The following is a 56,214-nucleotide window of genomic DNA, read 5'->3' as shown; positions in this document are numbered from 1 at the left end:
CCCTGCGTGACGGCACCGGCATTGCCGATAACCACCAGTTTTACCTGGCAACCAAGCCGTACGCTGAAAAGCATCCGGAAGTGGTCAAGGCCCTGATCGAAGAAGTGCGCGCCGTGGGCGAATGGTCCAAGGCCAACCCACAGGAAGTGACTGAACAAGTAGCGCCGCTGCTCGGCCTGCCGGCTGACATCACCCTGACCTCGGTGAAACGCCAAGGCTACGGCGCACTGTTCCTGACCCCGGAAGTGGTGGCGGCCCAGCAGAAAATCGCCGACAGCTTCTACCAACTCAAATTGATCCCCAAGCCCTTGAACATCAAGGACGTGATCTGGACGCCACCCGCCGCCGTGGCCAAAGCGCCGTAATCCGACTTCTTCAGGAGACAACTCCATGAGCCTCAATATTTTCTGGTTCCTGCCTACCCACGGCGACGGCCATTACCTTGGCACCGCCGAAGGCGCTCGCGCCGTTGACCACGGTTACCTGCAGCAAGTGGCCCAAGCCGCTGACCGCCTGGGTTTCGGCGGGGTGCTGATTCCCACCGGTCGCTCTTGTGAAGATTCGTGGCTGGTGGCCGCCTCGCTGATCCCCGTGACCCAGCGTCTGAAATTCCTAGTCGCGCTGCGCCCTGGGATCATTTCCCCGACGGTAGCGGCGCGACAGGCTGCGACCCTTGACCGCTTGTCCGGTGGCCGTGCGCTGTTCAACCTGGTCACCGGGGGTGATCCGGAGGAATTGGCCGGCGATGGCTTGTTCCTCAGCCATGAAGAGCGCTACCAGGCCTCGGTGGAATTCACCCGTATCTGGCGCCGTGTGCTGGAAGGCGAAACCGTGGATTACGACGGCGAACACATCAGCGTCAAAGGCGCCAAGCTGCTTTACCCGCCGATCCAGCAACCGCGTCCACCGCTGTACTTCGGCGGTTCTTCCGAAGCGGCCCAGGACCTGGCAGCCGAACAGGTGGAAATGGTGCTGACCTGGGGCGAGCCGCCGGCGGCCGTCGCGGAGAAAATCGAACAGGTGCGCGCCAAGGCCGCGAAACTCGGGCGCACCGTGCGCTTCGGGATTCGCCTGCATGTCATCGTGCGTGAAACCAACGATGAAGCGTGGAAAGCCGCCGACAAACTGATCTCCCATCTGGACGACGACACCATCGCCCGTGCCCAGGCCTCCCTGGCGCGTTTCGATTCCGTCGGCCAGCAACGCATGGCTGCCTTGCATGGTGGCAACCGCGACAACCTCGAAGTCAGCCCCAACCTGTGGGCCGGCGTCGGCCTGGTCCGCGGCGGTGCGGGTACCGCGCTGGTGGGCGATGGCCCAACCGTAGCAGCGCGCGTGAAGGAGTACGCAGCGCTGGGCATCGACACCTTTATCTTCTCCGGTTATCCACACTTGGAAGAGTCGTATCGCGTCGCAGAGCTGCTGTTCCCCCACTTGGATATCGAACGTCCCGAGCTGCCGAAAAGCGCCGGCTACGTGAGCCCGTTCGGCGAGATGGTCGCCAACGACATCCTTCCCAAAGCTGCGTCACAGAGCTGAGGCAGCGCCATGAACTATGAAAAACTAAGCCACCGTGTGGCGCCCTGGGTACTGCCGGTTCTATTGCTGGCGGTGTGGCAGTTGTCGGTGTCGGCGGGCTGGTTGTCCACCCGGATCCTGCCGGCCCCCAGCGCAGTGATTGAAGCCGGCATCAACCTGGTCGCCAGCGGCGAAATCTGGACCCACCTGGCCATCAGCGGCTGGCGTGCCGGCCTGGGTTTCCTGATCGGTGGCAGCATCGGCCTGGCACTGGGCTTTATCACCGGCCTGTCGAAGTGGGGCGAACGCCTGCTGGACAGCTCGGTGCAGATGATCCGTAACGTGCCGCACTTGGCGCTGATTCCCCTGGTGATCCTGTGGTTCGGCATTGACGAGACGGCGAAGATTTTCCTGGTCGCCCTCGGCACGCTGTTTCCGATTTACCTCAACACCTACCACGGCATTCGCAACGTCGACCCGGCGCTGGTGGAAATGTCGCGCAGCTATGGCTTGTCCGGGTTCAGCCTGTTCCGCCAGGTGATCCTGCCGGGTGCGCTGCCGTCGATCCTGGTGGGCGTGCGCTTTGCCCTGGGCTTCATGTGGCTGACGCTGATCGTGGCGGAAACCATCTCCGCCAGTTCGGGCATCGGCTACCTGGCGATGAACGCCCGTGAATTCCTGCAAACCGATGTGGTGGTGTTGGCCATCGTCATGTACGCCATCCTCGGCAAACTCGCCGACCTGGCCGCTCGCGGTCTGGAGCGTGTGTGGCTGCGCTGGCACCCGGCGTATCAAGTGAACAAAGGAGGTGCGGCATGACAGCTCAACAACCCCCGCGCCTGCTCAAGGGCATTCCCCTGGCGGTACGCAAGTTGCGCAAGGCCTTTGGCGCGCGCGAAGTGCTCAAGGACATCGACCTGCACATTCCGGCCGGCCAATTCGTCGCGGTGGTCGGTCGCAGTGGTTGTGGTAAAAGCACCTTGCTGCGCCTGTTGGCCGGCCTGGACAAGGCCAGCGGCGGCGAGCTGTTGGCCGGTTCCGCACCGCTGAGCGAAGCCATTGAAGACACGCGGTTGATGTTCCAGGAAGCGCGCTTGTTGCAGTGGAAAAAGATCATCGACAACGTTGGCCTGGGTCTTAAAGGCAACTGGCGCCCCAAGGCGCTGGAGGCTCTGGAAGCGGTCGGCCTGGCCGAACGCGCCAATGAATGGCCAGCGGCGCTGTCCGGCGGGCAGAAGCAACGCGTGGCCCTGGCCCGTGCGCTGATCCACCAACCGCGCTTGCTGCTGCTGGATGAGCCGCTGGGCGCACTGGATGCCTTGACCCGCATCGAGATGCAGCAACTGATCGAAAACCTGTGGCAGAAGCACGGTTTCACCGTGTTGCTGGTGACCCACGACGTCAGCGAAGCCGTGGCGATTGCCGACCGCGTCATCCTGATTGAAGACGGCGAAATCGGCCTGGACCTCATCGTCGACCTACCGCGCCCGCGTGCCCGGGGCTCGCATCGATTGGCCGCGCTGGAAGCCGAAGTGCTCAACCGTGTGCTGTCGTTGCCCGGCACACCGCCGGAACCCGAACCTGTTTCACCGCTGCCTACGCAATTGCGTTGGGCGCAATAAAGCAGCGGCAAGCTTCCAGCCTCAAGCTGTAAGGGAAAGCAATGCGCTTTTACTTGCAGCTTATAGCTAACAACTTGCAGCTATTTCGACCCGAGGAGAAATCGTATGACTATTAAAGCCATCAACGTGCGTAACCAGTTCAAAGGCACCATCAAGGAAATCGTCGAAGGCGACGTGCTGTCGGAAATCGACGTGCAGACGGCGTCCGGCATCGTGACGTCCGTGATCACCACCCGTTCGGTCAAAGAGCTGGAGCTGGTGATTGGCAGCGAAGTGATTGCCTTCGTTAAATCCACCGAGGTATCGATTGCCAAGTTGTGATCGTTCTTGAGGTCGCCATCGGGGGCAAGCCCCCTCCCACATTTGATAGACGGCGCGGTCAACATGTGGGAGGGGGCTTGCCCCCGATGAGGCCATCCCTGTCTCTCAAGAAATCAGCGCTTGGGCAGATAGGGCGGCAAATAAAGCCCCACATACGCGTCAAACACCCGCATCCCTTCATCCGCCATGCGCGGTGTGATCAGCCCATGCTGATGCACCGAGCGCGCATACACGCGGTCGCTCAGTTCCAACGCCAGGGCAAACACGTCTACATCGCTGGGCAGTGTCGGCACTTCAAAGTGGCGATTGAACACCTCCAGCATCAAGTTCCCCAACTCCAGATCATGCTGGCGATCCGCCTGGGTCACTTCAGTGAGCCCGTGCTGGGCCAGGATCAACTGGCGTGCGGCGGCATCCTGGTCGTAGATGGAGAGCATGCGTTGCTCGACGATGCAGGACAGGTCGCGCCAGTGCTTGAGTGACTCGTGCTCGATGGGTGCCTGGATCGCTGCCCGGAAGGCCGCGTGGACGTCTGCCGTGAGTGCCTCCAGCAAGGCCGGTACGCTGGCGAAGAAGTGATACACCGATGACGGTGGAATCTGCGCACGCTCGGCCACGCTGTAGATCGACAAACCTGCCACGCCTTCGGCGGCCAGCAAGGTGCGGGCGGCGTCGAGGATCGCGTCGATCCGGGCCTGGCTGCGGGCGCGGGGTTTGCGAGGGGCGGCGGGGCGGGTGGTCATGGAAGTCTCCTACAAGGCAGGGAGCATTGTACGCAGAGCCTGGGGAGGATCCATACCTAGGGCGGGGGCTTTTGTGGTGAGCGGGCTTGCCCCGCGCTGGGCTGCGAAGCGGCCCCAATAAAAACGCCGCATTCTGTCAGGCAGAATGCGGCGTCTGGTTTTAGGGCGGCTTCGCCACCCAGCGCGGGGCAAGCCCGCTCACCACAGCAAGCCCGCTCACCACAGTTACGGCAGCAACCGCTTACACGGTATGCAAGTACCAGTTGTACTCAAGGTCGGAGATGGAGTGTTCAAACTCTTCCAGCTCACTTTCCTTACAGGCGACGAAGATATCGATGTATTTAGGATCGATGTACTTGGCCATCACCTCGCTGTCGTCCAACTCGCGCAATGCATCGCGCAGGTTGTTCGGCAGGCTTTGCTCGTTTTGCTCGTAGCTGTTGCCTTCCACCGGTGCATTCGGCTCGATCTTATTGGTCAGGCCGTGGTGCACGCCTGCCAGGACCGAAGCCATCAGCAGGTAAGGGTTGGCGTCGGCACCGGCAACGCGGTGTTCGATACGGACCGCATCGGACGAGCCGGTCGGTACGCGAATCGCCACGGTGCGGTTGTCCAGGCCCCAGCACGGCGAGTTCGGCACGTAGAACTGTGCGCCGAAACGGCGGTAGGAGTTGACGTTGGGGCACAGGAACGCCATTTGAGCGGGTAGGGTCTCGAGCACACCGCCGATCGCGTGACGCAATGCGGCGTTCTGCTCGGGATCCTCGCTGGCAAAGATGTTCTTGCCGTCTTTGTCCAGGATCGAGATGTGCACGTGCAAACCGTTGCCTGCCTGGCCTGGGTAAGGCTTGGCCATGAAGGTGGTGTCCATCTCATGGTCGTAGGCGATGTTCTTGATCAGGCGCTTGAGCAGTACTGCGTAGTCGCAAGCCTTGATCGGGTCGGCCACGTGGTGCAGGTTCACTTCGAACTGCGCCGGGGCACTTTCCTTGACGATGGCGTCGGCCGGGATGCCTTGCTCTTTTGCCCCTTCCAGAATGTCCTGGAGACAGTCGACATATTCGTCGAGGTCGTCGATCAGGTAGACCTGTGTCGAGTGCGGGCGTTTGCCGGAGATCGGCGAGCGGGGCGGTTGTGGGCGGCCGTTCACGTTCTCCTGGTCGATCAGGTAGAACTCAAGCTCGAAGGCGGCGCAGATGGTCAGACCGAGGTCGTCAAATTTGCTTACAACTTGGCGGAGCACTTCGCGCGGATCGGCGAAGAAAGGTTCACCTTCAAGTTCGTGCATGGTCATCAGCAATTGCGCGGTAGGGCGCTTTTGCCAAGGTTCATTGCACAGGGTGTCGGGGATTGGATAACAGATTCGGTCAGCATCACCGATGTCCAGGCCCAGGCCGGTGCTTTCCACCGTAGAGCCGTTGATATCCAGGGCAAATAAAGAGGCAGGCAGGTTAATGCCCTTCTCGTAAACCTTGTGGAGGCTGGTGCGTTCGATGCGCTTGCCGCGCACCACACCATTCATATCCGCAATTAGAAGGTCTACGTACAGAACCTCAGGATGATCCTTAAGGAACGCGTTCGCTTCGTTAAGCTGAACGGCACGCGGGGGTACCGACATGATGCAACACCTTTGTTGTTAAAAATATCAATCATTGATCTTTTCTGGTTTCAGTCAACCCGAACGGCATGCCGAAGTCAAGCGAGGCCTTTTTTGCCCTAAAAAAGCGCCACGAGGGCTTTTTTGGGGCTTTTTGGGGCGGTTTTTTGGGTTTGGAGGGCTTGGGACTAGCAGGCTTGAGCGGGCCGTGTTGTATTTTTTACGGGGGTGTTGTGTAAAAAAATGAACAAGGCTAAGCTCGATTCAAACCCATAACAGCAATAATACCGGGGTGCTTCATGTGTCTCCTGCCGCCCAACGGCGTCTTGGCCTGCTTCAGTCAGGCTGTGTCACCCATATATTCCTCCCGCGTGATAGCGCGTGGCCCGGCCAATATTCTTGACGCCCGGTCCAATCTCTTTTTTGCCTCCTCGCATGCCTTTGAAACACGCCCGACCCGTGTGCTGCTCAAGATTGCACACAACTTTGGCGTGAGGAATGCAACGCTGCAGCAAATGGCAGGTAAGCTCCTACCCTGAATGAAAAAAACGACGCGGATGCTGCGTCAACCAACGCCTGGCCTTTAATGGATGCCAGGAAACCCAGCCCAGAGGCATTTATGAGTAACAACCTCGACCAGCTCACCGATTGGTTGAAAGACCACAAGATCACAGAAGTCGAATGCATGATTGGCGACCTCACCGGCATCACCCGGGGCAAGATCTCGCCGACCAACAAGTTCATCGCTGAAAAAGGCATGCGCCTTCCCGAGAGCGTTCTGTTGCAGACCGTGACCGGCGACTATGTCGAAGACGACATTTATTACGAATTGCTCGACCCGGCCGACATCGACATGATCTGCCGTCCCGACCAGAACGCGGTATTCCTGGTGCCCTGGGCCATTGAGCCGACCGCCCAGGTGATCCACGACACCTACGACAAGCAAGGCAACCCGATCGAGCTGTCGCCGCGCAACGTGCTCAAGAAAGTCCTCAAGCTCTACGCCGACAGAGGCTGGCAGCCCATCGTGGCGCCGGAGATGGAGTTCTACCTGACCAAGCGCTGCGAAGACCCGGACTTCCCGCTGCAACCGCCGATTGGCCGTTCTGGCCGCCCGGAAACCGGTCGCCAGTCCTTCTCTATAGAAGCGGCCAACGAATTCGACCCGCTGTTCGAAGACGTCTACGACTGGTGCGAACTGCAGGAGCTGGACCTCGATACCCTCATCCACGAAGACGGCACGGCGCAGATGGAAATCAACTTCCGTCACGGCGATGCACTGTCCCTGGCCGACCAGATCCTGGTGTTCAAGCGCACCATGCGTGAAGCCGCGCTCAAGCACGATGTGGCCGCAACGTTCATGGCCAAGCCCATGACTGGTGAGCCTGGCAGTGCGATGCACCTGCACCAGAGCATCATCGACATTGCCACCGGCAAGAACGTCTTCTCCAATGAAGACGGGACCATGAGCCAGCTGTTCCTCAACCACATTGGCGGCCTGCAGAAATTCATCCCTGAATTGCTGCCATTGTTTGCCCCCAACGTGAACTCGTTCCGCCGCTTCCTGCCCGACACTTCGGCGCCGGTCAACGTGGAATGGGGCGAGGAAAACCGCACTGTCGGCCTGCGCGTACCGGACGCCGGCCCGCAGAACCGTCGTGTGGAAAACCGCCTGCCGGGTGCCGATGCCAACCCGTACCTGGCGATTGCCGCCAGCCTGCTGTGTGGCTACATCGGCATGGTCGAAGGCCACAACCCGAGCGCGCCGGTGGTGGGCCGTGGTTACGAGCGACGCAACCTGCGCCTGCCGTTGACCATCGAAGACGCCCTGGAACGCATGGAAAACAGCAAGACCATCGAGAAATACCTGGGTCAGAAATTCATCACAGGTTACGTCGCGGTCAAGCGGGCCGAGCATGAAAACTTCAAGCGCGTGATCAGTTCGTGGGAGCGGGAATTCCTGCTCTTCGCCGTCTGATGCGCCGGGCGCGTCGTAGGAAAGGCGCGCCCTCACCTGAAAAGTCTAGGAGATTGGTATGTCCAGCAACAACCCGCAAACCCGTGAATGGCAAGCCTTGAGCAGTGATCACCACCTGGCGCCGTTCAGCGACTTCAAGCAATTGAAAGAGAAAGGCCCACGGATCATCACCAAAGCCCACGGCGTTTACCTGTGGGACAGCGAAGGCAACAAGATCCTCGACGGCATGGCCGGCCTGTGGTGCGTGGCGATCGGTTACGGTCGCGATGAACTGGCTGACGCCGCCGCCAAGCAGATGAAAGAACTGCCGTACTACAACCTGTTCTTCCAGACCGCTCACCCGCCGGTGCTGGAGCTGGCCAAGGCCATTTCCGACATCGCGCCTGCCGGCATGAACCACGTGTTCTTCACCGGTTCGGGTTCCGAAGGCAACGACACCATGTTGCGCATGGTCCGCCACTACTGGGCGATCAAGGGCCAGCCGAACAAAAAAACCATCATCAGCCGCAAGAATGGCTACCACGGTTCCACCGTGGCCGGCGCCAGCCTGGGCGGCATGACGTACATGCACGAGCAGGGCGACCTGCCGATCCCGGGCATCACCCACATCGCCCAGCCATACTGGTTTGGCGAAGGCGGCGACATGAGCCCGGAAGAATTCGGCGTGTGGGCGGCCAACCAGCTGGAAGAGAAGATCCTGGAATTGGGCGTGGACAACGTCGGTGCCTTCATTGCCGAGCCGATCCAGGGTGCCGGTGGCGTGATCGTGCCACCCGCCACCTACTGGCCGCGCATCAAGGAAATCCTCGCCAAGTACGACATCCTGTTTATCGCCGACGAAGTGATCTGCGGTTTCGGCCGTACCGGCGAGTGGTTCGGCAGCGATTTCTACGACCTCAAGCCGCACATGATGACCATTGCCAAGGGCCTGACCTCGGGCTACATCCCCATGGGCGGCCTGATCGTGCGCGATGAAGTGGTGGACGTCCTCAACGAAGGGGGTGATTTCAACCACGGCTTCACCTACTCCGGTCACCCGGTGGCCGCTGCGGTGGCGCTGGAAAACATCCGCATCATGCGCGACGAGCAAATTGTTAAGCGTGTGCACGACGAAACGGCACCCTATTTGCAGAAACGTCTGAGGGAGCTGGCTGATCACCCTCTGGTGGGTGAAGTGCGTGGTGTCGGCATGCTCGGTGCGATCGAACTGGTCCAGGACAAGGCGACGCGCAAGCGTTACGAAGGCAAGGGCGTTGGCATGATCTGCCGCACCTTTTGCTTCGAGAATGGCCTGATCATGCGCGCCGTGGGCGACACCATGATCATTTCGCCACCACTGGTGATCAGCAAGGCTGAAATCGACGAGCTGGTCACCAAGGCTCGGCAGTGCCTGGACCTGACTTTGGCGGCATTGCAGGGCTAAGTGCTAGGCTCAGGACGCAGCGGCTTTCGGGCGCCGCGTCCTGAGCAGTTATAAATGAGGCTTTGGTTGAAAGCCGGCCTCGGAACTTGCCAGACTGTCGCCCTGTTTTGTTGCCCTTTGGCTGGGCCTCGAAACATATAAAGCTTGTGGCCCAAAAAAGAAAAAATTGGAGCATCACCAAATGAAGGCATTAGGTTTGAAGAACGCTGGCAAGACCCTCCTCGCCTTGTCCCTGATGGGCGCAATGGCGGGCGCGGCCCAGGCCGACGATAAAGTGCTGCACGTCTACAACTGGTCCGACTACATTGCACCGGACACCATCGCCAACTTTGAAAAAGAGTCGGGCATCAAAGTGGTGTACGACGTTTTCGACAGCAACGAAACCCTGGAAGCTAAGTTGCTGGCAGGCAAGTCCGGCTACGACATCGTCGTACCGTCGAACAACTTCCTCGCCAAGCAGATCAAGGCCGGTGTCTACCAGGAGCTGGACAAGTCCAAGCTGTCCAACTACGACAACCTGAACAAATCCCTGCTTAAAGCCGTGTCGGTCAGCGACCCGGACAACAAGCACGCCTTCCCGTACATGTGGGGCTCGATCGGCATCGGCTACAACCCGGAGAAGGTCAAGGCCGCGCTGGGCGTGGACAAGATCGATTCCTGGGACGTGCTGCTCAAGCCCGAGAACATCGCCAAGCTGAAAAGCTGCGGCGTGAGCTTCCTCGATTCGCCGACCGAAATGCTGCCTATCGCGCTGCACTACCTGGGCCTGCCGACCGACAGCCAGAAGAAAGACGACCTCAAGCAGGCCGAAGCGCTGTTCCTCAAGATCCGTCCTTCGATCGGCTACTTCCACTCGTCCAAGTACATCTCCGACCTGGCCAACGGCAACATCTGCGTAGCCGTGGGTTACTCGGGTGACATCCAGCAAGCCAAGTCTCGTGCTGCTGAAGCGGGTGGCAAGGTCAAGGTTGCCTACGACATTCCGAAAGAAGGTGCTGGTAGCTTCTTCGACATGGTCGCCATCCCTAAAGATGCCGAAAACGTCGACGCAGCCTACAAGTTCATGAACTACCTGTTGAAGCCGGAAGTCATGGCGTCGATCACCAACAGCGTACGGTTCCCGAACGGTAACGAGAAAGCCACTGCACTGGTCGACAAAGACATCACCAGCGACCCGGGCATCTACCCGCCAGCGGACGTGCAGGCCAAGCTCTACGCCATTGCCGACTTGCCGGCTGCAACCCAGCGTGAAATGACACGCAGCTGGACCAAGATCAAATCGGGTAAGTAAACCGTAATACCTGTGGGAGCGGGCTTGCTCGCGAAAGCGGTGTATCAGTTGATACAGATGCTGGCTGACACACCGCCGTCGCGAGCAAGCCCGCTCCCACATACACCAGCGCCAACACATTAAATGACAGAAAGTTTTGCCGGATCGGTTTATCGAGGGTAAGTTGCGCGCCGGTTTTGTTGCCGGGCAACAACTTTAAGGCCCAACTATTTAAGAGGACCTCCACTTGCCAATTTCTTTATTTCGCAAAGCCATGCTGGTGGGTGCAGGTATCACGCTCACGTTGAGCGTACAGGCCGCACCGACCGTGCATATTTATAACTGGTCGGATTACATCGGCGACGACACCCTGGCCAACTTCGAAAAGGCCAGCGGCATCAAGCCCGTGTATGACGTGTTTGACTCCAACGAAACCCTGGAAGGCAAGCTGCTGGCCGGGCGTACCGGTTACGACGTGGTGGTGCCGTCCAACCACTTCCTCGGCAAGCAGATCAAGGCCGGGGCGTTCCAGAAGCTCGACAAGTCGTTGCTGACCCACTACGCCAACCTCGACCCGGTGCTGCTCAAGCGCCTGGAAAAGAATGACCCGGGCAACCAGTACGCCGTGCCGTACCTGTGGGGCACCAATGGCATTGGTTACAACGTCGATAAAGTGAAGGAAGTGCTGGGCGTCGACCATATCGACTCCTGGGCGGTGCTGTTCGAGCCTGAGAACATGAAGAAGCTGGCGACGTGCGGCGTGTCATTCATGGACTCGGCGGATGAAATGCTGCCGGCGGTGCTCAACTACATGGGCCTGAACCCCAACAGCACCAACCCCGAAGACTACAAGAAGGCCGAAGAGAAGCTGCTCAAAGTGCGGCCCTACGTGACCTACTTCCATTCATCCAAATACATCTCGGACCTGGCCAACGGCAACATCTGCGTGGCGGCAGGCTTCTCTGGCGATGTGTTCCAGGCCAAGGCCCGTGCGGCTGAAGCGGGCAAAGGCGTGAACATCGCCTACGCGATCCCGAAAGAAGGCGGCAACCTGTGGTTCGACGTGCTGGCTATCCCCAAGGATGCGACCAACGTCAAAGAGGCCCACGCCTTCATCAACTATTTGCTGCAACCTGAGGTGATCGCTCAGGTCAGTGATTACGTCGGTTACGCTAACCCTAACCCAGGGGCGGACAAACTGATGAAGCAATCGATACGCACGGACGAAGCGGTTTACCCACCGCAGGCGGTGCTCGACAGGACATTCGTCAACTTCGAGCTACCCCCGAAAGTGCAACGTTTGATGACCCGTAGCTGGACCAAGGTCAAGACGGGCAAGTAAGGCTCAAACTATCCAAGGCAGGCCCGCATTGGGTCCGCTGCACTCTTTTTTTTCTGGGAGTTTCGTAAATGGCAGTTGCCTCCGGCGCCTATAAGAAAGCCCTCGAGGGCGACCAGACACCGAAAAAGGTGCTGGTCAAAATCGACCGGGTCACGAAGAAGTTCGACGAGACGATTGCCGTGGACGATGTGTCCCTGGAAATCAAGAAAGGCGAGATCTTCGCCTTGCTCGGCGGTTCGGGTTCGGGCAAGTCCACCTTGCTGCGCATGCTCGCAGGTTTCGAGCGCCCGACTGAGGGCCGCATCTACCTCGACGGTGTGGACATCACTGACATGCCGCCCTATGAGCGGCCGATCAACATGATGTTCCAGTCCTACGCCTTGTTCCCACACATGACTGTGGCGCAGAACATCGCGTTCGGCCTGCAACAGGACAAGATCCCCAAGGCCGAGGTCGACGCCCGCGTGGCCGAGATGCTCAAGCTGGTGCAGATGAGCCAGTACGCCAAGCGCAAGCCGCACCAATTGTCCGGTGGCCAGCGCCAGCGTGTGGCCCTGGCCCGTTCCCTGGCCAAGCGCCCGAAACTGCTGCTGCTCGATGAACCCATGGGCGCCCTCGACAAGAAGCTGCGTTCGCAGATGCAGCTGGAACTGGTGGAGATCATTGAGCGCGTCGGCGTGACCTGCGTGATGGTGACCCACGACCAGGAAGAGGCCATGACCATGGCCGAGCGCATCGCGATCATGCACCTGGGCTGGATCGCGCAGATCGGCAGCCCGATCGACATCTACGAAACGCCTACCAGCCGCCTGGTATGCGAGTTCATCGGTAACGTCAACATCTTCGACACCCAGGTGGTCGATGACGCCGAAGGCCATGCGGTGCTCAAGTGCCCGGACCTGGACCGCGACATCTACGTGGGCTACGGCATCGCCACGTCGGTGGAAGACAAGTCGGTGACCTACGCGATTCGCCCGGAAAAACTGCTGGTCACCACCGAAATGCCGACCTGCGAGCACAACTGGTCCAGCGGCAAGGTGCACGACATCGCCTACCTGGGCGGCCACTCGGTGTTCTACGTGGAGCTGCCGAGCGGCAAGCTGGTGCAGTCCTTCGTGGCCAACGCCGAACGCCGTGGCCAGCGGCCGACCTGGGGTGACCAGGTGTACGTATGGTGGGAAGACGACAGCGGCGTGGTACTTCGCTCATGAACATGAAGAAGCTCAAGCGCCGCCTGCAACGAATAACGCCCAGTGGCCGTCATGCGGTCATTGGCATTCCCTTCCTGTGGCTGTTCCTGTTCTTCATGCTGCCGTTCTTCATCGTCCTGAAGATCAGCTTTGCCGAAGCCGACGTAGCGATCCCGCCCTACACCGAGATCTACACCTTCGTTGAGCAGAAACTGCAGTTGGTGCTCAACCTGGCCAACTACGCGATGCTCGGCGACGACGAGTTGTACATCGCCGCGTACCTGGGCTCGCTGAAAATGGCGTTCTTCAGCACAGTGTTGTGCCTGTTGATCGGCTACCCGATGGCCTACGCCATCGCCAGTGCGCGCAAAGAGATGCAGACCGTGCTGGTGCTGCTGATCATGATGCCGACCTGGACCGCGATCCTGATCCGCGTGTATGCGTGGATGGGCATTCTCAGCAACAACGGTTTGCTCAATGGCTTCCTGATGTCCATCGGGTTGATCAACGAGCCGCTGCAGATCCTCAACACCAACATCGCGGTGTATATCGGCGTGGTCTATTCGTACCTGCCGTTCATGATCCTGCCGCTGTACGCCAACCTTGTTAAGCACGACCAGAGCCTGCTGGAAGCTGCATCGGACCTGGGTTCGAGCACCTTCAACAGTTTCTGGAAGATCACCGTGCCGCTGTCCAAGAACGGCATCATCGCCGGCTGCATGCTGGTGTTCATCCCGGTGGTGGGTGAGTTTGTGATCCCGGAACTGCTGGGCGGCCCGGAAACCCTGATGATCGGTAAAGTGTTGTGGCAAGAATTCTTCAACAACCGTGACTGGCCGGTGGCCTCTGCCTTGGCGGTGGTGATGCTGGCGATCCTGATCGTGCCGATCATCCTGTTCAACCGCAGCCAAGCCAAAGAGATGGAGGGCAAGATATGAAGCGCTTCAGTTTCTCGAGTTTCATGCTGGTGGCGGGGTTGTTGTTCATCTACCTGCCGATGCTGATCCTGGTGATCTACTCGTTCAACGAATCCAAACTGGTGACGGTGTGGGGCGGTTGGTCGATCAAGTGGTACGTGGGCCTGCTGGACAACACCCAGTTGATGGGCTCGGTGGCACGCTCCCTGGAAATCGCCTGCTACACGGCGGTGGCCGCAGTGGCCCTGGGTACGTTGGCGGCGTTCGTGCTGACGCGCATCAGCCAGTTCAAGGGCCGCACGCTGTTTGGTGGCCTGGTGACTGCGCCGCTGGTCATGCCGGAAGTGATCACGGGGCTGTCGCTGTTGCTGCTGTTCGTGGCCATGGCGCAGATGATCGGTTGGCCCCAGGAGCGTGGCATCGTCACCATCTGGATCGCCCATACCACCTTCTGTGCGGCGTATGTGGCGGTGGTGGTGTCGGCGCGTCTGCGTGAGCTGGACCTGTCGATCGAAGAGGCGGCGATGGACCTGGGGGCGCGGCCGTGGAAGGTGTTCTTCCTGATCACCATCCCGATGATCGCGCCGTCGCTGGCGGCGGGCGGCATGATGTCGTTCGCACTGTCGCTGGATGATTTGGTACTGGCAAGTTTCGTGTCGGGCCCTGGCTCGACCACCTTGCCGATGGAAGTGTTCTCGGCGGTGCGCCTTGGGGTCAAACCCGAGATCAACGCCGTGGCCAGCCTGATCCTGCTGGCGGTGTCGCTGGTGACGTTCCTGGTGTGGTTCTTCAGCCGCCGTGCCGAAGAGCACCGCAAGAAAGCCATCCAGCAAGCCATTGAAGAAGCCGCCGCCGATGGCTGGCAGCAGCCGGACAAGCGTCGGGCACCTGCACCGGTCTAACTGACGGAATGCGGTAAAGAAGTGGGAGCTGGCTTGCCTGCGATAGCGGTCTATCAGTCGACAGATGAGTCGACCGGCAGGGCCCCATCGCAGGCAAGCCAGCTCCCACAGTTGATTGCATTTCAGGTCAACTATGCAGTCCAGGGAGACTTGCGGATCACCTCGACAAAATTCATCGGCTTGAACCCCGGCTCCTGATCCACCAGCACATCCGTCTTCACGTTGCCAAACGTGGTCTGCGGACGATGGCGCAAGCCGTCGGCAAACGCGCAGATGATGCACTCCTTGAACCCTTCACCGCGTGGATGCGCATGCACCACGGCTTCGCGCTGCACGGTGCTGAACGCGGCGTAGTCGATGCCCAGCACGTCCATCTCTACACCGGCGGTTACCAGTGCCACGGTCGGGCGCAAATGCTGCGGTACACCCGGCGTGGTGTGCAAGGCGATGGACAGCCACACCTGTTCGATATCGTCATCGGTCAGCCCATAGGGCTTGAGGAACGCGGCTGCCGCGTTGGCGCCGTCGACTTCAAAGCGTTCGTTGTCACTGCGATGACCTTCCACCAGGCCCAGGTCGTGGAACATCGCGCCGACGTAGAGCAGTTCCGGGTTATAGGCGAGTTGCTTGCGTTCACCGCTCAACGCACCGAACAGGAACACCCGGCGGGAATGGTGGTAGAGCAGGTCGGATTCGACGTCGCGGATATATTCGGTGGTGGCCTTGGCCAGTGCGCTGTCCGGGATCTGGATGCCGGCGATGGTGGTGCTCATGGTCGTTCTCCTCTGGAAAGATTCCAGTCTGGTCTTGTGCCAGCGAAGGGGCCATTGCGGCGAGGGAGCAATCCCGGCCAATGTGGTTGTACATCGTGCCAAAGGTGTACTCGGTCAAATGTGGGAGCTGGCTTGCCTGCGATAGCATCGACTCGGTATACCTGAATGATCGAGGCGTCTGCATCGCAGGCAAGCCAGTTCCCACAGGGGTTCTGTGTTTATCCAGTTAGAGAAGGTGTGCCTGCTCATGAGCAAAACCGTCGCCATCCTGATCTTCCCCGGCGTCCAGTCACTGGATGTGACCGGCCCCATGGATGTTTTCTGCGAAGCCAACCGCTTTCTGCCGCCGCAAGACCATTACCAATTGGAAGTTGTCGGCTTCAGCCACGGCAACATGGCGGCTTCCAACGGCCTGTCATTGCAGGCCCACCGGCACTACAGCGAAGCGCTTCAGGCCTACGACCTGCTGCTGGTAGCCGGCGGCCCGCGCTTACCCTTCGAGGACTTTGGCGCTCAGTTCGATGATTGGCTGCGTGGCGCCACGGCGCGGGCGCAGCGCTTCGGCTCGATCTGCAACGGCGCCTTCATGCTGGCCCGCGCCGGGCTGCTGGATGGGAAAACCGTGACCACTCACTGGAACGATGCCGCCGACCTGGCCCGCCTGTGCCCCACCGCTCAGGTCGAGGCCGACCGCCTCTACGTGCAGGACGGCAACCTCTACACCTCGGCGGGGGTCACGGCGGGTATCGACCTGTCGTTGTACCTGCTGGCCCAGGACCACGGCCCGGAAGTCGCGTTGAGCGTGGCCAAGCGCTTGGTGGTGTTCACCCAGCGTTCGGGCGGGCAGTCGCAGTTCAGTCCGTTTCTGACGCCCCACGCCGAACCCACATCGGCGGTGGCGCTGGTGCAGTTGTACGTGTTGGCGAACCTGACCGGGGACCTGACCATTGCCGACCTGGCCAAGGCGGCCAATATGAGCGCACGCAATTTCTCCCGGGTGTTTGCCCGTGAGGCGCGGATCACGCCGGCGGAGTTTGTCGAGCGGGCGCGGGTGGACGCGGCGCGGGTGATGCTCGAAAGCAGCCCTGCACCGCTCAAGACCGTGGCCTATCAATGCGGGTTTCGCGACGCCCAGCACATGCGCAGTGTGTTCAACCGCCGGCTGGGTGTGACGCCGCAACAGTTCCGGCTTAACTTTGCGGCGCCGGTTTGAGCGTGTCGTAGGCTTCCAGCGCGCGCAGCGAGTAGATGTATGCCGCGCCGGCATTCAGCGAAATCGCGGTGGCCAATGTGGCGGCAACCTCTTCGCGGGTCGCGCCGGCCTTGATTGCGGCGTCAGCATGCACGCCGATGCAACCGTCGCAGCGGGTGGTGATGGCCACGGCGATGGAAATCAGCTCACGGGTCTTGGCGTCGAGTACGTTGTTTTCCTCGGCAGCCTCGCCCAGCGCCATGTAGGCTTTGACCATCTTCGGGTTGCTCTTGCCCAGCGCGCCAAAAGCTTTCTTCACGGTAGGCAGCAAGTCGGACCAGTTATTGAACATTGCGGTTACTCCTCAACAGGTTGGGTGTGAAGCCAGTCTGTTCTGTTTGAAGTTGGCGTTATTGTTCAATCCGCTCATCTTTTTGACCGATGCTCGTAAATGAATTCGATCGACACCCTTATCGCGCTGGCCAACCTGCGCGGCAGCCTGGATTTGCGTTGCCAGTTCCAGGGCGACTGGGCGCTGGAGCATGCGCCCGAGAATCTCGGTGTGGCGCCGTATCACATCGTGCTCAGTGGTATCTGCCGCGCGCAATTGTCGGGCGGGCAACAGGTGACGCTGGAGGAGGGTGACATCCTGCTGATGCCTGGTGGCGCCACGCACTTGCTGCGCAGCCAGGGCGCGAGGATCAGGCCGATGCAGCCTCGGGTGATCGAAGGCGGCGTACTCAAGGTGCACCGCCTGGGCGGTGACCAGCCGGATGTGGACATGCTCTGCGGCAGCTTTCACTACAACCGCCAATCGCTGTTGTTCGGTGCGTTGCCGGAGTACCTGGTGGTATCCAGCCGCGAATGGCAGGCCGATGGTCAATTGGCTGCGTTGATTGCGTTGCTGCGCAGCGAAGCGGACGGCGAACAAATCGGCGCACGTTCGTTCATCGATGCACTCTCTTCAGCGCTGTTCACCCTGATCCTGCGTGCCTGGCTGAACCGCCAGGCGCCAGTTGCCGGCACCTTCGCGCTGCTCGCCGACAAGCGCCTGAGCCAGGCCTGGCAGGCGATGCTCGCCGATCCCGGGCACGACTGGACCATCGACAGCCTGGCCACCGCCGCGACGATGTCGCGCGCTACGTTCATGCGCGCGTTTGTAAAAGTGGCGGGCGTATCGCCCTGGGTGTTACTGACCCAGTTGCGCATGGAGTTGGCATTCAACCTGCTGCGCCAGTCACGCCTGAGCCTGTTGGATATCGCCGCCCAGGTGGGTTACCAGTCCCAGGCGGCGTTCAGCAAGAAATTCAAGGAAACCTATGGGGAGGCGCCGGGCCGGGTGCGGGCACGGTAGCCGCTGTAGCGTATATCCAATGTGGGAGCGGGCTTGCTCGCGAATACGGTGGTTCAGTGGCGGGTATATTGACTGACACTCCGCATTCGCGAGCAAGCCCGCTCCCGCAGTTTGACCGAGTTCCAGGCGCTCATCTGGCGGGTAGCAGTTTCAGTGTGCCGCGCGTATTCGCCGTCACTTCCTCATCGCTGAAATGCGCCTGCTCATAGCCGCCTTCGATGTAGGTCTCTGCCTGGTCGCCATAGTGCTTGTCGAACGGCACGCCACTTTGCCCGACCGGGTTGATGGTCAGGGCGTGGGCCACGTCGGCGAAGTCGATCAGGCGGCGGGTAGAAGGCCCGTAGGTGACGGGCCACGGTGCCGGGCCGATGTTGGCGGACTGGTTGTTCGGCACTTCGTGGGTGCCGGGTGCCGGGAACGGACCGACGTTGACGATCAGGTCCAACGGCTTCTGCGAGCCTAGGGGGTGGCCGTGGGTCAGGGGGTGGGCCTTGCCCCACTGCCATTGGCTCGGGTCATCACCGAAGGTGGCCTTGAGGTGCGCGAGGCTGTTGTCCCAGGCAAGCTTGACGGTTTGCGAACGCTTGCCGTCCCACCACGGCGAATCCGGCGCGGCGGCCAGGCGTGGCAGCGCGGCGTCGATCACGCGGGTGCTGAGCAGGGTCTTGAACATGCCGTCGCCCAGCTTCGGATGGAAGGCGGCATCGGCCAGGTTGAACAGGAATTGGTTGAACAGCGTGGCGCTGGTGGAGTCCAGCGGGTAGTCACCCTTCCAGCTTGCAAGCTGCTCCACCAGTTTCAATTGGGCCGGGTCCTTGACCCCCTCACGCAGCACCGGCAACAGCGGCGCCAGCAGGCGCGGGCCGAAAGCGGTGGTGGTGCCCAGCTGCAAGGCCTGGCTGTTGTTCACGTCCCACTTCACGCTCTTGTCGCTCAGTTGCGCGTTGAGCTGCTGGCCACGGTCGGCCAGGTTGTAATAACCGGGGATCTCCATGCCGGTAGGCGAGGCCGGTTGGGCATTGGCCGACACCACGTAACCGCGCGCCGGGTTCTCTTCCTGCGGGTTGGCGCTGAAGGGGTAGAAGCCCAGCTTGTCGGCCTGGGCGCTGCTGCCGTCGAGGATAAACCCGGCGTTGACCCCAGCCGGACGGATCGGTAACTGCGCCGCCGCCCACCAGCCGATATCACCCTTGGCATTTGCCCACACGATGTTCAACCCAGGCGCAGACACTTTGGCTGCCGCTGCGCGCGCCTTGACCAGGGTGTCGGCGCGGTTGAGCTGGTAGAAGCCTTCGAGGATCGGGTTCTGGGTGTCGAGGAACGCCCACCACATGGCAATCGGCGTCTTGCCGGCGTTTTCGCCCAGCACGTCATTGATGATCGGGCCGTGGGGGGATTGGCGCAGGGTCAATGTCACCGGTGCCTGGCCCTTCACCGCAATCTGTTGCTCGGTGCTGGTCATGTCGACCCACTGGTCGTGGTACCAGACCTGGTTGGGGTTGTCCGGGTTGACCTTCTCGGCGATGAGGTCGAGGTCATCGTTCTGGAACATGGTCAGGCTCCAGCCGAAGTCCAGGTTGTGCCCCAGGAACGCCACCGGCACCAGCGCATTGTGGTAGCCGTACAGCTCAAACCCCGGCGCCGACAGCTGCGCCTCGTACCATACCGACGGCACCGAGAAACGGATATGCGGGTCACCGGCCAGCAACGGTTTTCCGCTCTTGGTGCGGTTGCCGCTGATGGCCCAGGCGTTGCTGCCTTCGAACTGTGGCAGGCCGTTGTCGGCCAGGGCCTGCTCGCTCAGCGAGGCAATGGCGCCGAGGGTCTGCCAATCGCTGGCAGCCAGGTTGAGGGCGCCCTTGGGTTGCCAGTCGAGGTCGAAGACTTTCAGGTAGTCGCTGCCCAACTGGTCGCGTACGTAGGTCAGCAAAGGCTCGGTACGAAACGCGGCGGCAAAGCTGTAGGCCATGTACCCGGCGACACTGATGGTGTCTTCGGCGGTGAACGGCCGCTTGGGGATGCCCAGCACGTCGAACTCCATCGGGCGGGCGTGGCTGTCCTGATACTGGTTGATCCCGTCCAGATAGGCCTGCAGGGCCTTCCAGTGCGCCGACTCAGGGTCCAGCTGCGCCACATAGGTGGCCGCGCGGTCGCGAATGCGCAGGCTGCGGAACAGCTTGTCGGTCTCCAGCACCTTGGGGCCGAGCACCTCGGCCAGCTCGCCACGGGCCAGGCGCCGCATGATCTCCATCTGGAACAGGCGGTCCTGGGCGTGCACATAGCCCAGGGCGCGGTACAGGTCGGTTTCGTTCTCGGCACGAATGTGCGGCACGCCCCGGTCGTCGTAGCGCACCGTGACCGAGCCTTGCAGGTTGGCCAGGGTCACCGTGCCCTGGCGGGTGGGTTGCTTGCTGTAGACGTACGCGCCGGCGCCAAGGGCGACCAGTACCACCAGAACCGCGAGAACCTGCAAGACGCGCTTCATGAACATTCCTTACCAAGAGTGGGGCGGCGAGTTACGAGCCTTTTGGCCACGAACAATAGCAGCCCACCGCCAGGGTGTGCGTGGCATTCACCTCGCGTCCTGCTTCAACGGCTTTCAAGATCGGCTCGATAAAACTGTTACTGGAGTTGCACGTGAGGCCCTCGCTGTAGGGCCCGAAATACGCAAGCTTGCCGCTGCGATCCCAGATCCCCACGGCCGGGCTGGCCGGCACTTGGTCGGCGCCGGGCAGGGCGGTGAGTGTTTTCATCGTGCGCAGGTTGTCGGGCAGTTGGCTGTGGCTGCCGGGCTTTTGCAGGGCATAGAACTCGACGCCCTGGGGGGCATATTGCTCGATCAATTCACCCAGGTGCTGCTGGTTGCCGACGTTGCAGGGGCAGGCCGGGTCCCAGAAGTGCACCAGGCGGATCGGGCCGGGGCCGGCGAGGTAGGCAGGCAGTGTGAGTGGGTCACCGGAAAACACCGCCGTGTGTTCGCTGAAGGCGCGCAGGTAGCGGCCCTGGAACCAGTCATACGCCGCCCACAGCACGCCGGCGCAGATAACCAGGATCAGGCTGGCGAACAGGGCGGTGCGGTAGGGCTGTCGCATTCAGATGTATCCTCGAAGGTCGCGTAGCTTGCCATGCTTGTCCTGACAGATGAATATCGCAGCTCGATATTCATCTTTGCCGTCAGTCTGGAACCCTTTATGCCTGTCACCTTTGACCCCGATCATCTGCGCGAAAGCCTGCGACCCCTGGTGGATGCGCAACCGCTCAGCGCCGAGGCTCGGGTCTACCAGCGTTTTTACGGTCTGGACCAGGCCGTAAGCCGTCTGGGGCGTTTCGAGGTGGAAGGTTTTGAGGTGGTGGCGCAGGTGTGGTGGCCGACCACGCCGGTGGCGACGATGTTCATGTTTCACGGCTTCTACGACCACATGGGGCTGTACCGCCATGTGGTGAAGTGGGCGCTGGAGCAGGGCTTCGTGGTGATAGCCTGCGATTTACCGGGGCACGGCCTGTCCAGTGGCGTACGTGCCAGCATCGATGATTTTGCGGTGTATCAACAGGTGGTGAATGCGCTGTTCACCCAGGCGCAAGCGCTGCAACTGCCGCAACCCTGGCACCTGTTCGGGCAAAGCACCGGCGGCGCGGTGGTGGTGGATCACCTGCTCAACCATGGCGCCGACAGCCCGGCCCAAGGCAAGACTTTCCTGTTGTCACCCCTGGTGCGGCCACGGGCCTGGGGCTGGTCGCAAGTCAGCTATTACCTGTTGCGCCCGTTCGTCAAAGGCATTGCGCGGCGATTCAGCGAGAACACCCACGATCCGGCGTTCAAGCCGTTCCTGGAAGCCGACCCGCTGCAGCCGCGCCAACTGCCGACCGCCTGGGTCGGTGCCTTGGCGCGCTGGATCAAACGCATCGAAGCTGCACCGCGCAGTGCCCGGCGGCCGCTGATCGTTCAAGGTGAGGAAGACATGACGGTGGACTGGCAGCACAACCTGCAGGTGTTGCGCGGCAAGTTCGACCAGCCCGAGGTGTTGATGTTGCCGCGTGGCAGGCATCACCTGGCCAATGAGATTCCGGAGATTCGTGAGCAGTACTTCCGGTATCTCACTGACCACCTGCGGTAACACAATCCAAATGTGGGAGGGGGCTTGCCCCCGACAGCGGTGGTTCAGCAAACAATAGATGTCTGACAAATCGCCATCGGGGGCAAGCCCCCTCCCACATTTTTTACTGCGTAAGGCTTGAGGTGCTTTGGCCGACTGCCAGGCCGGCGCGGATGGCTGCAAGGGCCGCCTGGTAATACGCCTTACCCTCCGGCGACTCAGCAAACGTAGCGAACTCTTCCAGTTCCGGGTCGGACAAATCCCGATAGACGTACAGCAGCGTGTTGTTCAGGTCCTTATCGATCTGTTGCATCAGGCGCTCGCGCTGGCCATTCAACAAGCCCTGGGCCTGACCGCCGCCCAACAGGCCGGGGATCATCTGGCTCAAGCTGTCTGCCGCCACGCCAGCAATCGCCAGGCTGACTTCTGCGCCGGCCTCACGCGCAGGCAGCGCTTGGGCCAGGTGGCCGATGATCAGGCTGCGGGTGGCATCGGCTTCGATCTTCGGCAGGCCCTGGGCGTTCTTCGCCAGTTGGTCGCGGCGCGTGGCGAGCAGCTCGGCGGCGACAATCTTACGGCCCAGGGGGGATTGGAAAAACGCCAGGGCAGGCTTGGGGTCTGCGAGGTTCTTGCGCAATTGCGCTTCGGCGCGCTGGTCCATGGCCTGGGCAGCGAAACGTTTATTGCTGTTGTCCACCAGCGCCTGGTACACCGCTGGCGGCAGGCTGTTGCGGTAGCGTTGCTGGGCGGCACTGAGGGCGTCATTGAAATGCGCACGTTGTTCGGCCCAGCCGGCGACCTTGTACAACTGGTCATGGCCGTCTGCCCAGGCGGGCAAAACGCAGAACATCAGCAAGGAAAAAAACAAACGACGCATATGGACTCCTGTCAGTCGGCCACTATTGTCCGTGTCGGGCGTAGGATTTGTCGAGAAGTCCTATCGGTCACCTGACTAAAGTGTATTCAGACGCTCGGCGGCTCTGTCGGATTCACAGGCGTATGGATACTATGCGCGCCATGCAAATACCCCTCGATCACCCCTTGCTGCAACGTATTGTCGACGACCTGGCCGAAAAGGGCTGGTCCCGGCAGGACGGCTTCCTGCCCCAGGCTCTGACCCTGGAACTGGCGGCTGAGTGCCGTAAACGTGCAGCCGAGGGTGAATTGGCTCCGGCGGCGGTGGGGCGTGGCCCGACCCAGGAGATCCGTGAAGGCATTCGCGGTGACCATATCCAGTGGCTGGAAGAGGGCGATGCGGCGGTCTGCGACACCTATATGGCGTTGATGGACAGCCTGCGCCTGGCGATGAACCGCAGCCTGTTCCTGGGCCTGGAAGACTTCGAAAGCCACTTTGCGATGTACCCGCCGGGGGCGTTCTACCTCAAGCACCTGGACCGTTTCCGCGACGACGACCGCCGCATGGTCTCGGCGGTGATCTACTTGAATGACGCCTGGCTCCCCGAGCAGGGCGGCCAGTTGCGCATGTACCTCAAGGACGGCGTCGAATACGATGTGGTGCCCACCGGCGGTTGCCTGGTGGTGTTCCTGTCGGGCGAAGTGCCCCACGAAGTCCTGCCCGCCACGCGCGAACGCCTGTCCCTCACCGGTTGGTTTCGCCGGCGGGGTAACGAGCCGTTTTAAGTATGCAAAAGATTCTGATCAGCCGCTGCCTGCTCGGGCACAAGGTGCGTTACGACGGCGGGGCCAGTGGGCCGTTCTACCAGTTGGCCGTATGGCAGGCCGAGGGGCGTGTGGTTGCGATCTGCCCGGAAGTGTCGGGTGGTTTGCCAACCCCACGACCTGCCGCCGAGATCCCAGGCGGGCAAGGCGTGGATGTGTGGGAGGGCCGTGCCCAAGTGCTGACCGCCGAAGGCGAAGATTTCAGCGAGGCTTTCCTCGACGGCGCTCGTCAGGCTTTGGCGCTGGTGCAGCGCCACAACATCCGCATCGCCGTGCTCAAGGCCAATAGCCCGTCCTGCGGAAGCCTGCAGACCTACGACGGCACGTTCAGCGGCACCAAGGTAACGGGCGAGGGCGTCACGACGGCGTTGCTGAGGCAGCATGGCGTGTTGGTGTTCAGTGAGCTGGAATTGCCCGAAGCCGCCCAGGCGCTAAAAAACCTGTAGAGGCGCGCTTGCCGGCGATCGCAATCCTCCTGCCATCTGATTTGTCGCTGATTCACCGCTATCGCTGGCAAGCCGGCGCCTACCCTTCGGGTTCCAGCCATTTATTGGTCAGTGCCTTCAAGCGCCCATCCGCCTTCACGCGCTGCAACGCCTTGTCCAAACTCGCCTTGAACGCCGGATTACCCTTCTGGAACGGGATCACCAACGCCGGCTTCTCGTTATACGCCTCACTGAGATCGAACCGATCCTGCAGCTCGGCAGTCATAGCGATATGGTTGATGGCCACGTCGTACTTGCCGGTTTCCACGCCTGGTAGCAGGTCGGTGTCATCGGTGGTGATGAACGAAGGTCGCACGTCCATCTCCTTGGCCAGTTGCTCGCCCAGTTCCACTTCGAAGCCGGTGACCTTGTCGCCTTCCTTGAAGTTGAACGGCGGAGTGTTGGCTTCGAGAGCGATGCGCAGTTCGCCACGGTCGAAGACGTCATCGATCAGTTCGGCGTGAGCCAAGGGGCTCATAAGGGGAAGCAAAAGTAACAGGCCAGGCGAAAAGCGCATGGTCACTCCTAGAGATTTTTAATGTGCGAGGCGCCGTTCAGCATCGCTTTGCTATGGTGTTGAGTGCCTTGGACAGCAATTTGTCGCGAAGTTGTCATAACCCTACAGATTTCATAGAAAAACTGGAGAAGCGAATGAAAGCCCTTTTGTCCCGTGCCACCCTGGCCTCCCTGCTGCTGGGTGCTTCGATGTTGGCCACTGCTGCGGACGGTATCCCGCGCAGCGCTCCACCTGCAGATGCCAAAGTATTCATCGTCTCGCCTAAAGACGGCGCGACGGTCGATAAAACCTTCACCGTCAAATTCGGCATGGAAGGCCTGAAACTGGCCCCGGCCACCAGCCAGGATCCAGGCACCGGTCACCACCACCTGCTGATCGACCAGAAAGAACTGCCTGACGCCAGCGTGCCGATCCCGGCCACCGACACCGTGATCCACTACGGCAAGGCCCAGACCGAAACCGAACTGACCCTCACCCCAGGCAAGCACACCCTGCAACTGGTGGCCGGCGACAAACTGCACATGCAGTTCAACCCGACTGTAGCCTCTAAAGTGATCACGGTTAACGTCAAATAAGATTTGTTCAGATGCAAAAAAGGGAGCCCCGAGGGGCTCCCTTTTTCATGTTGCGGCGAAACCTTAGAACAACACGCGGCTACGAATCGTACCGTTGATGTGCTGCAGCTTCTCTTGCGCCAGGTCCGAGTACTCGGCGTCGACGTCGATCACCACGTAGCCGACCTTCTCGTTGGTCTGCAGGAACTGACCGGAGATGTTGATGCCGTTTTCCGCGAAGACCTTGTTGATCTCCATCATCACGCCAGGGATGTTCTGGTGGATGTGCAGCAGACGGTGCTTGCCTGGGTGAGCCGGCAGGGCCACTTCCGGGAAGTTTACGGACGACACCGACGTACCGTTGTCGCTGTACTTGACCAGCTTTTCCGACACTTCCAGGCCAATGTTGGCCTGCGCTTCAGCGGTGGAGCCGCCGATGTGCGGGGTCAGGATCACGTTGTCCAGGCCACGCAGCGGGCTTTCGAAGATGTCGTCGTTGGAGCGTGGCTCCACCGGGAACACGTCGATGGCGGCGCCGATCAGGTGCTTGTCCTTGATCGCGTCGGCCAGGGCGTCCAGCTCGACCACGGTGCCGCGCGCTGCGTTGATCAGGATGCCGCCTTTCTTGATGGCGCGGATTTCCTTCTCGCCGATCATCCACTGGGTCTCAGCGGTTTCCGGAACGTGCAGGGTCACGATATCGGACATGCCCAACAGCTCGGTCAGGCTGGCCACTTGCGTGGCGTTGCCCAATGGCAGCTTGGTCAGGGTGTCATAGAAGAACACCTGCATGCCCAGGCCTTCAGCCAGGACCGACAGCTGGGTACCGATCGAGCCGTAACCGACGATGCCCAGCTTCTTGCCGCGAATTTCGAAGGAGTTGGCCGCGCTTTTGATCCAGCCGCCACGGTGGCAGGAAGCGTTCTTCTCTGGAATGCCGCGCAGCAACAGGATCGCCTCGGCCAGCACCAGCTCCGCAACGGAACGGGTGTTGGAGTACGGTGCGTTGAACACCGCGATGCCGCGCTCACGCGCTGCGTTGAGATCGACCTGGTTGGTGCCGATGCAGAAACAGCCGACCGCCACGAGTTTCTTGGCGTGATCGAAGATCTCTTCGGTCAGCTGAGTGCGGGAGCGAATCCCGATAAAGTGCGCGTCGGCGATCTTTTCCTTGAGCTGGGCTTCCGGCAGAGAACTGGTGATGTACTCAATGCTGGTGTACCCGGCGGCTTTCAGAACGTCGACAGCCGATGGGTGGACGCCTTCCAGAAGAAGGAACTTGATCTTGCTCTTATCGAGAGAAGTCTTGCTCATCTGCGTAAACCTGTATCCCGGAGAAAAATGGCAGGGAATCGGATCGCTTAAGCTGACCCGGACGGCAGGAAAGCCGTCACCGCAGAAACGCCCTTGGGCTCTGTCCTGCGGGGGCGGTATGCTAGCATACGCGCCCCGCTAAACACCTATTCCTGCGACGTGAAGCGTTCTCAGGATGACCATGAATTGTTCGAGAGTTCTGTCGATGACCCATCCTGCCCTGATTGATGAGCTAAAGACCCTGGTTGAGCCCGGCAAAGTGCTGACCGATGCAGACTCCCTGGAGGCTTACGGCAAGGATTGGACCAAGCACTTCGCACCCGCGCCGACCGCCATCGTCTTCCCCAAGACCACTGAGCAGGTCCAGGCCATTGTGCGCTGGGCCAATACCCACAAGGTGGCGCTGGTGCCATCGGGCGGGCGTACCGGCTTGTCGGCTGCTGCCGTGGCGGCGAATGGCGAAGTGGTGGTGTCGTTCGACTATATGAACCAGATCCTCGACGTGAACCTCACCGACCGCACCGCCGTGTGCCAGCCGGGCGTGGTCACCAAGCAATTGCAAAACGTCGCTGAAGAAAAAGGCCTGTACTACCCGGTGGACTTCGCGTCGTCGGGCTCCAGCCAGATTGGCGGCAATATCGGCACCAATGCCGGCGGGATCAAGGTGATTCGCTACGGCATGACCCGTAACTGGGTGGCCGGCATGAAGGTTGTCACCGGCAAGGGCGACGTACTGGAGCTGAACCGCGACCTGATCAAGAACGCCACCGGTTACGACATGCGCCAGCTGTTCATCGGCGCCGAGGGCACCTTGGGCTTTGTGGTCGAAGCCACCATGCGCCTGGACCGTGCGCCGAAAAACCTCACCGCGATGGTGCTGGGCACCACCGACTTTGATTCGATCATGCCGGTATTGCACGCGTTCCAGAGCAAACTGGACCTGACCGCCTTCGAATTCTTCTCCGACAAGGCCCTGGCCAAGGTCATGGGCCGCGGCGACGTGCCGGCGCCGTTCGACACCGAGTGCCCGTTCTACGCGCTGCTGGAATTCGAAGCCACCACTGAAGAAGTCGCCAACCACGCGCTGGAAACCTTCGAACACTGCGTGGAGCAAGGTTGGGTGCTGGACGGCGTGATGAGCCAGAGCGAAACCCAACTGCACAACCTGTGGAAACTGCGCGAGTACATCTCCGAGACTATTTCCCACTGGACCCCGTACAAGAACGACATCTCGGTGACTGTCTCTAAAGTGCCGGCGTTCTTGAAGGAAATCGACGCGATCGTCGGCGAACATTACCCGGACTTCGAAATTGTCTGGTTCGGCCACATCGGCGACGGCAACCTGCACTTGAACATCCTCAAGCCGGAAAACTTGAGCAAGGATGAGTTCTTCGCCAAGTGCGCCACCGTGAACAAGTGGGTGTTTGAAACCGTCGAGAAGTACAACGGTTCGATCTCCGCCGAACACGGCGTGGGCATGACCAAGCGTGACTACCTGACCTACAGCCGCTCGCCGGTTGAAATCGAATACATGAAGGCTGTGAAAGCGGTGTTCGACCCGAACGGGATCATGAACCCGGGCAAGATCTTCGCTGTTTAATCGCCCCTTGAGGAGTCGTTCCATGAGCTACCAGCACAAGTATGTCGACGGCACCAACATCCACTTCCCGGTCGGTAAAGTGGTGTGTATCGGGCGTAACTACGCCGAACATGCCAAGGAACTGGACAACCCGGTGCCCACCGAGCCGCTGCTGTTCATCAAGCCGGGCAGTTGCGTGGTCCCGCTCGAAGGCGGTTTCAGCATTCCGACCGAGCGCGGTTCGGTGCATTACGAGGCGGAAATCGCGGTATTGATCGGCAAGCCGCTGTCGACCAAGCCCAGCCGCGAAGAAGTGCTCGACGCCATCTCCGGCTTCGCCCCAGCCCTGGACCTGACGCTGCGCGACAAACAGGCCGAGCTGAAAGCCAAGGGCCTGCCGTGGGAAATCGCCAAGTCCTTTGACGGTGCGGCGGTGATTGCACCATTCGTCGTGGGCAGCACCTTTGCCGACGTCACCGACATCGGCATTCGCCTGACCATCAATGGCGAAGTGCGCCAGGACGGCAACAGCGCGCAGATGCTCAACCCGATCATCCCGATGATCCAGCACATGGCCGGCTGCTTCTCGCTGCAAGCCGGCGACGTGATCCTCACCGGTACCCCGGCGGGCGTAGGCCCATTGAATGTCGGTGATGAGCTGGTGCTGGAACTGTCGAACGTGAGCCGTTTCGACAGCAGAGTGCGCTGAACCTGCGCTGGTAGGGGCCGGCTTGCCGGCGATGGCATCGACTCGGTGTGACTGACATACCGCGTTGATGCCATCGCGGGCAAGCCCGGCTCCCACAGGGTCTTGTGTGCGCCTGAAGTTTCCAATTTTTTGCATTTTTTTCACACGCCATCCGGATAATCCTCAGCCTCCAGCGCGCGGGCCCCTGTGTTCCTGTGCTATCACCTAACGCTGACTTTCCGGAAAAGCGCCCAATGGCCGTGCCTCTGCCCTCCGCTACACCCAAGCCGCGTTCCCGTTTTGCCCTGCGCTGGTACTCCTGGCTGTTTCTGGTCGGGGCCATTGTGTATGGCATTGCCTGGGCCATGCACTGGGATGATCGCGGCGCGCTGTGGGTGCTGGAACGCTTTGAGACGCCCGCCGAACGCCAGGAGAGCGTGTGGCTGCCGGACTACCGTGCCGTCATCGATGGCAAGCTTTTGCCGGGAATGGAGAAGGACGAAGCTTCCGACGTCTCCTACAACCCGCAGACCAAGACCCTGTTTTCGGTGATGGGCAAAAACCCGTTTCTTGTCGAGCTGAGCCTGCAGGGCGATGTGCTGCGCAAGATGCCGCTCAACGGCTGGGACAACCCGGAAGGCGTATCCGTGATGGAAAACGGCCTGCTGGCAGTGGTCGACGAACGCCAGCACACGTTGACCATCGTCAAGGTCGACGCCAGTACCACCCAGCTGAACAAGGCGGATTTCACCAGCTATGACCTGGGCCCTTCAAAGGACCAGAACAAGGCCTTCGAAGCCATCACCTGGGACAAACGCAACCAGCAGCTGGTACTCGGCGAAGAGCGCCCGCCCGCGCTGTTTACCTGGAAAAGCGACGGTGGCCAGACCCTGGCGGGCGATAAACAGAAGCTGGCCAGCAAAGAGTTGGACATGCGCAATCTCTCCGCGCTGGCGGTAGACCCGCGCACCGGGCACTTGCTGGTGCTCTCGGCCGACTCCCATTTGCTGCTGGAGCTGGACGAGAAGGGCGAGCAAGTCAGCTTCATGACCCTGCTCGGCGGATTCAACGGCCTCAAAAACACCATTCCGCGAGCCGAAGGGGTGACCATGGACGAGGCTGGCACCTTGTACATCGTCAGTGAGCCCAACCTGTTCTATCGTTTCGAAAAGCAGAAATAGCACACCGATTACGTCGGATATGTCTCTATGTGCGGCATTCGCCAGACATCCGGGCGCGTTTAAGTTTAAATTCAGACAGGCGTGATATTCATTCGCCACTTTTGACTTTGAGCCCGCCCGATGCGACGACTAGCCCGCCCCAAACCCCTCTTCTTTATGCTGGTGCTGATCGCCCTGGTCGGCGCCGGGGCCGTTGCGCAGCACTTCCGCCTCTTCGAGCGCGCCTGGTTCAACTGGCAGGCGTGGCGCCAGCCGGCGGATGAGCGCTCCATTGGCCTTGCGGATTACCGGGTGACGCTGGAAGCCCAGGTCATCGAGGGGCTTGATGACGATGTCTCGGCCCTGACCTATGACCCGGTGCGCAAAAGCCTGTTTACCGTCACCAACAAAAACGCCGAATTGATCGAGCTGTCCCTTGAGGGCAAGATCCTACGGCGTATTCCGTTGGTGGGGTTTGGTGATGCCGAAGCCGTGGAGTTCATCAGTGACAACATTTATGTCATCAGCGATGAGCGCCAGCAGCGGCTGATCAAGGTGCATGTGGACGACGACACCCAATTCCTCGACGCCGCCGATGCGGAGCAGATGACCCTGGGCCTGCACGTTGGTGGCAACAAGGGGTTTGAAGGGCTGGCCTATGACTCGGTGGGCAAGCGCTTGTTCGTGGCCAAGGAGCGCGATCCGATGCTCATCTACGAGGTGCACGGCTTCCCGCATTTCAAACCGGAAAAAACCTACTCGGTCCACGTGATCAACAACCCCAAGCGTGATGCCGGATTGTTCGTGCGTGACCTGTCGAGCCTGCAATACGATGAGCGCAGCGGCCATTTGCTGGCGCTGTCGGACGAGTCGTTCCTGGTGCTGGAACTGGATATCGATGGTCGCCCGTTGAGCAGTCTGTCACTGCTCAACGGGCGCCATGGCCTGACGAAGCGGGTGCCGCAGGCCGAGGGGATCGCCATGGATGACGAGGGCACGTTGTACCTCGTCAGCGAGCCGAACCTGTTCTACGTCTTCAAGAAAACCAATCCCTGAAATACCGCAGGACCAATGTGGGAGCAACTGTCTTGATGACCATATCTTGGCCATCGCTTTCAAAGACAGCCAAACTCCCACAGCTTCAAGCCGTGTGACCTTCAACGACACATCGCTGCCGATTTAGGCAGCGTGTTCTTTCCATTCAGTCCTATCACGCAGCATTGCGTTCAGCCGGATTAACAAAACACGCATGCATGCGATTAGCGCAACTTTTGCGCATTTTCCTTTGCCACGCAGTGCTTTATAGCGTGCCTGGAATTCAGGCTGGTCCCGAATGACGACCCAGCAGGCCATGTATAGCGAGCGACGTGCGGAAACCTTCCGCCACGAATGTGACGCGCGCCTATGTGCTTCCCACTGTCGTTGTTATACGGCGCGAGGCCCGCTAGGGCAGCGATCGGACGCTTGCCAACCTCACCCAACTCCGGCAGGTATGCCATAAGGCTAGCCGCCGTAACGAGCCCGATCCCCTTAACTGAACACAGGCGTTCGACTTTTTCGCGGTCTAACACGTTGGCGCTTTGACGAATCAACTGGTCTATCGCGTTCACAGCCTTGATCAGGTAGTCGATATGACTCTGCAACGCTGGTTTTACTACGTCGCATGAGGCCGTTTTCAGGCGCCTTTTGTCATCGTCTCTCTGCTGAATAAAGTTTTCTCGCTGTTGGACTAACGCGCGCAACTCGTCATGTTTCGGGCTGGTGATTCGGCTGTTTGGCGAGTCGAGTACCGCTGCGAACTGTGCAAGGGACTTTGCATCTATCGGGTCGGTTTTGGCTTGTTGGCCCATCGCCGTGGAAAAACTCTTGGCTCGACGGGGATTGATGCAGATGACGTTGAGGCCCGCAGCCTGGAGCGCCTTCATGACTTTGCGCTCGTAACCGCCAGTGGCCTCCAACAGCACGCGGCCGACCTGGTGAAGCAATAGCCACCCAATCAACCCAGGGAAATCATCTTCGGCGTTAGCGCAACTTACCCCAACGTCAATCAGATTAACTCGAGCCTCAAGGCTGTCCTTGGAAACATCAATGCCTGCTGGATAGGAAAACATAGCCAAACCCTCTTACACTCAAAGTGAGAGCGCTCTGGCTTGGCCCACGCTTGTAACTGTTCGAGGTGGGCTCGTTCAACTGTTCGGGCTCATGTCCAGAGCGGAGAAGTGAGTGGCAGCATGGGCTCCCACACGTGCTTTAAGCACTTCGGGCATTCAGCTTGCCACTCACCCTCTCACCTTCAGCTTAATCCTGTCTCAAGACACAAGCGGGCTTGCTCGCGAAAGCGGTGGTTCAGTTGAAGAATCTTTCACTGACACACCGCTTTCGCGAGCAAGCCCGCTCCCACATTTAGTCACGCGTTAAGCCTTGAGGGTTTTCACTCCTTCCGAAGTACCCAGCAGCAGTACATCGGCTGGGCGCGCGGCGAACAGGCCGTTGGTGACCACGCCGACGATCGCGTTGATCTGCGTCTCCAGCTCCACCGGGTTGGTGATCTGCATGTTGAATACGTCGAGGATGATGTTGCCGTTGTCGGTCAACACGCCTTCGCGGTACACCGGGTCACCGCCCAGTTTCACCAGCTCGCGGGCCACGTGGCTGCGGGCCATCGGGATCACTTCCACGGGCAGCGGGAATGCGCCAAGTACCGGCACCAGCTTGCTGGCGTCAGCGATGCAGATAAAGGTCTTGGCCACGGCGGCGACGATCTTCTCGCGGGTCAGGGCTGCGCCGCCGCCCTTGATCAGGTTCAGGTGCTCGTCGCTTTCATCGGCGCCGTCGACGTAGAACTCCAGGTCGCTCACAGTGTTGAGCTCATACACCGGAATGCCGTGGCCCTTGAGGCGCGCAGCGGTGGCTTCGGAGCTGGCCACGGCGCCATCGAACGCGCCCTTGTGCTGGGCCAGCGCATCGATAAAGCAGTTGGCGGTGGAGCCGGTGCCGACACCGACGATGCTCTTGTCGTCGAGTTTAGGAAGGATTAAATCGACGGCGGCCTGGGCCACTGCCTGTTTGAGTTGATCCTGGGTCATGCGGGCTCCGGAACGGGCGGGGAGTAAAGAGGGGCGCGAGTATAACCCAACAAAACCTCTGGATTCGTGTGGTCGCCCGCCCAAACGCTGGGTTAGACTCCTTGGCCCTGCCCAACCCGCCCAGTGATATCCGCCGATGCTTGAACAGTACGTCAAAAAGATCCTCACCTCGCGCGTTTACGACGTTGCCGTAGAAACCCCGTTGCAGACCGCCCGCCAGCTCTCCGAGCGGCTGGGCAACAAGGTCTGGCTCAAGCGTGAAGACTTGCAGCCGGTGTTCTCGTTCAAGATTCGCGGCGCCTATAACAAGCTGACCCAACTGACTGCCGAAGAGCGTGCGCGCGGCGTGGTCACGGCGTCGGCCGGCAACCATGCCCAGGGCCTGGCCCTGGCGGCCAAGGTGCTGGGGGTCAAGGCCACTATCGTGATGCCCAAGACCACCCCCGAGATCAAGGTCGAAGGCGTGCGCTCCCGTGGCGGCAAGGTGGTGCTGCATGGCGATTCCTTCCCCGAAGCCCTGGCCTATTCGCTGAAACTCGTCGACGAAAAAGGCTACGTCTACATTCACCCCTACGACGATCCGCACACTATTGCCGGGCAGGGCACCGTGGCGATGGAAATCCTGCGCCAGCATCCAGGGCCGCTGGACGCGATCTTCGTACCGGTGGGCGGCGGCGGGCTGATCGCCGGTATCGCGGCGTACGTAAAATACCTGCGCCCGGAGATCAAGGTCATCGGTGTCGAGCCGGACGACTCCAACTGCCTGCAAGCCGCCATGGCGGCGGGCGAGCGCGTGGTACTGCAGGCCGTGGGCATCTTTGCCGATGGCGTGGCGGTGGCACAGATCGGCCAGCACACCTTCGACATCTGCAAGGACTATGTGGATGAAGTGATCACCGTGAGCACCGATGAAATCTGTGCGGCGATCAAGGATATCTACGACGACACCCGTTCCATCACCGAGCCGGCGGGAGCCCTGGGTGTGGCGGGCATCAAGAAATACGTGGAGACCCGTGGCGTGACTGGGCAGACCCTGGTGGCCATCGACTCCGGTGCCAACGTCAACTTTGATCGCTTGCGCCATGTGGCCGAGCGCGCCGAACTGGGTGAAGGTCGCGAAGCCATCATCGCCGTGACCATTCCCGAAAAGCCCGGCAGCTTCAAGGCGTTCTGCGAGGCCGTGGGCAAGCGCCAGATCACCGAATTCAACTACCGCTACCACTCCGGCAGCGAGGCGCACATCTTTGTGGGCGTGCAGACCCACCCGGAAAACGATCCGCGCAGTGCACTGATCGCCAGCCTGACAGGCCAGGGTTTCCCGGTGCTGGACCTGACCGAGAACGAACTGGCCAAATTGCACATCCGTCATATGGTCGGCGGGCATGCGGCCAAGGTCAGCGATGAAGTGGTGTTACGTTTCGAATTCCCGGAGCGCCCGGGCGCCTTGTTCAACTTTCTTAACAAATTGGGCGGGCGCTGGAACATCTCGATGTTCCACTATCGCAACCACGGCGCAGCAGACGGCCGTGTGGTCGCCGGCCTGCAAGTGCCGGCGGATGAGCGCCACCTGGTGCCGGCAGCCCTGGAAGCCATTGGCTACCCGTACTGGGATGAAAGCGATAACCCGGCCTACAAACTGTTCCTCGGTTGAGCGACTACGCTGATGGGGGCGGCCTTTAAGGAAGACGACACATGGAAACCCTGACAACCCTGAAAGTTATCCACATAGCAGCCACCGTGTTGCTGCTGCTCAGCGGCCTGGGGCTGGCGTTGCTGGCCTGGCGCAAGCGAAGCGCCGGCCCGGCGGCGACCGTGCAGCGCCCGTGGGCATTCGTCTGGTTGTTGATGGGTATTTGCGTGGTGAGCATGCCTTTTACCGGCTGGTGGCTGGTCCATCTGATCGGCTGGCCGCTGGGGCAGACCTGGATTCTGGGGTCCAGCATCCTCTATACCGTGGCGGCGCTGGCGTGGTTCTGGCTGGTGGCGCGGCTTAATCGCCTGCGCAAAGGCGAGGGCGGTAGCTTGAACTTCACGTTGGTGCTGGCGGTGGTCAGTCTGGTGGGGTTTGTGGCGATCGCCGGGCTGATGGGTGCCAAGCCCGTCTAGATGAGCGCTTACCTGCTGCTGAAAACCCTGCATATCCTCTCGTCGACCCTCCTGTTCGGGCTGGGCGCAGGCTCGGCGTACTACGCGTTGCGCGCCTGGCGCACCGGCAAGGTGGAAGTGATCGCGGTGACCTTCAAGCACCTGGTGTTCGCCGACTGGGCGTTTACCGCGACCACGGCGGTATTCCAGCCGCTGAGCGGGATCGGCTTGATGCACTTGGCGGGGTGGTCGTTGCAGCAGAGTTGGTTGCAGTGGACGTTCGGTCTGTATGTGCTGGCGGGTATCTGCTGGTTGCCGGTGGTGTGGTTGCAGATTCGTGTACACAAGATGGCGGAGCAGGCGTTGCGCGAGGGTACGGCGATGCCGATCAAGGCCGCGACCTATATGCGCTGGTGGTTTGGCCTGGGGTGGCCGGCGTTCCTGGCGTTTGTGGTGATTTTCTACTTGATGGTCGCAAAGCCTATGTAGGGCTTGGGACCGTGTCGACTTCATCGCAGGCAAGCCAGCTCCCGCACTTGACCGAGTTCCAACATGAGAATGCGGTCAAAATGTGGGAGCTGGCTTGCCTGCGATGGGGCCATCAGCTGCGCAGCGTGATGACCGGCCAGCCGCGCCTCTCGGCCTCAGCCCGCAGATTCGGATCCGGATCCACCGCCACCGCATGCGTCACTTGCTCCAGCAGCGGCAAATCATTCATCGAGTCGCTGTAGAAGTAGCTGTCCTCCAGGCTATACCCGGTCTCTTCCAGCCAACGATTCAAGCGCGTTACCTTGCCCTCGCGAAAGCACGGTACGTCGGTGCTGCGCCCGGTGTAGCGGCCGTTTTCCATCTCGCACTCGGTGGCGATCAGGGTTTCCACGCCCAGGCGTGCGGCAATCGGTGCGGTGACAAAGCGGTTGGTGGCGGTGATGATCACCAGCTTGTCACCGGCAGCGCGGTGCTTGGCCAGCAGCTCAATCGCCAGCGGCAGCATGATTGGCTCGATGCAGTCGCGCATGTAGTCGTTGTGCCACTCATCCAATTGGGCCATCTCGGTGCGGCCAAGGATTTCCAGGCAAAAGTTCAGGTAGGCGGCGTTGTCCAGCTTGCCGGCCAGGTAATCCTGGTAGAACTCGTCGTTGCGGGCCTTGTAGGCCACCGGGTCGAGAATCCCGCGCTCGCACAGGTAATCGCCCCAGGCGTGGTCGCTGTCACCGCCGAGGAGGGTGTTGTCCAAGTCGAATAAAGCCAGGCGCATTGCAGTTACTCGCTGAAAAGTCTGTAAAAAGGCGTCCAGAATACGGTCTTTTCACAAGAGTGCACATAAGGTAAGAAGCCTCGTTGCCGCTTCATCAACCTTTGTGGAACAATGCGGCGACATGCGTTTGCGAGGTTGTTGCCGTGATCGACCCCGATGGTTTCCGTCCTAATGTCGGGATTATTCTTACGAATGATGCCGGACAGGTGCTATGGGCTCGCCGAATCAACCAAGATGCCTGGCAGTTTCCTCAAGGTGGAATCAACCCCGACGAAACCCCTGAAGACGCCTTGTACCGTGAGTTGAACGAAGAAGTCGGCCTTGAGCGCGAAGATGTACAAATTCTGGCCTGTACCCGAGGCTGGTTGCGCTATCGTTTGCCGCAACGCCTGGTGCGTACCCACAGCCAACCGCTGTGCATCGGCCAGAAGCAGAAATGGTTTCTCCTGCGCCTGATCTCCAATGAGCAGCGGGTGCGGATGGATTTGACCGGTAAACCGGAGTTCGATGGCTGGCGCTGGGTCAGCTATTGGTACCCGTTGGGCCAGGTGGTGACATTCAAGCGCGAGGTTTATCGTCGCGCTCTCAAAGAGCTTGCCCCGCGCCTTTTAGCGCGCGACTGACGACGGAGTTCGACCCCGAGCCATGCTCAATACGCTGCGCAAGATCGTCCAGGAAGTTAACTCCGCCAAGGATCTCAAGGCGGCGTTGGGGATTATTGTGTTGCGCGTCAAGGAAGCCATGGGCAGCCAGGTCTGCTCGGTTTACCTGCTGGACCCCGAGACCAACCGTTTTGTGCTGATGGCCACGGAGGGCTTGAACAAGCGCTCCATCGGCAAGGTCAGCATGGCGCCCAATGAAGGTCTGGTGGGCCTGGTGGGGACGCGTGAAGAACCCCTGAACCTTGAAAACGCGGCCGATCACCCGCGTTATCGCTACTTTGCCGAAACCGGTGAAGAGCGTTACGCCTCGTTCCTCGGCGCACCGATCATTCACCACCGCCGCGTCGTCGGCGTGTTGGTCATCCAGCAAAAAGAGCGCCGCCAGTTCGACGAAGGTGAAGAAGCCTTCCTCGTGACCATGAGCGCGCAGCTCGCCGGGGTTATCGCCCACGCCGAAGCCACCGGCTCGATTCGTGGCCTTGGGCGCCAGGGCAAGGGCATCCAGGAAGCCAAGTTCGTCGGCGTACCGGGTTCGCCGGGTGCGGCGGTCGGTACCGCCGTGGTCATGCTGCCGCCGGCTGACCTCGACGTAGTGCCGGACAAGACCGTCGATGACATCGACGCTGAAATCAAATTGTTCAAGACCGCCCTGGAAGGCGTGCGCGCGGACATGCGCAACCTGTCGACCAAGCTGGCCACACAACTGCGCCCCGAAGAGCGTGCGCTGTTCGACGTGTACCAGATGATGCTCGACGACGCGTCGCTGGGTAATGAAGTCAAGACCGTAATCAAGACCGGCCAGTGGGCCCAGGGTGCGCTGCGCCAAGTGGTCACCGATCACGTCAACCGTTTCGAATTGATGGACGACGCCTACCTGCGCGAACGCGCCTCGGACGTGCGTGACCTCGGTCGCCGTCTGCTGGCCTACCTGCAGGAAGACCGCACCACCAACCTGGTCTACCCCGACAACACCATCCTGATCAGTGAAGAACTGACCGCCACCATGCTCGGCGAAGTGCCGGAAGGCAAGCTGGTCGGCCTGGTGTCGGTACTGGGTTCGGGCAACTCCCACGTCGCTATCCTGGCCCGGGCCATGGGCATCCCGACGGTGATGGGCCTGGTGGACCTGCCGTATTCCAAAGTGGATGGCATCGACATGATCGTCGATGGCCATCGTGGTGAAGTGTTCACCAACCCCAGCGAAGTACTGCGCAAGCAATACGCCGAAGTGGTCGAGGAAGAGAAGCAACTGGCGCTGGGCCTGGATTCATTGCGCGAGCTGCCGTGCGTGACCACCGATGGCCACCGTGTGCCGCTGCTGGTGAATACCGGCCTGCTCGCCGATGTGGCCCGCGCGCAACAGCGCGGCGCCGAAGGGGTGGGGCTGTATCGCACCGAAGTGCCGTTCATGATCAACCAGCGTTTCCCGAGTGAGAAGGAGCAGCTGGCGATTTATCGCGAGCAACTGCAAGCCTTCCACCCGTTGCCGGTGACCATGCGCAGCCTGGACATTGGCGGCGACAAGTCACTGTCGTATTTCCCGATTAAAGAGGACAACCCGTTCCTCGGCTGGCGTGGTATCCGCGTCACCCTCGACCACCCAGAAATCTTCCTCGTACAAACCCGCGCCATGCTCAAGGCCAGTGAGGGCCTGAACAACCTGCGCATCCTGCTGCCGATGATCTCCGGTACCCATGAGCTGGAAGAGGCGTTGCATCTTATCCACCGCGCCTGGGGTGAAGTGCGCGACGAAGGCGCCGACGTACCGATGCCGCCGATTGGCGTGATGATCGAAATCCCGGCAGCGGTGTATCAGGCCAAGGAGCTGGCGCGGCAGGTGGACTTCCTGTCGGTGGGCTCCAACGACCTGACCCAATACCTGCTGGCCGTGGACCGTAACAACCCACGGGTGGCCGACCTCTACGACTACCTGCACCCGGCCGTGCTGCAAGCGCTGCAGCATGTGGTGCGCGACGCCCACGCCGAAGGCAAGCCGGTGAGCATCTGCGGTGAAATGGCCGGCGACCCCGCGGCGGCGGTGCTGTTGATGGCGATGGGCTTTGACAGCCTGTCGATGAACGCCACCAACTTGCCGAAGGTGAAGTGGATGCTGCGCCAGGTTGAACTGAGCATGGCCAAGGACCTGCTGGCGGAGTTGATGACCATCGACAACCCGCAAGTTATCCACAGCTCGTTGCAATTGGCCCTGAAAAACCTGGGGCTGACGCGGATGATCAACCCGGCCTCCGCAAAAACCCTCTAGACCGAGTCGCCTTTTTCGCAGGCAAGCCAGCTCCCACATTGGAAAGCATTTCAACTGTGGGAGCCGGGCTTGCCCGCGATAGCGCTCGCTCAAGCACCGCTAAATCCTCAGTTCTATCTCGCCAAGTCGGCCACCATGCGGCCCAAAACTACGCTCCACCATCCGCCGCGTCCCGTCGGCATTTACAATCAGCGCCGTACTCGCCCGCGTCCCATAGCTTGGGCTGGCAATAAACACGCTCGATAGCAAACTCTCGGTCGCCAACCCCACGCCGGTGTCCGGCAGGTCCGCAAACGGCGCCGTCTGCGGATCACTCAAAATCCCCAACAAGGCTTCCGGCTGCGGATCCTCTAGCAGCGCGCTCAATGCCGCCTTGGCCTTGAGCAGTTTGGGCCACGGCGTATCCAGTCCGGCGTTGGACAATCCATACACCCCAGGCTCCAATCGCGTCGGCTCCGTATGATTGGCGTTGTAATGCCACAACTCATCCCGTGTGCCCAGCAGCAGGTTAAACCCGGCATATTCAATCGAACGGCCGTTAACGTCGGCTAAATAGTCCTCAATCGGCAGAGAACCGTTGAGAAAACGCGCCACCAGCTCGCCACGGGACTTGCGGGCCGGCGGCTGGTGCGGGTCACGGATATTAGTGAGGGCGGCAAAACGCCCATCGGCATTCACCCCCAGCCACGTGCCGCCTGCTTCCTGATCGCGACCGGCGTAGACGTCGGGCGCATCCGGCCACTGGGCCAGCGGCAGGCTGGGGCGGGCGTAGAATTCATCGCGGTTGGCCGCGACGATCAACGGCTGGGCGTGGCCCGGCCGCCAGGCGAAAACAATCAGGCACATCAGGCGATTCCCTTTTGTGTTTTTTCCCACTCTACCCACACCGGCAGCGCCGTTCCATCGTATCCAGTTGGGTCGCATGCCTTCGATCCGTTAACATGCCGGACTTGGTTCGGGGGCTCCCATGGAATTTCTGCTGTATTTGCTGCTCGGCGCCTGTGCGGGCGTGCTCGCCGGGCTGTTTGGCGTGGGCGGCGGGATCATCATCGTGCCGGTGCTGGTGTTCAGCTTCACCTTGCAGGGCTTCGACCCGCAGGTGCTGACCCACCTGGCCGTGGGCACTTCCCTGGCAACGATCATCTTTACCTCGGTGAATGCCGTGCGTGAGCACCACCGACGTGGCGCGGTGCGTTGGCCGATCTTTGTGTGGATGACCGTGGGCATCCTGATCGGTGCGGGTTTTGGCGCGTTGACCGCCGAGGCGATTTCCGGCCCGCACCTGCAGAAAATCATTGGTGTATTTGCCCTGCTGGTGGCCGTGCAGTTGGCCCTGGACGTCAAGCCCAAGGCCAGCCGAACGGTGCCGGGCACGGTCGGCCTGACCCTGGCGGGCACCGTGATTGGCTGGGCTTCGGCGATTTTCGGGATTGGCGGTGGCTCGCTGACCGTGCCGTTCTTGACCTGGCGCAGCGTGCCGATGCAACAGGCGGTCGCCACCTCATCGGCCTGCGGCCTGCCGATCGCGCTGGCAAGTGCATTAAGTTTCATGATTCTGGGCTGGCATGACCCGCTGTTGCCCGCTCATAGTCTAGGGTTCGTGTATTTGCCGGCACTGCTGGGCATTGCCCTGACCAGCATGGTGTTCGCCCGCTTCGGCGCGCGCCTGGCGCACCGGTTGTCGCCGCGTTTGCTCAAGCGGTTGTTTGCCGGGTTGCTGTTCTGTGTCGGCATAAACTTTTTGCTTTGAAAAAACTTGAGTAATGCAGTCTTAATCGCGCCCGGGCATGGTCCGGTCGCAACAACGAATGATTAACGAGGAGTCGCAATGCTGCCTTACCCGCAGATCGACCCGGTGGCCCTGGCCATCGGTCCGCTGAAAATCCACTGGTACGGGTTGATGTACCTGATCGGCATCGGCGGTGCCTGGTTGCTGGCCTCCCGGCGCCTGAACCGTTTCGACCCGACCTGGACCAAGGAGAAGCTCTCCGACATGGTCTTCTGGTTGTCGATGGGGGTGATCGTCGGCGGGCGCCTGGGGTATGTGCTGTTCTACGACCTTTCGGCGTACATCGCCAACCCGACGCTGATCTTCGAAGTGTGGAAGGGCGGCATGGCGTTCCACGGCGGTTTTATCGGCGTGATGATCGCCGCCTGGTGGTTCGGCCGTCGTAATGGCAAGTCGTTCTTCCAACTGATGGACTTCGTTGCGCCGATGGTGCCGATCGGCCTAGGTGCCGGGCGTATCGGTAACTTCATCAACGCCGAGCTGTGGGGCAAGCCGACTGACGTGCCGTGGGCCATGGTGTTCCCGCCGTTCAGCGACCCGGCGCAACTGCCGCGCCACCCGTCGCAGCTTTACCAGTTCGCGTTGGAAGGCGTGGCGCTGTTCCTTATCCTGTACATCTTCTCGCGCAAGCCACGCCCCACCATGGCGGTATCGGGCATGTTCGCGTTGTTCTACGGGATCTTCCGCTTCATCGTCGAGTTCGTGCGCGTGCCGGATGCACAATTGGGCTACCTGGCGTGGGGTTGGCTGACCATGGGTCAGATCCTCAGCCTGCCGATGATCCTCGTGGGCCTGGGCCTGCTGTGGTGGGCCTACAACCGCCCGCAACCGCTGAAGAACGCTGCGCTTTAAATTCGAATGCCGAGGCTCGCCAGTCTCGGCTTCACCGATACAGGTACCAACATGAAGCAATATCTCGAACTACTGAACGACGTCGTGACCAATGGATTGACCAAGGGCGATCGCACCGGCACCGGCACCAAGGCCGTGTTCGCCCGTCAGTATCGGCATAACTTGGCCGACGGCTTCCCGCTGCTGACCACCAAGAAGCTTCACTTCAAAAGCATCGCCAATGAGCTGATCTGGATGTTGAGTGGCAACACCAACATCAAGTGGCTGAACGAAAACGGCGTGCGCATCTGGGACGAATGGGCCACCGAAGAGGGCGACCTGGGCCCGGTGTATGGCGAGCAGTGGACCGCCTGGCCAACCAAGGATGGCGGTACGATCAACCAGATCGACTACATGGTCCACACGCTCAAGACCAACCCGAACAGCCGCCGCATCCTGTTCCACGGCTGGAACGTCGAGTACCTGCCCGACGAAACCAAAAGCCCGCAGGAAAACGCGCGCAACGGCAAGCAAGCCCTGCCACCGTGCCACCTGCTGTACCAGGCGTTTGTGCACGACGGTCACCTGTCGATGCAGTTGTACATTCGCAGCTCCGACGTGTTCCTCGGCCTGCCGTACAACACCGCCGCGCTGGCATTGCTGACCCATATGCTCGCCCAGCAGTGCGACCTGATCCCTCACGAGATCATCGTCACCACGGGCGACACCCACGCCTACAGCAACCACATGGAGCAGATCCGCACCCAACTGGCGCGCACGCCGAAGAAACTGCCGGAACTGGTGATCAAGCGCAAACCTGCGTCGATCTACGACTACACGTTTGAAGACTTCGAAATCGTCGGTTACGACGCCGACCCAAGCATCAAGGCCGACGTGGCCATCTGATCAATGTGGGAGCGGCGGTGCGACGATTCGACTTGCTCGCGAATGCGGAGTATCAGCTTGCACATGCAGTGGCTGACACACCGCATTCGCGAGCAAGCCCGCTCCCACATTTAGGCGGTGTTCACTTGATTTAGTGGGCGTGGCTTCTGCCTACATGCGAGGGCTCAGCCTCGCTGGCTGCCACACTCCCACTGACTTCCAGCCGCTGCAGAATCCCGCACTCGGGCCCGCCGCCACAGCGTTGGCGCAAGTCCAGCAATTGCTCTTGCAACGCCAACAGCCCGTCGATCCGCGCTTTCACATGGTGGATATGCTCGTCGATCAGCGCATTCACGTTTTCACACTGGTCCTGGGGGCTGTCCCGCAGGCCCAGCAGGCTGCGAATTTCTTCCAGGGTCATGTCGAGGCTGCGGCAGTTGCGGATAAAGATCAGCCGCTCGGTGTGTGCCTGGGTGTACACGCGGTAGTTGGCATCGGTGCGCGCCGGGGGCGGCAGCAGGCTTTCCTTCTCGTAGTAACGGATGGTTTCTACCGGGCAGTCGGTCAGTTTGGCCAATTCGCCGATCTTCATCGCAGCAATCTCCAAATGGGTGCTTGACCCTATAGTGGCTACAGGGTCTTTACTTGGCAACAGGCACCTTTACGGACGCGACAGAATGAGCGATTCCCTCCACACCCCGCATAAGCACGACCACGACCATGATCATGGCCCGAAGAAACTCACGCCCGTGCATGACCACGGCCACGGTGGTTCGTGCTGTTCCGGCACGCCAGCCCCTGCGCGGGTGCAACTGAGCGAAGCGCCCACCGCCGGCTCCCGGCTGAGCACCTTCCGTATCGAAGCCATGGACTGCCCTACTGAGCAGACGCTGATCCAGAACAAATTGGGCAAGCTCGCGGGCGTGCAGCAGTTGGAGTTCAACCTGATCAACCGCATCCTCGGCGTTACTCACGACCTGCCGAACACTGCGCCCATCGTCGATGCGATCAAATCCCTGGGCATGCAGGCCGACCCCATTGAAGAAGGCAAGCCTGCCGCCGAGCCACCGCCCAAGAAGCACTGGTGGCCGCTGGCGCTGTCCGGCGTTGGCGCGTTGGCTGCCGAGGTGCTGCACTTCACCAATGCCGCGCCCACCTGGGTTATCGCGGTGGTCGCGCTGGTGTCGATCCTCAGCGGCGGCCTCACCACCTACAAAAAGGGCTGGATTGCCCTGAAAAACCTCAACCTGAACATCAATGCCCTGATGAGCATCGCCGTCACCGGTGCGATCCTGATCGGCCAATGGCCGGAAGCCGCCATGGTGATGTTCCTGTTCACCGTGGCCGAGTTGATCGAAGCCAAGTCCCTGGACCGTGCGCGCAATGCCATCAGCGGCTTGATGCAAATGACGCCTGAGCAGGCCACAGTGCAGCAGGCGGATGGGACATGGGTCGAAAAAGAGGTCAAAAGCATTGAGTTGGGTGCCATCGTGCGGGTCAAGCCCGGCGAGCGCATCGGCCTGGACGGTGAAGTCACTGCGGGCCAATCCACCATCGACCAGGCGCCGATCACCGGTGAAAGCCTGCCGATCGAAAAGACCGTGGGCGATAAGGTCTTCGCCGGCACCATCAACCAGGCCGGCTCCCTGGAATATAAAGTCACTGCCGCGGCCAACAACTCCACCCTGGCGCGCATCATTCACGCGGTGGAACAAGCCCAGGGCGCACGGGCACCGACCCAACGGTTTGTCGACAGCTTCTCGAAGGTCTACACCCCGGCGGTATTCCTGTTCGCCTTGGGCGTGGCCATTATTCCACCGCTGTTCATGGCCGGCGCCTGGTTCGATTGGATCTACCGCGCCCTGGTGCTGTTGGTGGTTGCCTGCCCCTGCGCATTGGTGATTTCCACCCCGGTGACCATCGTCAGCGGCCTCGCCGCCGCCGCGCGCAAAGGCATCCTGATCAAGGGCGGCGTGTACCTGGAGGGCGGTTACAAGCTCGACTACCTGGCGCTCGACAAGACCGGCACCATCACCCATGGCAAGCCGGTGCAAACCGATTACCTGGCGCTGTTCCCCAACCTTGAAGACAGCGCGCCGGCCCTGGCCGCCAGCCTGGCAGGGCGCTCCGATCACCCAGTGTCACTGGCGATTGCCAATGCGGCTGTGGATAAAAAACTGCCGGTTCACGCTGTGGATAACTTCGAGGCCCTGGCCGGTCGCGGCGTGCGCGGCGATATCAACGGTGCAACCTACCACCTGGGCAACCATCGCCTGGTGGAAGACCTGGGCCTGTGCTCGCCGGAGTTGGAAGAAAAACTCTTCGCCCTGGAAAAGCAGGGCAAATCCGTGGTGCTGCTGCTCGACAAATCCGGCCCGCTGGCACTGTTCGCCGTGGCAGACACCGTCAAGGACAGCAGCCGCGAAGCCATCCAGCAACTGCATGAACTGGGCATCAAGACCCTGATGCTCACCGGCGACAACACCCACACCGCCCAGGCAATCGCCGCCCAGGTCGGCATCGACCAGGCTCAGGGCGACCTGCTGCCTACCGACAAGCTGCAAGCCATCGAAACCCTTTACGGCCAAGGCCACCGTGTGGGCATGGTCGGCGACGGCATCAATGACGCCCCGGCCCTGGCCCGTGCCGAGATCGGTTTTGCCATGGCTGCCGCCGGCACCGACACGGCCATCGAAACGGCTGACGTGGCGCTGATGGATGATGACTTGCGCAAGATTCCGGCATTCATTCGTCTGTCGCGGCAAACGTCGAGTATCCTCAAGCAGAACATCACCCTGGCGCTGGTGATCAAGGCGATCTTCCTGGTGGTCACCTTCCTGGGCCTGGCCACCATGTGGATGGCGGTGTTCGCCGACATGGGCGTGGCCCTGCTGGTGGTGTTCAATGGTCTGCGCCTGTTGCGCAAATAAACGATGAGAGGGCGGTGTGCTGAGTGCGGAGTTAAAGGCGTTTTTTATGGTCGCCCGCCTGGGCAGCATTACCCAGGCGGCGAAAAAACTCGGCCTGAGCCAACCCACGGTCACCACCCAGATCCGTAACCTGGAAAGCCAGTACGGTGTCGAACTGTTCTACCGCGGCGGCCGCCGCCTCACCGTCAGCGACGACGGCGCGCGTCTGCTGCCGATGGTCAAGGCGCTGTTGCAGCAGGAAGCGGACATCGAGTTTTTCCTGCGCAACAACGGCCAGGTCCAGGGGGCATTGAGAATCGCCGCGACAGCGCCGTATTACATCCTCGACCTGGTCAAAGCCTTTCGCGAGCGCCTGCCGCAAGTGGATGTGTCGGTGGAGATCGGCAACTCCCAGCAGGTGCTGGAAGCGTTGGACGATTACCGCGTCGACGTCGCTGCCTCCTCGCAACTGCTGGAAGACCCGCGGCTGATCCGCCGGGTGCTGGGCACCGACCCGCTAGTGCTGGCGGTACACCGCAACCATCCGCTGGCCAAGCTCGATCATGTGCCGCTCTCAGCGTTGGCCGGGCACACTTTGCTGATGCGTGAAGCGGGCTCGACCACGCGACGCCTGACCGAAGAGCTCTTGCAAAGCGCCAACGTGAGCTTCGGCCCGTTGCTGGAAATCGGCAGCCGCGAGTCGATCCGTGAGGCGGTGCTGCGCAATATCGGCATCAGCATCATTGCGCGTCAGGAAGTGCCCCACGACCCGCAACTGCGTGTGCTGACCATCGAAAATGCACCGCAGATTCCCGAGTACCTGTACTGCCTCAAGGAGCGCAAAAGCGCGCGGTTACCGGCGGCGTTCCTGGGGTTGGCGCAGGAAATGTCTCCACTCTAATGGTCGAGTAAGATCTCTGTGGTGAGCGGGCTTGCCCCGCGCTGGACTGCGCAGCAGCCCCAATAATGCCACCGCATTTTTTGCAGGAAAAACCGGGAGCCTGATTTTAGGGCCGCTGCGCGCCCCCGCGCGGGGCAAGCCTGCTCACCACAATGGTGTTCGCGTCCTACCCAAATTCACCAATACCACTATCGCCGGGTTTTGCCTTTCTGCCACATCAGGGACGCATTGCCTGCCTAGCATGGCCTTCATCCGTTCGATGAGGTGCCTAGCATGAACACAGCCCTGACCCAACCCGGCGCGCCCATGAAGGTGCGCGGTATCCAGAAACGCTTTGGCGCCTTTACTGCGCTGGATGACGTCTCCCTGGACGTCGCCGCCGGCGAGCTGGTGTGCCTGCTGGGCCCGTCCGGCTGCGGCAAGACCACCCTGCTGCGCTGCATCGCTGGCCTGGAACGCCAGGACAGCGGCGAGCTTTACCTGGGCAACCGGGATGTTTCCCTGCTGCCGCCCCAGGCGCGGGACTACGGCATCCTGTTCCAGTCCTACGCACTGTTTCCCAACCTTACCGTTGAAGCGAATATCGGCTACGGCCTCACCGGCGGCGGTCGTGACGAAGTGCGCAAGCGCGTCGGCCAGATGCTGGAACTGGTTGGCCTGCTGGGCAGCGAAAAGAAATTCCCCGGCCAGCTCTCGGGTGGTCAACAGCAACGGGTAGCGCTGGCCCGTGCGCTGGCCCCGGCGCCGTCGTTATTGCTGCTGGATGAACCGATGTCGGCCCTCGACGCCCGGGTGCGCGAGCATCTGTGCACCGAGTTGCGCCAACTGCAACGTCGCCTGGGCATCACCACGCTGATGGTCACCCACAACCAGGACGAAGCCATGCTGATGGCCGACCGCATCGCCGTGATGAACAACGGCAAGGTCGAGCAATACGCCACGCCCCAGGAGATCTACGACCGCCCGGCCACGCCGTTCGTGGCGGAGTTTGTCGGCCAGGGCAATTGGCTGCCGTTCAGCCGTAACAGTGCCAGCCACGCCCAAGTGGGTGGGATGAACATGCGCCTGGCCGACGACGCCGGCGTCGCCAGGTCTGGGCGCCTGTTCTGCCGCCCGGAGGCGATCAGCGTCAACCCGCCGGTGCATGAAGAGAACCTGTTCCCGGCCAAGGTTCGTGAGATCACCTTTCTTGGCAATCGCTGCCGCATGAGCTTTGAGCTGGAGCAGTTACCCGGGCACCCGTTGCTGGCTGAACTGGCCCCCGAGGCCATGCCGCGCCTAGGCGCCCAGGATATTTGGGTGGCCTTGCCGCCGCGCAGCCTGCAGGTGTTTGCCTGAGATGGCTAGGGTGATGACGCTGCCGCGCCAGGCTACCCGCGCCGAAAGGGGTGACCGTCTTTTCGTGCTTGGCGGCAAGTGGCTGTGGCTTTTGCTGCTGAGCGTCGCCGTGCTGCTGCCACTGCTGGCGATCTTCTGGCGCGGTTTCAGCAGCGAAGCCGGGCAGGGCGGTGGCCTGGTGGCCGCGCGGGAATTGGTCACGAGTGACAACTTCCACTGGCTGCTGGGCAATAGCCTCAAGGTTTCCCTCAGCGTTGCTGCCATCGTCGTACCGCTTGCCTACCTGTTTGCCTACGCGCTGCAACGCACGTTGATTCCCGGTAAGTCGATCTGGCGTGGCCTGTCGCTGCTGCCGCTGATGGCTCCGTCGATGCTGCCGGGCATCGCGCTGGTGTATCTGTTCGGCAACCAGGGCATGCTGCGCGGGCTGCTCTCGGACAATATCTACGGCTTCTGGGGCATTGTGCTGGGTGAGGTGATCTACACCTTCCCACACGCCCTGATGATTCTGCTGTCGGCGCTGTCCTTGGCGGATGCGCGACTGTTCGACGCCGCTTCCAGCATGGGCGCCAGCCCGGCCCGGGCGTTTCGCAGCATCACCTGGCCGGCCACGCGCCAGGCGGTGTTCGCCGCGTTCTGCCTGGTGTTCACCCTCACCATCACCGACTTCGGCGTGCCTGTAGTCGTGGGCGGCGATTACCAGGTGCTGGCGCTGGAGGCCTACAAAGCCGTGGTTGGCCAGCAGCAGTTCGGGCGTGGCGCATTGATCGGCATGGTGTTGCTGCTGCCGGCGCTGTTCAGCTTTGGTGTGGATGCCTGGCTGCGCCGCCGTCATGGCGATTCGATGAGCGGGCGTGCCCAAGTGTTCCAGCCGGCGCCATCGCGCCTGAGAGACGCCTGCTACCTGGCCATCGTGCTGCTGATCTGTGCCGTGTTGCTGCTGGTGTTCGGCATGGCGGTGTATTCGTCGCTGGTGAAGTTCTGGCCGTACAACCTATCGCTGTCGCTCAACCACTATCAGTTCGAAGACACGGCGGGCGGCGGTTGGCTGGCCTATCGCAACAGCCTGACCATGGCGTTGTGCACGGCGTTGATCGGCAGCGTGCTGATCTTCACCGGGGCCTACCTGATGGAAAAAACCAAGGGTCAGAAAGGCCTCAACCTCGCCCTGCGCATGCTCACTTTCGTGCCGATGGCGGTGCCTGGGTTGGTGCTGGGCCTGGGCTACGTGTTCTTTTTCAACCTCAACGGCAACCCGCTGCATGTGTTCTACGGGACCATGACCCTGCTGGTGGTGTGCACCATTGCGCACTACCTGACCACCGCACAGATGACCGCCACCACCGCACTGCGCCAGCTCGACGCCGAGTTCGAAGCCGCCGCGTTGTCGCTCAAGGCGCCGTTGTACCGGCATTACCTGAAAGTGACGGTGCCGATCTGCCTGCCGGCGCTGCTGGACATCGTGCGCTACCTGTTTGTGTCGGCGATGACCACCGTGTCAGCCGCGATTTTCCTCTACAGCCCCGACACCATCCTCGCCGCCGTCGCCGTGTTGAACATGGACGACGCTGGCAACGTGGGCGGTGCGGCGGCCATGTCGACCCTGATCCTGTTCACCTCAGGCAGCGTCTCGCTGCTGCTGGCGTGGGCTTCACGTGGCGCACTGCGCCGCTCCCAAGCCTGGCGCCAGACCGCGCCAGGCCAATAATCCTGAAGGAGGTGTTCCATGTTCAAGCCCCTGGCGCTGGTCGCTGCCGTACTCACTGCATTCAGCCTGAATGCCTTCGCCAAGACCGAGCTGACCGTGTACACGGCCCTCGAAGCCGAGCAGTTGAAGACCTATAAGCAGGCCTTTGAAAAGGCCAACCCCGACATCGAGATCAAGTGGGTGCGCGACTCCACGGGCATCATCACCGCCAAGCTGCTGGCCGAGAAAGCCCGCCCGCAGGCTGATGTGGTGTGGGGCCTGGCCGCCTCCAGCCTGGCGATCCTCGACCAGCAAGGCATGCTGGACAACTACGCACCGAAGGACCTGGACAAGATCGGCAAAAACTACCGTGACGCCGCCAACCCTCCGGCCTGGGTCGGCATGGACGTGTGGGCGGCGACCATTTGCTTCAACACCGTCGAAGCCGAAAAGCAGGGCCTGACCAAGCCGGTGAGCTGGCAGGACCTGACCAAGCCTGAGTACAAGGGCAAGATCGTCATGCCCAACCCGGCCTCGTCCGGCACCGGTTTCCTGGACGTCAGCGCCTGGTTGCAGACCTTTGGCGAGAAGCAAGGCTGGCAATACATGGACGACCTGCACCAGAACATCGGCCAGTACGTTCACTCCGGCTCCAAGCCGTGCAAGCTCGCGGCGTCGGGTGAATTCCCGATCGGGATCAGCTTCGAATACCCGGCCGTGCAGTTGAAACGCCAGGGCGCGCCGCTGGACATCATCCTACCGAAAGAAGGCCTGGGCTGGGACATCGAAGCCACGGCGGTGATCAAGGGCACAGCCCACGCCGATGCGGCCAGAAAACTGGCTGACTTCTCTGCCAGCACAGCAGCCATGGACCTGTACAAGGACAACTTTGCCGTCCTCGCCCAACCAGGCATTGCCAAGCCGCAGACCGAATTGCCGGCCGACTATGAACAACGCCTGATCAAGAATGACTTTGCCTGGGCGTCGAAGAACCGCGATAGCATCCTGGCCGAGTGGCGCAAGCGCTATGACGGGAAGTCGGAGAAGGTGGCGGGCCAGTAAGGGTTTTCGTCAGGGCTGATGGCCTCATCGCAGGCAAGCCAGCTCCCACATTTGAAGGTATTCACACATCAACAAGTGGGAGCGGGCTTGCCCGCGATGGCGGCCTCGAATACAGGAAATCACGACATGACACACCACAGCGACCTACTGATCATCGGCGCCGGCATCCTCGGCCTGTCCCACGCCTATGCCGCTGCCAAGCGCGGCCTCACGGTCAAGGTGTTCGAGCGCAGCGCCACGCCACTGGGCGCATCGGTGCGCAACTTCGGCCAGGCCCTGGTCACTGGCCAACCGCCGGGGCCAATGCTCGACCTGGCCCGGGAAAGCCGTGCTATCTGGGGGCAATGGGCTGAGCGGGCGGGTCTGCAGCTCAAGCGTAACGGCTCTTACCTGTTCGCCCGCACCGAAGCGGAGGAGCATTTGCTGGAAGCCTTCTGCGCCGGCCGCGCTGCAGAGCACGGCTACAACGTCGAACTGCTGCAAGGCGCGGCCATGAAGGATCTGTACGGCGGCCAGTTCCGTCATCACCGCGCCGCATTGCATGGCAAGGACGATCAGCAGCTGTATTCGCGTGAAGCGATCCCGGCGCTGATCAGCTACCTGGCGCAAGAGCTGAACGTGGAGTTCTATTTCTCCACGCTGGTGCGCGACGTGGAGCCGGGCCAATTGCACAGCACGGCGGGCAGTTTTCGCGGCGAGCAGATCATCGTGTGCTCCGGCCACGACTACCAGACCCTGCTGGCCGAATCGATCGCCGAACTCAACCCGAGCATCTGCCGCCTGCAAATGTTGCGCGCCCGCCCGGTGGTGAACCTGAACCTGCAACACGCATTGCTCACCGGCTTGAGTTGCGTGCACTACGGTGCCTTCGCCGATCTGCCGGAAGCCGCGCCGGTGCAGGCGCAGATCCTGCGTGAAACGCCACACCTGCACGAGCACGGCATCCATCTGCTGATCAGCCCGACCCCCCATGGCGAACTGATCATCGGCGACTCCCATGATTACGGCAGCGACGCGTCGCCCTTCAATGCCGAGCAGATCGACGACTGGATGATCGCACTGGCCGAGCAAACTCTGGGCTGCAAGATCCAAGTGGTGGAGCGCTGGCAGGGCGTATACGGCTCGCGCGGACCGGGACCGTTCTCCTTCCTGAGGGCTGCTCCAGGCGTGAGTGCGGCGTTGATGCACACCGGCGTGGGCATGAGCGTGGGGCCGGCGATGGCTGAGCGAAATATCACCACCTTGTGGGGAGCGGCGTGATGAACCCGGAACAGGCGATTGCCGAGGTCTTCGGCTTATACGAAAAACACGGTACGGCGGACTACATCGGCGAGCCGGTGTCGCAGATCGAGCACATGTCCCAGGCGGCGCAGTTGGCCATGGCCGAAGGCTTTGACGATGAAGTGGTGTTGGCGGCGTTTTTCCACGATATCGGCCACCTCTGCGGCCAGGGCGGCGAGAACATGGGCGGGTACGGCGTGGTCAGTCATGAGCGGCTGGGGGCGGATTACCTGCGCCGCGCGGGCTTCAGCGAACGCATGGCTCGGTTGGTGGAATACCACGTGCAGGCCAAGCGTTACCTGACCTTCAGCCAGCCGGACTACTACGCCCGCCTCAGTGAGGCCAGCCGCCGTACCCTGGCCTTTCAGGGCGGCGTGATGAGCACCGAAGAAGCCCAGGCGTTCGAACAGGACCCGCTGTGCGCCGTGAGTTTGCGCATGCGTCATTGGGATGAACAGGCCAAGGAGATGCACGTGCCGGTACTTGACCTGCAGATGCTCAAGGCAAAGGCTGCGCGGCTACTGGTTGCGTAGACAGGCCTTACACCGAACGCAGACTCGCCGTCTGGAGGCGGGGGCATCGCGTCATTAAGGTGTTTGCTTCTTACCTTAAGGAGCAACACGGATGCGTTACTTGAAAGCCACTGCCCAAGACATGAGTGGTAATGGCCGCGCCGATACGGTCATCCTGCATTTTTATGAGCATCAGGCAGGTTGCCCGGATGAACTGGTTCACGAGATCTTCGCGGTGGACATGAGTGCCGATGGCCGTGTCGATCTACAGTGGGCGGAGGATCTGAACCCTGTCAGCCGGCCACGTGTGCTGAATACAGAGCAGGTCGATAGTTTTGCCGACAGTTTCTTGAAACTGGGCTGGTTCAATCAGCGCAGCCATTGGCAGCGTACGTTGACAATGTACGTCGATCACTTCGGTAAAACCGGAACGCCCAACGCGATCAAGCTCGACTTCCATGAGCGCACGACGTCTGGGTGCAAGTCGTCGCTGGTTTACCAAGCGGTTGCTTATGACGGCAACAGTGACGGCGTGTTGGAGTCGTTCACCAATAGCGACATCGACCGCAATGGGGTAACCGATAAAGCCGATAAAGAACTGATTCGCTCGCTATGTACGACTTTCCTGGCGTTTGGGTGGTTTGTGCAATAACTCGGTCAGGTCTCATCAAGCCGAGCGGCCAGGACTTCGACCTGCTCCTGGCGCTCAGCCTGGCTCAACTTGGCGTGGGGGTTGAGGGACGACCATTGTGGATGGGCGCGGGCTTTGTGCAGCGCGTCCGGCAATTTGCCTTCGCGCCAAGTCTTGTCCTGAGGCGTATCGACCTTGATGCTGTGCATCGCCGCATGGCCACGCAGGTTCAGGGCCTTGAGCAACTGGCGCTGACGCAGGGCGAGCAGGCGCAAGACGCTGTCGTCTACGGTCAGCTCGCGCTGGCCTTTGATCTTGCCCAGCAGCCGGCTGCCATAGCTGCGGGCGGTCTGCAGGGCACCACCGGCAATCGCACCGGCAATGGCGGCGGCGCCGAGGGTCAGCCCACCGACCAGCAGATCCACGCCGGCCCCCGCCGCCGCGCCGGCGGCAATGCCACCGCCAACGCGCACGCCGAGTTGCTTGAGGGTTTCGGGGTTGAACAAGTCATCACCCCAACGTCCGTCGAGCAAGGGCAAGTCACTGGCAGCGGCATCCTGCGGGCGGAAGCCGAACAGTTTGAGCAGCGCTTCCACGCATTTTTGTTCGCGTTGGCGCACGGCTTTGCGCAGGTCAGCGATGGCTTGCTGTTCATCCTCGGTAACCACGCTGCGACGGCAGGCGGCGCAGTCGATCAGCAGCTCGGCGATCAGGCGCGCAGCGCTTTGCTGGCGGGCCTGGCGTTGGGCTTCCTGGTCAAGAATCAACCGCTCCAGTTGCGGACGGGCGTTTTCCAATAGCAGGGCGAGACTTTCATACAGGCGCCGCTCGCCGTCTTCCGGCGGCGCCACGCTGTCGAACCTCACCAGCGCATGCAGGCCAAGACGGGCCAGGGCTTCGCGCCAGTCCGGCTCGCGGTGGTCGCTGCTGCTGACAAAGTTGAGCACCGGCAGCAACGGCTTGCCGCAGCTGGCCAGTACTTGCAGCTCATCGCGATACTTGGCCAGCACCGGCTCGCGGGCATCGATCACATACAGGCCGGCGTCTGAGGCCAGCAGTTGGCGCAGCACCTTGGCTTCCTGTTCGAAACGCTGGCGGGCTTCGCTGCCTTCCAGGAAGCGCGCCAGGCGTGCCGGGCCGTCGAGGCGTTCGCCGGGGCGATCCAGGCGCTCCAGGTAATCGAGCAGGGCGATGGCGTCTTCAAGGCCGGGCGTGTCGTACAGCTCCAGCAAGGCTTCGCCATCCACCGATAGCCGCGCACCTTCGACATGCCGCGTGGTGCTGGGGCGATGGGAGACTTCGCCGAAACCCACGTCACGGGTGAGGGTGCGCAGCAGCGAGGTCTTGCCGACGTTGGTGTGGCCAACCACGGCGAGTTTCAGTGGCTTAGTCATGACCGGTCTCCAGCCAGTTCAACGGCGCGCAGTCGGCGAACGGCAGCTCAAGCTGTTGCAGCGCGGCGTGCCAGTCGCCCAGGCGCTCGGCGTCCAGGGCTTGGCCGGGCGGCGCTTGCAGCAGCCACACGCGGGTGGCAGTGGCGCTGCGCGCCAGTTCGGCGATCAGCGCCAGGCTGCCGCGATCCGGCGAGCGTCGTGGGTCGCAGGCGATGGCCAGGCGTGCGGGCGGGAAGCGCGAGAGTTGTTCCAGCAGTTTGTGGCGCGATTCGCGGCTGTCGAGGATGCCGGCGTTCTTCACGCTGGCCGGCAATTTGGGCGGCCAAGCGTGCTGGTCGTCCAGTTCGATGGCGACCAGCAGCGCGCCATCGCTTTCCAGTTCACTGACGCCGCCGCTGACGTGATGCAATTGTTCGGGCGCAGCGTCGTTGACCCCAAGGCGCTCACTGCTCGGCATCAGACGCTCGCGCAGTTGGCTGTAGCCGGGCAGGTTGAGGTCCAGGCGCAGCGCGGCGCGCCCACGCTTCCAGCGCCATAGGCACAGCAACGCGAGGATCAGGCGGGGCAGCAGGCCATAGACCAGCAGCACGCCGACCAGCCAGGCGGCCCAGGCTTGGCGGGCACTTTCGATATTCAGGGCGGAGTCGCCGCTGGCGCGGATCATCTCGACGGTCGGCACATTGAAGCCCAACAGAGCAGGCAAGGTGCCGAGGGCCTGGGTGACGGCGACGAAGGTGTCGGCACCGAGAATGGTGGTTTCCCACACGAAGCCGTAGCGGCGGGTAGCGAGTAGCGTGAGCAGAATCACCATGGCGCTGAGCAACGCCAGCAGCCACAGGCCGTTGACCAGCACACCCACGGCCCAGCGATTGAGTTTTTGCCGTTGCAGCAGCAGTAACAGTGCGGGGGCCAGTTGGGCGGCCTTGGCGTCGCGGGCGAGCTTTTCGCTGAGCCACAACCACAGTCGGCCGAGGGTGGCGCTGTGTTCGCCGGCAAACAGCAGGCCCAGCGCCCAACTGATCAGCAGGATCAGGTTCAAGCCGAGCAGGCTGCCCAGGGCCCAGAACACATTCACCGGCGTTAGACCGTTGCCCAGTGCAGCGAACGCCAGCCCTGCGCCGCTGATGACCGCGACGATGGCCAGCAGCACCAGCGCCAGACGCGCACCTTGCAGCCAGCGGGTGAGGGCGGCCGTGAGCCCATCGCGCTCGGCCAAGTGCAAGGCGCGCTGCTGGATGCGCGTCGGCAGGTCGCCACCGGCGGTGCGGGCCAGGCGATTGGCTTCCAGGTCTTCCAGGGGGCCTGCATGTTCTTCGCGCAGGCGCACGGTTTCGGTCAGCCAGAGTTTTTGCAGGGGGTTCAGTGCAGTCACGCGCCGTCCTGTTGAGCAAGTGAGGTTGGAGCATAACCGCTGGCTCGCACCTCTG

53 protein-coding genes and 1 pseudogene (1 of these 54 running past the window's edge) are annotated in these 56,214 nt (G+C 61.3%); 38 read left to right on the top strand and 16 right to left on the bottom strand.

The annotated features are described in order from the left end of the window. The 5 genes from KUA23_RS28750 to KUA23_RS28730 all read left to right on the top strand — a co-directional run. On the top strand, positions 1-365 hold the final stretch of the coding sequence (locus KUA23_RS28750) for a sulfonate ABC transporter substrate-binding protein (protein WP_252993205.1). The gene continues 604 nt to the left of window position 1, outside the view; the window shows 365 of its 969 coding nt (coding positions 605-969); its start codon lies beyond the left edge, outside the window; it ends in the stop codon at positions 363-365. A 25-nt stretch (positions 366-390) separates the two neighbouring features. Beyond that, a complete protein-coding gene (gene ssuD, locus KUA23_RS28745; protein ID WP_003176786.1) occupies positions 391-1,539 on the top strand; it encodes an FMNH2-dependent alkanesulfonate monooxygenase in 1,149 nt (382 codons plus the stop codon). Between the two features lie 9 nt (positions 1,540-1,548). Continuing rightward, a complete protein-coding gene (gene ssuC / locus KUA23_RS28740) occupies positions 1,549-2,337 on the top strand; it encodes an aliphatic sulfonate ABC transporter permease SsuC (protein ID WP_078050626.1) in 789 nt (262 codons plus the stop codon). Continuing rightward, positions 2,334-3,140: an aliphatic sulfonates ABC transporter ATP-binding protein gene (gene ssuB, locus KUA23_RS28735; RefSeq protein ID WP_252993204.1), complete on the top strand. Its 807-nt coding sequence runs from the start codon at positions 2,334-2,336 to the stop codon at positions 3,138-3,140. Before ssuC ends, ssuB begins: the two co-directional genes overlap by 4 nt. Before the next feature lie 105 nt (positions 3,141-3,245). Next, complete coding sequence (locus KUA23_RS28730; RefSeq protein WP_003213899.1) at positions 3,246-3,461, top strand: TOBE domain-containing protein; 216 nt, start codon at positions 3,246-3,248, stop codon at positions 3,459-3,461. 113 nt (positions 3,462-3,574) lie between these two features. On the opposite strand, the gene KUA23_RS28725 is transcribed toward KUA23_RS28730, so the two are convergent. After that, positions 3,575-4,204 (bottom strand): TetR/AcrR family transcriptional regulator, encoded by a 630-nt coding sequence (locus tag KUA23_RS28725; protein ID WP_252993203.1) that lies wholly within the window; start codon positions 4,202-4,204, stop codon positions 3,575-3,577. A 241-nt stretch (positions 4,205-4,445) separates the two neighbouring features. Beyond that, a complete protein-coding gene (locus tag KUA23_RS28720) occupies positions 4,446-5,822 on the bottom strand; it encodes a glutamine synthetase family protein (RefSeq protein ID WP_010207341.1) in 1,377 nt (458 codons plus the stop codon). Positions 5,823-6,420: 598 nt separating this feature from the next. On the opposite strand from KUA23_RS28720, the gene KUA23_RS28715 reads away from it, so the two are divergent. The 7 genes from KUA23_RS28715 (at position 6,421) to KUA23_RS28685 (ending at position 14,823) form a co-directional block, all read left to right on the top strand. Beyond that, complete coding sequence (locus KUA23_RS28715) at positions 6,421-7,779, top strand: glutamine synthetase family protein (protein ID WP_065902296.1); 1,359 nt, start codon at positions 6,421-6,423, stop codon at positions 7,777-7,779. 58 nt (positions 7,780-7,837) lie between these two features. Then, entirely contained in the window at positions 7,838-9,202 is a 1,365-nt protein-coding gene (locus KUA23_RS28710; RefSeq protein ID WP_099493165.1) for an aspartate aminotransferase family protein, read from the top strand. A 196-nt stretch (positions 9,203-9,398) separates the two neighbouring features. Further along, positions 9,399-10,493 carry a polyamine ABC transporter substrate-binding protein gene (locus KUA23_RS28705; protein ID WP_071490483.1) on the top strand — a complete coding sequence of 365 codons (1,095 nt, stop codon included), beginning with the start codon at positions 9,399-9,401 and terminating at the stop codon, positions 10,491-10,493. Positions 10,494-10,719: 226 nt separating this feature from the next. Continuing rightward, the gene (locus KUA23_RS28700) at positions 10,720-11,814 is read left to right on the top strand and encodes a polyamine ABC transporter substrate-binding protein (RefSeq protein ID WP_078050622.1); all 1,095 of its coding nucleotides are present in this window, start codon (positions 10,720-10,722) and stop codon (positions 11,812-11,814) included. A gap of 68 nt (positions 11,815-11,882) precedes the next feature. Next, positions 11,883-13,025: an ABC transporter ATP-binding protein gene (locus tag KUA23_RS28695; RefSeq protein ID WP_003195240.1), complete on the top strand. Its 1,143-nt coding sequence runs from the start codon at positions 11,883-11,885 to the stop codon at positions 13,023-13,025. After that, positions 13,022-13,942, top strand: a complete 921-nt coding sequence (locus KUA23_RS28690) for an ABC transporter permease subunit (protein WP_078050621.1) — start codon at positions 13,022-13,024, stop codon at positions 13,940-13,942. Before KUA23_RS28695 ends, KUA23_RS28690 begins: the two co-directional genes overlap by 4 nt. After that, positions 13,939-14,823, top strand: coding sequence for an ABC transporter permease subunit (locus KUA23_RS28685; RefSeq protein ID WP_034116303.1), 885 nt, complete (start codon positions 13,939-13,941; stop codon positions 14,821-14,823). Before KUA23_RS28690 ends, KUA23_RS28685 begins: the two co-directional genes overlap by 4 nt. A 131-nt stretch (positions 14,824-14,954) precedes the next feature. Here the strand turns inward: KUA23_RS28685 and KUA23_RS28680 are convergent, their stop codons facing one another. After that, on the bottom strand, positions 14,955-15,596 hold the full coding sequence (locus tag KUA23_RS28680; protein ID WP_099493162.1) for an HD domain-containing protein: 642 nt from the start codon (positions 15,594-15,596) through the stop codon (positions 14,955-14,957). Between the two features lie 247 nt (positions 15,597-15,843). On the opposite strand from KUA23_RS28680, the gene KUA23_RS28675 reads away from it, so the two are divergent. Continuing rightward, positions 15,844-16,809 (top strand): GlxA family transcriptional regulator, encoded by a 966-nt coding sequence (locus KUA23_RS28675; RefSeq protein WP_252993202.1) that lies wholly within the window; start codon positions 15,844-15,846, stop codon positions 16,807-16,809. Here the strand turns inward: KUA23_RS28675 and KUA23_RS28670 are convergent. After that, positions 16,787-17,140 carry a carboxymuconolactone decarboxylase family protein gene (locus KUA23_RS28670; protein WP_016973032.1) on the bottom strand — a complete coding sequence of 118 codons (354 nt, stop codon included), beginning with the start codon at positions 17,138-17,140 and terminating at the stop codon, positions 16,787-16,789. The two genes, KUA23_RS28675 and KUA23_RS28670, sit on opposite strands and share 23 nt — an antisense overlap. 99 nt (positions 17,141-17,239) lie before the next feature. Between KUA23_RS28670 and KUA23_RS28665 the strand changes: the two genes are divergently transcribed. Continuing rightward, on the top strand, positions 17,240-18,142 hold the full coding sequence (locus KUA23_RS28665) for an AraC family transcriptional regulator (protein ID WP_078050618.1): 903 nt from the start codon (positions 17,240-17,242) through the stop codon (positions 18,140-18,142). A 130-nt stretch (positions 18,143-18,272) separates the two neighbouring features. Here the strand turns inward: KUA23_RS28665 and KUA23_RS28660 are convergent, their stop codons facing one another. Both KUA23_RS28660 and KUA23_RS28655 read right to left on the bottom strand, forming a co-directional pair. Next, positions 18,273-20,627, bottom strand: a complete 2,355-nt coding sequence (locus KUA23_RS28660; protein WP_252993201.1) for a penicillin acylase family protein — start codon at positions 20,625-20,627, stop codon at positions 18,273-18,275. A 31-nt stretch (positions 20,628-20,658) separates the two neighbouring features. Beyond that, on the bottom strand, positions 20,659-21,234 hold the full coding sequence (locus KUA23_RS28655; protein ID WP_252993200.1) for a DUF6436 domain-containing protein: 576 nt from the start codon (positions 21,232-21,234) through the stop codon (positions 20,659-20,661). 99 nt (positions 21,235-21,333) lie between these two features. Between KUA23_RS28655 and bipL the strand changes: the two genes are divergently transcribed. Beyond that, positions 21,334-22,257 carry a phospholipase BipL gene (gene bipL, locus KUA23_RS28650; RefSeq protein WP_252993199.1) on the top strand — a complete coding sequence of 308 codons (924 nt, stop codon included), beginning with the start codon at positions 21,334-21,336 and terminating at the stop codon, positions 22,255-22,257. Between the two features lie 103 nt (positions 22,258-22,360). Here the strand turns inward: bipL and KUA23_RS28645 are convergent, their stop codons facing one another. Then, on the bottom strand, positions 22,361-23,113 hold the full coding sequence (locus KUA23_RS28645) for a DUF2059 domain-containing protein (protein WP_252993198.1): 753 nt from the start codon (positions 23,111-23,113) through the stop codon (positions 22,361-22,363). A gap of 131 nt (positions 23,114-23,244) precedes the next feature. On the opposite strand from KUA23_RS28645, the gene KUA23_RS28640 reads away from it, so the two are divergent. Then, positions 23,245-23,877, top strand: a complete 633-nt coding sequence (locus tag KUA23_RS28640; protein WP_214497285.1) for a 2OG-Fe(II) oxygenase — start codon at positions 23,245-23,247, stop codon at positions 23,875-23,877. A gap of 2 nt (positions 23,878-23,879) precedes the next feature. Beyond that, positions 23,880-24,362 (top strand): 2-thiouracil desulfurase family protein, encoded by a 483-nt coding sequence (locus KUA23_RS28635; RefSeq protein WP_252993197.1) that lies wholly within the window; start codon positions 23,880-23,882, stop codon positions 24,360-24,362. Between the two features lie 79 nt (positions 24,363-24,441). Here the strand turns inward: KUA23_RS28635 and KUA23_RS28630 are convergent, their stop codons facing one another. Beyond that, entirely contained in the window at positions 24,442-24,918 is a 477-nt protein-coding gene (locus KUA23_RS28630) for a transporter substrate-binding domain-containing protein (protein ID WP_100491924.1), read from the bottom strand. Between the two features lie 134 nt (positions 24,919-25,052). Between KUA23_RS28630 and KUA23_RS28625 the strand changes: the two genes are divergently transcribed. Next, positions 25,053-25,493 carry a DUF4399 domain-containing protein gene (locus tag KUA23_RS28625; protein ID WP_028618355.1) on the top strand — a complete coding sequence of 147 codons (441 nt, stop codon included), beginning with the start codon at positions 25,053-25,055 and terminating at the stop codon, positions 25,491-25,493. A gap of 63 nt (positions 25,494-25,556) precedes the next feature. On the opposite strand, the gene serA is transcribed toward KUA23_RS28625, so the two are convergent. Continuing rightward, positions 25,557-26,786: a phosphoglycerate dehydrogenase gene (serA, locus tag KUA23_RS28620; protein WP_003195214.1), complete on the bottom strand. Its 1,230-nt coding sequence runs from the start codon at positions 26,784-26,786 to the stop codon at positions 25,557-25,559. A 205-nt stretch (positions 26,787-26,991) separates the two neighbouring features. Here serA and KUA23_RS28615 point away from each other — a divergent pair, with 205 nt between their 5' ends. The 4 genes from KUA23_RS28615 (at position 26,992) to KUA23_RS28600 (ending at position 31,269) form a co-directional block, all read left to right on the top strand. After that, a complete protein-coding gene (locus tag KUA23_RS28615) occupies positions 26,992-28,386 on the top strand; it encodes an FAD-binding oxidoreductase (RefSeq protein WP_099493155.1) in 1,395 nt (464 codons plus the stop codon). Between the two features lie 22 nt (positions 28,387-28,408). Beyond that, positions 28,409-29,074: a fumarylacetoacetate hydrolase family protein gene (locus tag KUA23_RS28610; protein WP_078050611.1), complete on the top strand. Its 666-nt coding sequence runs from the start codon at positions 28,409-28,411 to the stop codon at positions 29,072-29,074. Positions 29,075-29,307: 233 nt separating this feature from the next. After that, positions 29,308-30,234, top strand: coding sequence for an SdiA-regulated domain-containing protein (locus KUA23_RS28605; protein WP_099493153.1), 927 nt, complete (start codon positions 29,308-29,310; stop codon positions 30,232-30,234). A gap of 120 nt (positions 30,235-30,354) precedes the next feature. Next, positions 30,355-31,269: an SdiA-regulated domain-containing protein gene (locus KUA23_RS28600; protein ID WP_078050609.1), complete on the top strand. Its 915-nt coding sequence runs from the start codon at positions 30,355-30,357 to the stop codon at positions 31,267-31,269. Between the two features lie 123 nt (positions 31,270-31,392). Here the strand turns inward: KUA23_RS28600 and KUA23_RS28595 are convergent. Both KUA23_RS28595 and rpiA read right to left on the bottom strand, forming a co-directional pair. Next, positions 31,393-32,324: pseudogene (locus KUA23_RS28595) on the bottom strand (IS110 family transposase). Between the two features lie 303 nt (positions 32,325-32,627). Continuing rightward, positions 32,628-33,299, bottom strand: coding sequence for a ribose-5-phosphate isomerase RpiA (gene rpiA / locus KUA23_RS28590; RefSeq protein ID WP_053127902.1), 672 nt, complete (start codon positions 33,297-33,299; stop codon positions 32,628-32,630). 136 nt (positions 33,300-33,435) lie between these two features. On the opposite strand from rpiA, the gene ilvA reads away from it, so the two are divergent. The 3 genes from ilvA to KUA23_RS28575 are packed head-to-tail and all read left to right on the top strand — an operon-like array spanning position 33,436 to position 35,873. Further along, positions 33,436-34,950: a threonine ammonia-lyase, biosynthetic gene (gene ilvA, locus KUA23_RS28585; RefSeq protein WP_252993196.1), complete on the top strand. Its 1,515-nt coding sequence runs from the start codon at positions 33,436-33,438 to the stop codon at positions 34,948-34,950. Between the two features lie 41 nt (positions 34,951-34,991). Next, on the top strand, positions 34,992-35,405 hold the full coding sequence (locus KUA23_RS28580) for a DUF2269 family protein (RefSeq protein WP_078050607.1): 414 nt from the start codon (positions 34,992-34,994) through the stop codon (positions 35,403-35,405). Beyond that, positions 35,406-35,873: a DUF2269 family protein gene (locus KUA23_RS28575; RefSeq protein ID WP_100491926.1), complete on the top strand. Its 468-nt coding sequence runs from the start codon at positions 35,406-35,408 to the stop codon at positions 35,871-35,873. A gap of 112 nt (positions 35,874-35,985) precedes the next feature. On the opposite strand, the gene KUA23_RS28570 is transcribed toward KUA23_RS28575, so the two are convergent. Continuing rightward, positions 35,986-36,642 (bottom strand): histidinol-phosphatase, encoded by a 657-nt coding sequence (locus KUA23_RS28570; RefSeq protein WP_099493149.1) that lies wholly within the window; start codon positions 36,640-36,642, stop codon positions 35,986-35,988. A gap of 143 nt (positions 36,643-36,785) precedes the next feature. Between KUA23_RS28570 and KUA23_RS28565 the strand changes: the two genes are divergently transcribed. Continuing rightward, a complete protein-coding gene (locus KUA23_RS28565) occupies positions 36,786-37,265 on the top strand; it encodes an RNA pyrophosphohydrolase (protein WP_003176750.1) in 480 nt (159 codons plus the stop codon). 22 nt (positions 37,266-37,287) lie between these two features. Next, the gene (gene ptsP, locus KUA23_RS28560; protein WP_025859566.1) at positions 37,288-39,567 is read left to right on the top strand and encodes a phosphoenolpyruvate--protein phosphotransferase; all 2,280 of its coding nucleotides are present in this window, start codon (positions 37,288-37,290) and stop codon (positions 39,565-39,567) included. Positions 39,568-39,666: 99 nt separating this feature from the next. Here the strand turns inward: ptsP and KUA23_RS28555 are convergent, their stop codons facing one another. Further along, the gene (locus KUA23_RS28555) at positions 39,667-40,413 is read right to left on the bottom strand and encodes an NRDE family protein (RefSeq protein ID WP_078050604.1); all 747 of its coding nucleotides are present in this window, start codon (positions 40,411-40,413) and stop codon (positions 39,667-39,669) included. Between the two features lie 121 nt (positions 40,414-40,534). On the opposite strand from KUA23_RS28555, the gene KUA23_RS28550 reads away from it, so the two are divergent. From KUA23_RS28550 to KUA23_RS28540, 3 genes are all read left to right on the top strand, one after another. Continuing rightward, positions 40,535-41,317 carry a sulfite exporter TauE/SafE family protein gene (locus KUA23_RS28550; protein WP_078050603.1) on the top strand — a complete coding sequence of 261 codons (783 nt, stop codon included), beginning with the start codon at positions 40,535-40,537 and terminating at the stop codon, positions 41,315-41,317. Positions 41,318-41,395: 78 nt separating this feature from the next. Next, positions 41,396-42,208, top strand: a complete 813-nt coding sequence (lgt, locus tag KUA23_RS28545; RefSeq protein ID WP_078050602.1) for a prolipoprotein diacylglyceryl transferase — start codon at positions 41,396-41,398, stop codon at positions 42,206-42,208. Positions 42,209-42,259: 51 nt separating this feature from the next. Next, on the top strand, positions 42,260-43,093 hold the full coding sequence (locus KUA23_RS28540; protein ID WP_078050601.1) for a thymidylate synthase: 834 nt from the start codon (positions 42,260-42,262) through the stop codon (positions 43,091-43,093). 130 nt (positions 43,094-43,223) lie between these two features. Here the strand turns inward: KUA23_RS28540 and cadR are convergent, their stop codons facing one another. Beyond that, entirely contained in the window at positions 43,224-43,664 is a 441-nt protein-coding gene (gene cadR, locus KUA23_RS28535) for a Cd(II)/Pb(II)-responsive transcriptional regulator (protein ID WP_100491929.1), read from the bottom strand. Positions 43,665-43,749: 85 nt separating this feature from the next. Between cadR and KUA23_RS28530 the strand changes: the two genes are divergently transcribed. The 8 genes from KUA23_RS28530 (at position 43,750) to KUA23_RS28495 (ending at position 53,414) form a co-directional block, all read left to right on the top strand. Then, the gene (locus KUA23_RS28530; protein ID WP_252993195.1) at positions 43,750-46,002 is read left to right on the top strand and encodes a heavy metal translocating P-type ATPase; all 2,253 of its coding nucleotides are present in this window, start codon (positions 43,750-43,752) and stop codon (positions 46,000-46,002) included. A 16-nt stretch (positions 46,003-46,018) separates the two neighbouring features. Beyond that, positions 46,019-46,882: a LysR family transcriptional regulator gene (locus tag KUA23_RS28525; RefSeq protein WP_078050598.1), complete on the top strand. Its 864-nt coding sequence runs from the start codon at positions 46,019-46,021 to the stop codon at positions 46,880-46,882. A gap of 273 nt (positions 46,883-47,155) precedes the next feature. Beyond that, positions 47,156-48,220 carry a putative 2-aminoethylphosphonate ABC transporter ATP-binding protein gene (locus KUA23_RS28520; RefSeq protein ID WP_078050597.1) on the top strand — a complete coding sequence of 355 codons (1,065 nt, stop codon included), beginning with the start codon at positions 47,156-47,158 and terminating at the stop codon, positions 48,218-48,220. A 1-nt stretch (position 48,221) separates the two neighbouring features. Next, positions 48,222-49,928, top strand: a complete 1,707-nt coding sequence (locus KUA23_RS28515) for a putative 2-aminoethylphosphonate ABC transporter permease subunit (protein ID WP_078050596.1) — start codon at positions 48,222-48,224, stop codon at positions 49,926-49,928. Between the two features lie 18 nt (positions 49,929-49,946). Beyond that, positions 49,947-50,969 (top strand): putative 2-aminoethylphosphonate ABC transporter substrate-binding protein, encoded by a 1,023-nt coding sequence (locus tag KUA23_RS28510; protein WP_078050595.1) that lies wholly within the window; start codon positions 49,947-49,949, stop codon positions 50,967-50,969. 126 nt (positions 50,970-51,095) lie between these two features. After that, positions 51,096-52,229, top strand: coding sequence for a TIGR03364 family FAD-dependent oxidoreductase (locus tag KUA23_RS28505; RefSeq protein ID WP_252993194.1), 1,134 nt, complete (start codon positions 51,096-51,098; stop codon positions 52,227-52,229). Further along, entirely contained in the window at positions 52,229-52,783 is a 555-nt protein-coding gene (locus KUA23_RS28500) for a phosphonate degradation HD-domain oxygenase (protein WP_078050593.1), read from the top strand. The genes KUA23_RS28505 and KUA23_RS28500 overlap by 1 nt, the downstream gene beginning before the upstream one ends. 91 nt (positions 52,784-52,874) lie before the next feature. Continuing rightward, the gene (locus KUA23_RS28495) at positions 52,875-53,414 is read left to right on the top strand and encodes a hypothetical protein (RefSeq protein ID WP_252993193.1); all 540 of its coding nucleotides are present in this window, start codon (positions 52,875-52,877) and stop codon (positions 53,412-53,414) included. A 5-nt stretch (positions 53,415-53,419) separates the two neighbouring features. Here the strand turns inward: KUA23_RS28495 and KUA23_RS28490 are convergent, their stop codons facing one another. Together KUA23_RS28490 and KUA23_RS28485 are read right to left on the bottom strand one after the other, a co-directional pair. Then, entirely contained in the window at positions 53,420-54,787 is a 1,368-nt protein-coding gene (locus KUA23_RS28490) for a DUF3482 domain-containing protein (protein ID WP_214497207.1), read from the bottom strand. After that, positions 54,780-56,159, bottom strand: a complete 1,380-nt coding sequence (locus KUA23_RS28485) for a DUF2868 domain-containing protein (protein ID WP_252993192.1) — start codon at positions 56,157-56,159, stop codon at positions 54,780-54,782. Before KUA23_RS28485 ends, KUA23_RS28490 begins: the two co-directional genes overlap by 8 nt. Positions 56,160-56,214 lie beyond the last annotated feature (55 nt).

Origin of the sequence: Pseudomonas pergaminensis (genome assembly GCF_024112395.2) — a bacterium.
Classification (GTDB): Bacteria; Pseudomonadota; Gammaproteobacteria; order Pseudomonadales; family Pseudomonadaceae; genus Aquipseudomonas; species Aquipseudomonas pergaminensis.
This window is presented reverse-complemented; position numbering and strand designations above follow the sequence as displayed.

Bases quoted from the DNA above. Each gene is read 5' to 3' on its own strand.
- KUA23_RS28695 (WP_003195240.1), top strand. From the start codon at position 11,883: ATGGCAGTTGCCTCCGGCGCCTATAAGAAAGCCCTCGAGGGCGACCAG.
- KUA23_RS28600 (WP_078050609.1), top strand. From the start codon at position 30,355: ATGCGACGACTAGCCCGCCCCAAACCCCTCTTCTTTATGCTGGTGCTG.
- lgt (WP_078050602.1), top strand. From the start codon at position 41,396: ATGCTGCCTTACCCGCAGATCGACCCGGTGGCCCTGGCCATCGGTCCG.
- cadR (WP_100491929.1), bottom strand. From the start codon at position 43,664: ATGAAGATCGGCGAATTGGCCAAACTGACCGACTGCCCGGTAGAAACC.
- KUA23_RS28720 (WP_010207341.1), bottom strand. From the start codon at position 5,822: ATGTCGGTACCCCCGCGTGCCGTTCAGCTTAACGAAGCGAACGCGTTC.
- KUA23_RS28570 (WP_099493149.1), bottom strand. From the start codon at position 36,642: ATGCGCCTGGCTTTATTCGACTTGGACAACACCCTCCTCGGCGGTGAC.
- KUA23_RS28725 (WP_252993203.1), bottom strand. From the start codon at position 4,204: ATGACCACCCGCCCCGCCGCCCCTCGCAAACCCCGCGCCCGCAGCCAG.
- ssuD (WP_003176786.1), top strand. From the start codon at position 391: ATGAGCCTCAATATTTTCTGGTTCCTGCCTACCCACGGCGACGGCCAT.
- KUA23_RS28530 (WP_252993195.1), top strand. From the start codon at position 43,750: ATGAGCGATTCCCTCCACACCCCGCATAAGCACGACCACGACCATGAT.
- bipL (WP_252993199.1), top strand. From the start codon at position 21,334: ATGCCTGTCACCTTTGACCCCGATCATCTGCGCGAAAGCCTGCGACCC.
- KUA23_RS28520 (WP_078050597.1), top strand. From the start codon at position 47,156: ATGAACACAGCCCTGACCCAACCCGGCGCGCCCATGAAGGTGCGCGGT.
- KUA23_RS28660 (WP_252993201.1), bottom strand. From the start codon at position 20,627: ATGAAGCGCGTCTTGCAGGTTCTCGCGGTTCTGGTGGTACTGGTCGCC.
- ssuB (WP_252993204.1), top strand. From the start codon at position 2,334: ATGACAGCTCAACAACCCCCGCGCCTGCTCAAGGGCATTCCCCTGGCG.
- KUA23_RS28510 (WP_078050595.1), top strand. From the start codon at position 49,947: ATGTTCAAGCCCCTGGCGCTGGTCGCTGCCGTACTCACTGCATTCAGC.
- KUA23_RS28665 (WP_078050618.1), top strand. From the start codon at position 17,240: ATGAATTCGATCGACACCCTTATCGCGCTGGCCAACCTGCGCGGCAGC.
- KUA23_RS28615 (WP_099493155.1), top strand. From the start codon at position 26,992: ATGACCCATCCTGCCCTGATTGATGAGCTAAAGACCCTGGTTGAGCCC.
- KUA23_RS28670 (WP_016973032.1), bottom strand. From the start codon at position 17,140: ATGTTCAATAACTGGTCCGACTTGCTGCCTACCGTGAAGAAAGCTTTT.
- KUA23_RS28710 (WP_099493165.1), top strand. From the start codon at position 7,838: ATGTCCAGCAACAACCCGCAAACCCGTGAATGGCAAGCCTTGAGCAGT.
- KUA23_RS28685 (WP_034116303.1), top strand. From the start codon at position 13,939: ATGAAGCGCTTCAGTTTCTCGAGTTTCATGCTGGTGGCGGGGTTGTTG.
- KUA23_RS28690 (WP_078050621.1), top strand. From the start codon at position 13,022: ATGAACATGAAGAAGCTCAAGCGCCGCCTGCAACGAATAACGCCCAGT.
- KUA23_RS28610 (WP_078050611.1), top strand. From the start codon at position 28,409: ATGAGCTACCAGCACAAGTATGTCGACGGCACCAACATCCACTTCCCG.
- KUA23_RS28605 (WP_099493153.1), top strand. From the start codon at position 29,308: ATGGCCGTGCCTCTGCCCTCCGCTACACCCAAGCCGCGTTCCCGTTTT.
- KUA23_RS28715 (WP_065902296.1), top strand. From the start codon at position 6,421: ATGAGTAACAACCTCGACCAGCTCACCGATTGGTTGAAAGACCACAAG.
- ssuC (WP_078050626.1), top strand. From the start codon at position 1,549: ATGAACTATGAAAAACTAAGCCACCGTGTGGCGCCCTGGGTACTGCCG.
- KUA23_RS28575 (WP_100491926.1), top strand. From the start codon at position 35,406: ATGAGCGCTTACCTGCTGCTGAAAACCCTGCATATCCTCTCGTCGACC.
- KUA23_RS28515 (WP_078050596.1), top strand. From the start codon at position 48,222: ATGGCTAGGGTGATGACGCTGCCGCGCCAGGCTACCCGCGCCGAAAGG.
- KUA23_RS28640 (WP_214497285.1), top strand. From the start codon at position 23,245: ATGCGCGCCATGCAAATACCCCTCGATCACCCCTTGCTGCAACGTATT.
- KUA23_RS28730 (WP_003213899.1), top strand. From the start codon at position 3,246: ATGACTATTAAAGCCATCAACGTGCGTAACCAGTTCAAAGGCACCATC.
- KUA23_RS28555 (WP_078050604.1), bottom strand. From the start codon at position 40,413: ATGTGCCTGATTGTTTTCGCCTGGCGGCCGGGCCACGCCCAGCCGTTG.
- KUA23_RS28500 (WP_078050593.1), top strand. From the start codon at position 52,229: ATGAACCCGGAACAGGCGATTGCCGAGGTCTTCGGCTTATACGAAAAA.
- KUA23_RS28495 (WP_252993193.1), top strand. From the start codon at position 52,875: ATGCGTTACTTGAAAGCCACTGCCCAAGACATGAGTGGTAATGGCCGC.
- serA (WP_003195214.1), bottom strand. From the start codon at position 26,786: ATGAGCAAGACTTCTCTCGATAAGAGCAAGATCAAGTTCCTTCTTCTG.
- ilvA (WP_252993196.1), top strand. From the start codon at position 33,436: ATGCTTGAACAGTACGTCAAAAAGATCCTCACCTCGCGCGTTTACGAC.
- ptsP (WP_025859566.1), top strand. From the start codon at position 37,288: ATGCTCAATACGCTGCGCAAGATCGTCCAGGAAGTTAACTCCGCCAAG.
- KUA23_RS28580 (WP_078050607.1), top strand. From the start codon at position 34,992: ATGGAAACCCTGACAACCCTGAAAGTTATCCACATAGCAGCCACCGTG.
- KUA23_RS28675 (WP_252993202.1), top strand. From the start codon at position 15,844: ATGAGCAAAACCGTCGCCATCCTGATCTTCCCCGGCGTCCAGTCACTG.
- KUA23_RS28540 (WP_078050601.1), top strand. From the start codon at position 42,260: ATGAAGCAATATCTCGAACTACTGAACGACGTCGTGACCAATGGATTG.
- KUA23_RS28630 (WP_100491924.1), bottom strand. From the start codon at position 24,918: ATGCGCTTTTCGCCTGGCCTGTTACTTTTGCTTCCCCTTATGAGCCCC.
- KUA23_RS28645 (WP_252993198.1), bottom strand. From the start codon at position 23,113: ATGCGTCGTTTGTTTTTTTCCTTGCTGATGTTCTGCGTTTTGCCCGCC.
- KUA23_RS28550 (WP_078050603.1), top strand. From the start codon at position 40,535: ATGGAATTTCTGCTGTATTTGCTGCTCGGCGCCTGTGCGGGCGTGCTC.
- KUA23_RS28635 (WP_252993197.1), top strand. From the start codon at position 23,880: ATGCAAAAGATTCTGATCAGCCGCTGCCTGCTCGGGCACAAGGTGCGT.
- KUA23_RS28505 (WP_252993194.1), top strand. From the start codon at position 51,096: ATGACACACCACAGCGACCTACTGATCATCGGCGCCGGCATCCTCGGC.
- KUA23_RS28655 (WP_252993200.1), bottom strand. From the start codon at position 21,234: ATGCGACAGCCCTACCGCACCGCCCTGTTCGCCAGCCTGATCCTGGTT.
- KUA23_RS28680 (WP_099493162.1), bottom strand. From the start codon at position 15,596: ATGAGCACCACCATCGCCGGCATCCAGATCCCGGACAGCGCACTGGCC.
- KUA23_RS28490 (WP_214497207.1), bottom strand. From the start codon at position 54,787: ATGACTAAGCCACTGAAACTCGCCGTGGTTGGCCACACCAACGTCGGC.
- KUA23_RS28625 (WP_028618355.1), top strand. From the start codon at position 25,053: ATGAAAGCCCTTTTGTCCCGTGCCACCCTGGCCTCCCTGCTGCTGGGT.
- rpiA (WP_053127902.1), bottom strand. From the start codon at position 33,299: ATGACCCAGGATCAACTCAAACAGGCAGTGGCCCAGGCCGCCGTCGAT.